Consider the following 55,024-nt stretch of genomic DNA (forward strand, 5'->3'; position numbering starts at 1 on the left):
TGGTGGCGCGACGGGGACACCCGGCGGCGCGGGATGTCGCTGGTGCGCTTCAAGGAGCTCTACCGCGCCCACGGACTGGAGTTCAGCGGCGAGGAGCTGCCGGACTTCCTGCCGGCGGTGCTGGAGTTCGCGGCCCGCACCGGCGACACCCGGCTGCTGACCGAGCACCGCGACGCCCTCGAACAACTCCGTTCCCGGCTCACCGACTTCGGCACGCCGTACGCCTGCGTCCTGGACGCCGTGTGCGCGACGCTGCCGCCCGCCCGCACAGGAGCCCGCTCATGACCGTCTTCCTCTGGGGCGTGCTGCCGTACCTCGCCTTCGGCCTGCTGGTCGCCGGCCTGGTGTGGCGCTACCGCTACGACAGGTTCGGCTGGACCACGCGCTCGTCGCAGGTGTACGAGTCCAAGCTGCTGAACATCGCCTCCCCCGTCTTCCACTACGGCATCCTGTTCGTGCTGGCGGGCCATCTGATCGGCCTGTTCGTGCCCGTGTCGTGGACCGACGCCGCAGGAGTCGGCGAGCGCGGCTACCACCTGTTCTCGCTGTACGGCGGCACGGCGGCGGGCGTGCTCACGGTGGCCGGGATCGCGCTGCTCGTCTACCGGCGCCGCACCCGGGCGCCGGTGTTCCGGGCGACCACCGCCAACGACAAGCTGATGTACCTGGTGCTGCTCGCGGCGATCGTGCTGGGCATGGTCGCCAAGCTCGCGCACTCCTCCGGCGACGGCTACGACTACCGCGCCTCCATCGCCCCGTGGGCGCGCAGTCTGTTCACGCTCCAGCCGGACATCACGGCGATGGCGGGCGTGCCGGTGCTGTACGAGGTCCACGCGGTGGTCGGCATGGTGCTGATCGCGCTGGTGCCGTACACCCGCCTGGTGCACATGTTCAGTGCGCCCGTGCAGTACCTGACCCGCCCGTACATCGTCTACCGCACCCGTGACCCGCGGCAGCTCGGCCCCCGCCCGGAGCGCCGGGGGTGGGAGCGGGTGGGGCCGCCGAGCTAGCGCCTCACCAGGTGCGCGGGGAGCGGGTCTGTCACCAGTAGCCGCTGCACGAGACATCGGACGGGTCGCCGATGTTGCTGATGCAGACGCGGTAGTAGTAGCCGCTGCCGCCCAGCATGTTGGACCAGTCGCTGCCCGGATTGGGGATCACGACGTCCAGGCTGCGCACGAGCGGGCCGGCGTAGCCGTTGTGCTTCTCGATGTGGCCGTAGCGGTCCCACCAGTAGCCGCCGTCGGGGTTCTTCACCCGGACCCAGGCCGCCTGGCACTTGGCGGACCAGCGCAGTTCGGCCGTGCTGGTGCCGTCGCTGACGGACTTCTTGGTGACCGCGTCGAGGTCGCAGCCGTAGGACACCGGGCCGAGGTTGTCGCAACCCGCGCCGTAGCAGCTGCCGGCCGCGTGGGAGGTGCCCGCGAGCGGGAGCAGTGCGGCGGTGACCGCGGCGGCGGAGACCACGGCGGTCTTCGTCAGGAACCGTTTCATGGCAGGGCTGCGCCTTCCGTGCTGGGGAACGATGAAGTCCGCGCGCGCTGAAGGCAGTTGGTCTACCGGCCGCGCGATCAGCACGTCAAGGCACCGGACAAAGCGGGCTCAGGCGGACCCGCCCCGCGGGTCGCGCTCGTCGTCGACGATCTCCGCGTCCACGACGCCCTCCTCGTCGTGCGCGGCCGAGGTCTGCTGCCCGGCCGCCGGCTGCTGCTGTTGCTGCGCCTGGGCGTACATGGCCTGTCCCATCTGCTGGCTGACCGAGGCGAGCCGCTCGACGCCGGCGCGCAGTTCACCGGTGCCGGCGTTCCGCTCCAGCAGGCCCTTGAGCTCGGTGACGGCCGACTCGACCTCCGTGCGGGTGCCGGACGGGACCCGGTCCTCGTTGTCGCGCAGGAACCGCTCGGTCTGGTACACGAGCTGTTCGGCCTGGTTGCGGGTCTCGGCGGCCTCCCGGCGCTCGCGGTCCTCCGCGGCGTACTGCTCGGCCTCCCGCATCATGCGGTCGATGTCGTCCTTGGGCAGCGCCGAGCCGCCGGTCACCGTCATCTTCTGCTCGCGGCCCGTGGCGAGGTCCTTGGCGGAGACGTGCATGATCCCGTTGGCGTCGATGTCGAACGCCACCTCGATCTGCGGGACGCCGCGCGGGGCGGGCGGCAGACCGGTCAGGTCGAAGGTGCCGAGCTTCTTGTTGTACACGGCGATCTCACGTTCGCCCTGGTAGACCTGGATGCCGACGGAGGCCTGGTTGTCCTCGGCGGTGGTGAAGATCTCCGAGCGCCGGGTCGGGATCGTGGTGTTGCGTTCGATCAGCTTGGTCATGATGCCGCCCTTGGTCTCGATGCCGAGGGACAGCGGGGTGACGTCGAGCAGCAGCACGTCCTTGACGTCGCCGCGCAGCACACCGGCCTGGAGGGCGGCGCCGACGGCCACCACCTCGTCGGGGTTGACGCCCTTGTGCGGGTCCTTGCCGGTCAGCTCGCGCACCAGCTCGGTGACGGCGGGCATCCGGGTGGAGCCGCCGACGAGGATCACGTGGTCGATCGCGGACAGCTTGATCCCGGCGTCCTTGACCGCCTGGTGGAAGGGGGTCCGGCAGCGCTCCAGGAGGTCGGCGGTCAGCTCCTGGAACTGGGCTCGGGTGAGCTTCTCGTCCAGGTGCAGCGGGCCCTCGGCGGAGGCGGTGATGTACGGCAGGTTGATCGAGGTCTCCGAGGCGCTGGACAGTTCGATCTTGGCCTTCTCGGCGCCCTCGCGCAGCCGTTGCAGCGCCATCTTGTCGTTGCCGAGGTCGATGCCGTACTGCCCTTTGAACTTCTTGACCAGGTGCTCGACGACCCGCTGGTCCCAGTCGTCGCCGCCGAGGTGGGTGTCGCCGTTGGTGGCCTTGACCTCGATGACGCCGTCGCCGATCTCCAGCAGGGAGACGTCGAAGGTGCCGCCGCCGAGGTCGAAGACGAGCACCGTCTGCTCCTCGCCGCGGTCCAGGCCGTAGGCGAGGGCTGCGGCGGTCGGCTCGTTGATGATCCGCAGCACCTTCAGGCCGGCGATGTCCCCGGCCTCCTTGGTCGCCTGCCGCTGGCTGTCGTCGAAGTAGGCGGGCACGGTGATCACCGCGTCGGTGACGTCCTCGCCGAGGTAGGCCTCCGCGTCCCGCTTGAGTTTCTGCAGCACCCGCGCGGACAGCTCCTGCGCCCGGTAGCGGGTGCCGTCCACCGAGCCGTGCTCGGGGAAGCGCCAGCCGCCGTCGCCCATGTGCCGTTTCACCGACCGCGCGGTGCGCTCCACATTGGTCACGGCCTGCCGTTTGGCGACCTCGCCGACCAGCACCTCGCCGCTCTTGGCGAAGGCCACCACGGACGGGGTGGTCCTCGCGCCCTCCGCGTTGGCGACGACCGTGGGCTCGCCGCCCTCCAGGACGGCCACCACCGAGTTCGTGGTCCCCAGATCGATCCCGACCGCGCGTCCCATCGCTGTCCCCTTCCGCCAGGGCCCCCTCGGTTCCAGCACAGAACCTGAGCGGGCCGCTGTCAATGGGGCACCCGGCGCGCGGGCGGCGCGCGGCCGGTCAGCGGGTCACGGGCGGGACGGCTCGGCCGCCGGGGTGCCGCGCCCGTCGCTCCTGGGCGGGCCGCCGCGCAGGTCGACGGCACGGCGCGGACGGTCGGTGATCAGCACGTCCACGCGCGGGTCGGCGAGGAAGCCGCTGAGCGCGGTGTCCTCGTTGACGGTCCACACCATGGTGAACAGACCGTTGCGGGCGGCCTCGCGCAGCACGTTGGCGCGGGCGAGCCGCTGGTGCACGGCGACCCCGTGCGCGCCGCAGGCCCGCACCCGGCGCATCGGGAACAGCTCGCTGAGCCGGGTCGCGGTGAACCGGGCGGCGCCGATCTCCTTGCCGTCCCGGCCGAGGGAGAGCACGGTGCGCACACCGGGGAAGGCCTGGGTGATGGCGGCGACGGAACGGTCCTCCAGGGTGGTGGCGACGAAGCCGTCCTCGCCGAGCAGGGCGATCGCGGGGTCGATCACGTCCCGCTCGTAGCCGGTCTCCTTCAGGTCCAGATGTCCGACGAGCTTGCCGGCGATCAGCTCCATCACCTCGTCGACGACGGGCACCGGGTAGCCGGCGCGTTCGCTCAGCTCGGCGTGGGTGAGCTCGGACAGCAGCGGGCCGGTGTGCAGCACGCGGGGGTCGTGGTAGACGACGAGGACGCCGTCGGCGGTGCGCCGGATGTCGAACTCGACGTACTCGGCGCCGCTGAGCAGCGCGTCCTCGTACGCCTCCCAGGTGGCGGGGCCGTGGATCTCGGATCCGCCGCGGTGGGCGGAGACGGCGGGGCGTGGGGTCATGGCGGTCAGCTCCCGGGGGTGGTGCGTGGTGCGGGCACGGGCGGGGTTCCGTCGTCGGGCGGGGCTGCCAGCAGCGCGCCGGAGCCGCCGCCGGCCCGGCGCAGCAGCAGATAGCCGATCACCACGAGGACGATGAAGGGCAGCCAGGCCAGCAGATAGGCGACGCCGTACTTGCCGAGGTCGAGGATGGAGCGGTGCTCGTCCACGTTGGAGCCGTTCACGCCGAAGAAGGCCAGCAGCAGTGTCGGCGGCAGCGCGATCAGGGTGGCCGCCGCGACCAGGCCGGATATCGTGCGGTCGCGGCGTTCGTCGCGTTCGGCGAGCGCTGCGTCCAGGGCGGCGGAGCGGGCGTTGATGACGGAGGTGAGACGTTCCACCATGCGCGCGGAGTTGTCCAGGCTGTCGCGGATGCCGAGGGTGTCGCGCAGCGAGCTCTGGAACCCCTCCATCAGCATCTCGGGGATCAGCAGGCTGTCGACGTAGGCCTCCACGCCGAAGGCCAGGTCGAGCTGGAGTTCGTTGACGCCGGCCGACAGCCGGGAGATCAGCTCGCGGACGTCCTGCGGGGAGTCGGTGAGGGCGCGTTCGTTGGCGCGCATCATGGCGAAGGCGGCGAGCCGGGTGCGTTGCAGCACGGCGAGCGCGGAGACCATGCCGACGGCGACCAGGGCCAGGCCGTTCTCCACGTGCGGGGCCCAGCCGGCCTGGACGGAGACGCCGCGGCCGTGCGCGGAGAGCATCGCGCCCTGGTTCTTCAGGTTGGGCGGCACGCTGGGGCCGTTCGCCATCTTCCCGCGGTAGACGATCTCGTTGAGCGGGCCGAACAGGCGGGGACCGCCCTCGGCCCCGGCGGTGAGCAGCTCGGCGAGCAACCGGCCGCCGGGGAAGACGAGTTGGTGGACGTTCTGGCCGAAGTCGGGCCGGGTGTCGAGGTTCAGCCACTCGGCGACCACGTCGAGCAGCGGACGCCCCTCCGCGGTGATCCGACCGCGGTCGAAGCAGGTGTCGGCGAGCCAGGCGGCGACCGCGCCGGCCGGGGTCTCGCCGCCGAACTCGCAGTCCAGCAGCAGGGTGGCGTCGCCGCGCGGGGTGGTGACGACGAGTATCCCGGCCCGTTCCAGGGGCAGTCCGTGGTCGCCGTCCGGCAGCCCCAGCTCCGCCGGCTCCAAGGCCCGCGTCAGGACCGGTACGGGCAACAGGGCGGCGCCGGCCGTGAGATGGGGGGTGAAGCGGCCGAAGTCGTACCGGTCGACCAGCCGTCCCTGCCCGTCGTCGATCGGGCGGATCCGGCCCGCGAGGCTGAATAACAGCAGGATGCGGGTGTGTTCCCGGGTGGCGGAGTCGAGCACCGCCGTGCTGCTGGTCGTTGCCGCCGCCATCGAAAGTCCTTCCCACCTCGGCGCAGGGCGTTGATACCCCCCGCACCACGTCCGTGAACCGCGCCGAGCGCCGTGCAGGCCGGCCCCGGGACGGGGACGGCCTGCACCAAGGATGCGGGACACGCCCGCGGAACGTCAGGCGAGCTTCGCCGACAGCGTGATCGGTACGGCCTTCAGGGCTTGGCTGACCGGGCAGTTGACCTTGGCGTCCTCCGCGGCGGCGACGAACGCGTCGTTGTCCAGGCCCGGCACCGTGCCCTCGACGGTGAGGTGGATGCCGGTGATGCCCTCACCCGGCTGGAAGGTGACGTCCGCCGAGGTGACGAGCTTGGTGGGCGGGGTGCCGGCGCCGGCCAGGGCGTGCGAGAACGCCATGGAGAAGCAGCTGGAGTGGGCGGCGGCGATCAGCTCCTCGGGGCTGGTCTTGCCGTTGGCTTCCTGGGTGCGGGCAGCCCACGTCACCGGCTGCTGCTCGATGGCGCCGGAGGTGTCGAAGGTGACGACGCCGTTGCCCTCCAGGAGGTTGCCTTCCCAGACAGTGTGGGCGGAGCGCGTGGTGGCCACGGTCATTCCTTTCGTATGTCCCGGTTCGGGTCCGGTTCCGGGTTGACGGACCCATCCGATCACATTCCGGCTCAGGTCACGTGGAAGATCGGGCCACGCGCGGTGAACGGCAGCCGGGCGCCCCGGGGAATCAGGTAGGCGTGCTCGCGCCGTACGCGCAGCACGTCGCACCAGCCGTCCGTGATGATCAGCACCGGCGCGGTGGGCGGGAAGTCGTCGGCGCGGTGCAGCAGGTCGACGCCGGGCTGCAGGACCGTGCCGCCGCGCCCGCGCACCCGGACCCGGCCCGCGATCTCGGTGACCGGGAGGTAGCCGGCGTCGTGCGGGGCGGCGTCGCAGAAGACGACCCGCGCGGCGGGCACGTCGCGGGCCTCGGCGTAGGAGGCGATCGCGCCCAGCGCCTTGCCGAGCAGGGTGCGGTTCATGGAGCCGGAGGTGTCCAGGACGACGCCGAAGGTGCAGCGGGCGACCTCCTCGGGCGGGAAGTGGCGGCCGGCGCGCGGGATGTCGGGGGTGGACGCCTGGCGGCGGGCCGGGCGGGCGTAGGACCGGACGGGCTCGGGGCGGGGCGCGAACTCGTCGAACCAGCGGGCCGGCCGGGCGTGGTGCCGAACAGTGTGGGCCGCCCTGATCGTCGTCCGCAGCCGATTTTCCGGCCGCCCGCCGGTCCTCAGGCGGTGGCGCGCTGCCGCCGGGCCGCCATCCAGGCGTACACCGGCACGCCCGCGAAGAGGAACAGCACGCCCTGGTAGACGGCCGCGTAGCCGGCGCCCGCGACGAGCCACAGGGAGAAGCCGAAGGCGAGCGCGGCGAGCACCGCGTCCCGCGCCAGCCGCCCGCGGTCGACCTTCTCGTGCTCCCCGCGGGCCAGGTGGAAGAGCTGCGCGGCGGTGGCCAGCAGGTAGGGCACGGTCGCGGTGAAGGTGGTGACCAGCACCAGGATCTCGAAGACGCGTGCCGAGCCGGCCGTGTAGTTGTAGACGGTCAGCAGGGAGGCGAGGACGACGGTGACGCCGACGCCGACCGTCGGCACGCCGCGCCGCTTGCGGGTGAACGCCGCCGGGAACAGGCCGTCGCGGGCGGCGGCGTACGGCGTCTGGGCGCTCAGCAGGGTCCAGCCGTTGAGGCAGCCGACCATCGACACCAGCGCGGCCAGCGCGACCGCCCAGCCGCCCCAGGAGCCGCCGAACATGGCGTTCACGGCGTCCGAGAACGGGGCCGTGGACTGCACCAGCCGGTCGTGGGCGACGGTGCCGAACACCGAGAAGGTGCCGAGCAGATAGACCAGGGCGGCGCCGAGGGTGCCGATGACGGTGGCGCGGCCCACGTTGCGGCGCGGGTCGCGGACCTCGCCGGCGCTGACCGCGGCCGACTCCACGCCCAGGTAGGAGAAGAGCAGGATCGCGGCGGCCGCCGAGACCGCGCCGAGCGCGCCGCCGTCGCCGGCCTGGAACGGGCCGAGGTTGTCCGGGTCGAAGAAGAACAGGCCGCCGACCGCGACCAGCAGCAGCGGGGCGAACTTCAGCACGGTGGAGACGAGCTGCACGGCCCCGACGTAGCGGGTGCCGGCGAAGTTCGACAGCGCGGGCAGCCACTGGATGGCCAGCGCTGCCAGGCAGGCGGTCCAGCGGTGGTCGTTCACCGGGATCAGCACGTCGAGGTAGCCGACGGCGGCCACGGCGAGGGCCGCGTTGGAGACCCAGGTGGTGATCCAGTAGGCCCAGGCGGCGAGGAAGCCGGCGAAGTCGCCGAAGGCCTCGCGCGCGTAGACGTACGGGCCGCCGGTGCGCGGGTCACGGGCGGCGAGCCGTCCGAAGACCAGGGCCAGGGCGATCGCCCCGGCGGTGAGGACGCCGAAGGCGACCAGGCTGATGGTGCCGAACGGAGCCACGGAGGCCGGGAGCAGGAAGATGCCGCCGCCGATGATGTTGCCCATGACCAGGGCGGTGGCGACGGGGAGACCGAAGCGCCGGGTGGGCTGCTCGGGGGTGGTGGCCGCCTGCCGCCGGGTCTCCTGCCGGGCCGGAGCCGAGGGCGTGACGGTTCCGGGGTCGTGCATGGGGTGGTGCGCCTCTCGTCGTGCTGATGCCCGGGATCGCCGGACGACCGCCCATGGTCGGTCACCGGTTCGAGTCGCACCAAATCACGCGGTTTTGTCCTGTACGGCGGGGTCCGGAACCGTAAAAGGTGCGTCGACCGGAGCGCCGGACCGGGAATCGTCCACCGGCACCTGCGGCCCGTTGGACTCCCGCAGCCAGCGGCGCAGCACCCGGTGCACCTGCTCGGCGCCCACCAGCGGCCCCGGCCCGTCGACCGGCGGCGAGAGGGTGAGCGGGGACAGCAGGAACGGTTTGCCCTGGGCGCCGCCGAGGCCGCCGTGCGAGCCGATCTGCTCCTCGAAGGCGAGGACCTCGCCGTCCGCCGGGTCGTGGAAGGAGTTGACCATGATGTCGGCGGTGTGCGGGAAGGCGTGGGTGCGGCGCACCGCCTCGGCGGCGCCGGGGCCGAACCCGGCGAGCGGGCCGGGGCGCTCGTCGTCGAGTTCGGCCACCGGGATCTGCGCCCCGTACGCCCCGAGGACCACGCCGCCGTGCTCCTCGCTGCGTACCAGCAGGAAGCCGATGCCGGGATGGTTGGCGAGGGTCGTCAGCAGCGCGGGGTGGCGGGCGTCGATCTCCTCCTTGCTCATCCGGTGCGGCACGTCCGGGAAGGAGACCAGGCCGAGGTTGCCCGAGGCCAGCACCATGGGCTCCTCGCTGCGGGCCGGGCGGTGCTCCGCGCCGTCCTCCTCGACGGGGATGCGCAGCGCGGCCCGGACCGCGGCGCGGGCCTCGGCGCCGCTGCGGGTGCGCCGCGCCCGGCGCGGCACGGGCAGTCCGCAGCCGGCCCGCACCAGGTCGCCGAGGGTGAGGCCGTAGCGGGCGCGGAACGTCTCGCCGGGGCTCTGCCCGTGGTCGGACAGCACCACCACGCGGTAGGGGCGCGGGGCGTGCTCGGCGACCTTCTCGATCAGCGCCACCGCCCGGTCCAGGCGCTGGAGGACCTGCTCGGCGTCCCGGCTGAACGGGCCGGAGTGGTGGGCGACCTCGTCGTAGGCGACGAGGTCGGCGTAGACGGCGGTGCGGCCGGCGAGCATGTCGCCCATGACCGCGGCGACCACGACGTCGCGTTCGACGACGGTCGCGAAGGCGCGGACGAACGGGTAGAGCCCGCCGCGGGAGACCCGGGGGCGCTGCTTGCGCAGCCGGGCCCGGGTGGACTGGCCGATCTCCCGGCCCACCTCGGCGACGAAGGACAGGGCGGTGCGCACGGCGTTGGCGGGGTCGGAGAAGTAGGCGAAGTACCCCGCGCGGGAGCGGTTCTCCCGGCTGCGCCGCCGGGTGGCGATGGACAGCACCAGCGCCTGCTCGTCGGCGCCGCCGCCGAACAGGTTGCCGCGGCTCGCGCCGTCCGCGGTGAGCAGTCCGCCGTCGCCGGTGCGCACGACGGCACGGCGCTGGAGCTCGGCGGCGCTGGTCGGCCGGTTGCTGACCATCACCTCCTGGGTGTCCTTCTCGTACCAGCGGAAGGCGGGGACGTCGAAGGTGCTGCCGTGCAGGATGCCGAGCTGGCTGGCACCGGTCTGGCTGGACCAGTCGGTGCGCCACGGGGTGAGGCGGTGGGTGGCGGCGGTGCCGGGCCGGCCGTCGTCGCGCCCGTCGCCGCCGAGCCAGCGGGCGACCGTCGGCATCAGGCCCTTGCCGACGGCGTCCACGAGGACGTCGTGGCCGACGCCGTCGAGCTGGAGGAAGACGGTGCCGGGCGTGGCCGGGCCCGGCGGCAGTCTGCGGCGGCGGCGGTCGGCGAGGCGGTACAGGCGGCGCCGGTAGGCGTCGTCGTCGCGGACCGCCAGCGCGGCGCCGGTGGCGGAGGCGACCGCGGACATCACGGCGGCCACCACCACCGCGGTCTCCGGGGCGGCGGCGCCCCGCTCCGCCGGGTTCAGACGCAGCGCGAGCAGCAGCAGCGCCCCGTTGAGCGCGAACACCAGCAGTCCGAGGACGAGCGCGGGAACCAGCAGCAGCAGCCGTACGAGCAGCGGCCACACCAGGGCCGACAGCAGACCGAAGGCGCCGGCGCCGAACGCGGCGGTCACGGCGATGTCGGTGGCGCTGTCGCCGTCCGCCGAGCGGAGCCGGAAGTCCGGCAGCAGCCCGGCGAGGAGCAGCATGGTGACCGTGCTGACCCCCCAGACGGCGATGCTCCGCCCGGCCTGACTGGCCACCCGCCGCCAACGCCCCGCACGCACGCCCCGCACACCTCACGTCCCGGCCCGTGGTCCGGTGCGGGCCTGACCCCAGCGTGTCACACCGGCCGACGCGGGCCGGGGGCGGACCGGGGCAGGCCGGGGGCGGTACGGGGGTGGACCGGGGGCAGGCGGGGGCGCGGGCCGGGGCGGGTCCTAAGGCCGTGTCCGCGAAGTCCCTTCGTCCGCCCGAGGGCGGGCTTGCGGCGTCTGGTGCGTGCTCTCGGCGTGCCGGACGGGGTCCCTCGTACCGGGCGTACTCGGGACGGTGTCCGGTGCGGCGAGAGTGCGTGCCAGGCGTCGCGGGGCAGGAGGGACTTCGCGGACACGGCCTAGCGGCCGTCGTACCCGGCCGTCGGCATCGACAGCCTGCGGTGGACGCGGGCCTTCATCTGGGCGTCGTAGCAGGGCTCCGCGCGGCCCACGGTCTCCACCCGCACTCCGCGCCGGGCGCACTCGGCGGTGAACTCCTCGACGTTCGCAAGGGCGCTCTCCAGCACCCGGCGGCTGGGGGCGACGAACAGGTCGAAGCCGGGCCGCACCCCGTCCCACAGCAGACAGTGGTCCGGGCGCAGCGCGCGCACCAGCAGCTCGCGGGTGACGACGTAGCCGCGTTCGGCGGCCCAGTGGGCGCACATGGCGTGCTGGCTGCGGGAGTCCACCAGGAAGGGGTCGACGTCCAGTTCCTCCAGTGGCGTCAGACTGGCGATCGCCGTGACGCGGACCGGCCCGGGGCCTTCTCCCATGGCGTCCCCCTCACCTTAGGGTTTCGCCGCCGACCCTACTCCTGCCCGTAGGCTTCGGGGAGTCGCGCGAAGGAGGCAAAGAGGTGCCGGTGGAGATCACCTGGTGGGGTCACGCCACTTGCACGGTCGAGGATTCGGACGTACGTGTGCTCACCGATCCGTTGTTCGCACGCCGGCTCGCGCATCTGCGGCGCCGGCGCGGGGCGTTGCCCCCGCCGGAGGCATGGCGCGCGGACGTCGCGGTCGTCTCGCATCTGCACGCCGACCATCTGCACGTGCCGTCGCTCGCGCGGCTCGCGCCGGGCACGCGCCTGCTCGTGCCCCGGGGCGCACCACGGGCGGTGCCGGGACTGCGCCGGCTCACTCATCTGCGGATGACGGAGGTGGCGCCCGGTGACCGGGTGACGGTCGGCGATCTGGTCGTGCGAGCCGTGCCCGCGCTGCACGACGGGCGGCGGCTGCCGCTCGGCCCGCACCGCTCCCCCGCGCTCGGCTACGTCGTCGAGGGCGAGGCACGGACGTACTTCGCCGGGGACACCGGGCTGTTCGACGCGATGGCCGAGGAGGCGGGGCCGGTCGACGTGGCGCTGCTGCCGGTGGGCGGCTGGGGGCCGTACCTCGGCGACGGGCATCTGGACGCCGGGCGGGCCGCGCAGGCGCTGGCCCGGCTGGCGCCGCTCAGCGCGGTGCCGGTGCACTACGGCACGTACTGGCCGATCGGGATGGACGCGGTGCGCCCCCACGAGTTCCACGCGCCCGGCGACGAGTTCGTCCGGCTGGCGGCCGAGCGGGCGCCCGGGGTGGCCGTGCACCGGCTCGCGCACGGCGAGAGCGTGCGGCCGAAGGTCGCAGGGTGAGCTGGTTCGAGGCGGTGTCGCCCGCCTCCACCCAGCAGGCCTTCGGCTATCCGACGCTGTTCGTGCTCGTGCTGCTCGGGGCGCTGGTTCCGGTGGTGCCCACCGGGGCGCTGGTCAGTTCGGCGGCGGTGGTGGCGTTCCATCGGGCGGCGCCGTTCTCGCTGGCGCTGCTGTTCGTGACGGCGTCGCTGGCCGCGTTCCTCGGGGACATCACGCTGTACTGGCTGGGGCGGCGTGGGATGCGGTCGAGGAACGGCTCGCGCTGGCTCGCCGCGATCCGCAACCGGGCGCCCGAGGAGCGGCTGGCCCAGGCCCAGGAGAAGCTGGCCGCGCACGGTGTGGCGGTGCTCGTGCTGTCCCGGCTGATACCCGCCGGCCGGCTGCCGGTGATGCTGGCCTGCCTGGTCGCCGAATGGCCGCTGCGCCGCTTCGCCCGCGGCAATCTGCCCGCGTGCCTCGCCTGGGCGGTGACCTACCAGCTGATCGGCATCCTCGGCGGCTCCCTCTTCCCGGAGCCCTGGGAGGGCGTGCTCGCCGCGATCGTCCTGACCCTGCTGATCAGCGTGGCCCCGGGGGTGTGGCGGCGGCTGCGGGGGGCGGGGACCGGGGGGTGAAGGTGGGGGCGGTGGCGGCCGGGGTTCCCGGCGTCCGGTGGGGACCCGGCGGCGCGCGTGCTTCACTCCAGCAGGCGGGAACCGCCCACCGGCATGTCCCACAGGTCCTCGCGGGCCAGACCCGCCTCCTGCCAGGCCGCGCGGACGCGGGTGAGGGGTTCCAGGACCGGTTCGGCGGACAGGACGAAGGTGGCCCAGTGCATGGGGGCCATCCGGCGGGCGCCGAGGTCCTGGGCGGCGGCGACCGCCTCCTCCGGGTCGCAGTGGACGTCGCTGAGCCACCAGCGGGGGTCGTAGGCGCCGATGGGGAGCAGGGCGAGGTCGATGCCGGGGTAGCGGCGCCCGATACGGCCGAACCAGTGGCCGTAGCCGGTGTCGCCGGCGAAGTAGACGCGCCGGCCGTCGGGCGCGGTGAGCACCCAGCCGCCCCACAGGGAGCGGCAGGTGTCGGTCAGACTGCGCTTGGACCAGTGGTGGGCGGGCACGAAGTCGAAGCGGACGCCGCCCACTTCGGACGCCTCCCACCAGTCCAGTTCGGTGACGGTGGTGAAGCGCCGGCGGCGGAACCAGCGGCCCAGTCCGGCGGGGACGAACACCGGTGTCTCGCGCGGCAGCCGGCGCAGCGTGGGCGCGTCGAGGTGGTCGTAGTGGTTGTGGCTGATGACGACCGCGTCCACGCGGGGCAGCTCGCTCCAGGGCACGCCGACGGGGGTGATCCGCGCGGGGGTGCCGATGATGCGCCGGGACCAGACCGGGTCGGTGAGCACGGTGAGCCCGCCGACGCGCACCACCCAGCTGGCGTGTCCGGCCCAGGTGACGGCGAGGGTGCGGGCGTCCACGCGGGGCAGCGGTGCGGGGGCGTACGGCAGCCGTGGGATGTCGGCCAGGCCCTCCTTGCCGGGCCGCACGGCGCCCTCGCGGGCGAAACGGGCGAGGGCCTTGATGCCGGGCAGCGGGGCGGTCAGCCGGTCGTGGAAGGAGCGCGGCCAGACCCTGCGCTCCCCCGGCGGGCGCGGTGCGGCGAGCGGTGGTGACAGGGGCGCGAGGGGGGCGGCGGCCGCCGGGTCGCCGGCCTCCCGGGCCGTTGTGCTCCCGGCCGACTCGGACTGCTGCGTCATCGCGGAGGCTCCCATCGCTGAGCGTCGTCGCGGAGGTCACCGAGGACGGACCTCAAGGTGATCAACGAGCGGTGCGGGTGTGGCAGTTCGAGCGGCGCGGGTGAGCGGAGGGATTCCGCGCGGTCGGCGTCCGAGCCGCCCAGCAGGGCGCCGGTGGACAGCCGGACCCGCAGCGCGCCGAGGTCGTCGCCGAAGCGGTGGCCGCCGGGCGCGGGCATGCCGAGCCGGGTGGTGAGGTAGTCCTCCAGTTCCTGTGCGTCGGTCACGCCGCGCGCGGTGAGCGCGGACCTGAGCGGCCCCAGGTCGGCGTAGAGATGGCGGCCGGCCCGCGGCGGCAGGGCGAGCCCGCCGGCGGCGACGACCGTCCGGTGCATCGCGTCGGCCACGCGCGCGTGCAGGCGGACGGCGGCGGTGACCCGCTCGGTGACCGGTTCCGGCTCGCCGAGGGCGTAGGCGGCCGCGGCGGCCACCGGGGAGGCGATCCGGGCGTCGAGCGCGGTGAACACGTCGAGCACCCGGGCGCGCAGGCCGTCCCCGGTGGGACCGGCGGGGAAGCGGGCGACGGCGGCGGGCCAGCCCGGCGGCAGCAGCGCACCGGCGAGGTCGGTGACGACGGTGACCCGGTCCGGCAGCATCTCGGCGGGGCTGAACAGCACCGTCTCGTGCGGGTCGTGCACGGTGTCGCGCCAGGTCTCGTCGCTGACCAGGTGCAGCCCTTCGCCCGCGGCGGCCTCCAGGGCCTCGTGCAGCACCTCCGGCGGGGCGACGGTGCCGGTCGGGTCGTCGGCGACGGAGAGCACCAGCAGCCGCGGGTCGCCGCCCTCGGCACGCACCCGGCGCACGGTCTCCAGCAGGGCGTACGGGTCGGGTACGCCGCCGCACTCGGCCGGGGTGGCGACGTGGAAGACGGGCCGGCCGAGCAGCCGCGCGTACGGCGCCCACCAGGCGGCGCAGGGCCGCGGCACCAGGACGTCACCGCCGAGCGCGGCGGTCAGCGCCAGCAGGACGGCGGGAGCGCCGGGGGCGGCCACGGTGTGCTCGGGGGCGGTGGCGAGGCCGCGCCGGGCCCAGTAGCCGCAGCCGGCCTCCAGCAGGGCGGGGCCGCCGCCGACGGGTTCGGGGCCGCCGCGGTGCGCCGCCGCGGCGAGGACGCCGGCCAGTTCCGGCAGCACGGGCAGCCCGTCGCCGGGCGGTGGCGGCCCGTAGCGGACGGGGCCGTGGCCTTCGGGTTCCGTCCGCATGGGGTCCTCCGCGCTGCCGTCGGCGTCGTGCCGTCTCACCGTCCCGTCGTGCTCGCTCGTGGCCTGCTCCCTGGTCCGTGGGTGATGTCCCGGGTCGTGCGGTGCGGATCGGGCCCTCGCGCTTGTGCGTACCCAGCGGGTCACCGGGTCAGGCGTCGGGCCGGGAGCCCTTGGGTCGCAGCCGGTAGACGGCACCGCCGACGGCGCCGGCGATCAGCAGCCCGCCCAGCACCAAGGCGGGCACGGAGCCGGCGAAGGCGCCGCCCTTGCCGGCCCGCACGCCGCGCTGGACGACCGCCGTGCCGCAGCGGGTGTCCTTCGGTTCGGGGCAGGCGGGCGAGGGGTGCGAGGAGTGGTGGGACGAGGGGGGCGGGGTGTGGCCGCCCTTCGAGGGGTGCGGGGTGGGGTGGCCGCTCTGCGAGGAGACGGTGAAGGTGGCGCTCCACGGCTTGCCCTGCCCGCCGGGCGCGGCCGGGCAGGTGCCGTCCACGGTCCAGGCCGAGCCCTCGCTGCCGGTGTCCACGCCCTCGATGTCCTCGGGAAGGACGATCAGCGCGGTGCCCTCGTAGGCCGGTCCGGAGAGCGCGTCGTCGTTCCCCTCGACCAGCAGGAGTTCGGTCATCCCGTCCTCGAAGGCCTGCGAGGTGGCCTCCATGACCTCCGGCGCCGTGCCGCCGAGCGGGTCGCAGCTCACCGCCACGGTGACGGTCCCGCCCGGAGCGACCCGGCTGGGGCTCACCTCGGCGGCGGGTTCGGCGGTCACCGTCGAGGCACCGCCACCCACCACGGCCGCGGTCAGCACGACGACGGACAGGACACGAGCGGCGCGACGCATGGCGGACTCCCAGCCCGGAAGGCAACGGCGGACACCCAGCCATCACATCCGCTGCCCACCCGCACCGCGCGCGGCCGACACCCATTCGCGGGAAGAACCGGAGCAACAGGGTGACGATGCGCCCGACGCCCGCGACCAGCCACACCACCGCCGCCACCCGCCCCACACCGGCCTGACGGCCGGACCCACCTCCCGCACGGTCGGGTCCGGGTGCGGGGCGGCCGGGTCCACCCGACGGACCCCCGCGCCCGTCCTCCGGCTCACGCTCCGCCAAGGACCTGCTCCCGGACGCGTCGGCAGCTGCGGCTGATCAGTCGGGAGACGTGCATCTGGGAGATGCCCATCTCCTCGGCGATCCGGCTCTGCGTCATGTCGCCGAAGAAGCGCAGGTACAGGATCTCGCGCTCCCGCTCGGGAAGCGCCGCCAGCCGGTGGCGGACGGCCTCGCGGTCGACGACGGTGTCCAGCGCGGGGTCCGGCCCGCCGAGCGCGTCGCCCAGGGAGAAGCCGTCCTCGCCGCCGGACAGCTCGGCGTCGAGCGAGAGCGCGCTGAAGCTCTCCAGCGCCTCGAGACCGGCCCGTACGTCGTCCTCGGGCAGCCCGAGGTGGGCGGCGATCTCGGGGACGCCGGGCCGCTGTCCGGTGGGCGTCTGGGACAGCTCCTGGCAGGCGGACCGCACGCGGTTGCGCAGCTCCTGCACCCGGCGCGGCACGTGCACGGTCCACATGTGGTCCCGGAAGTGGCGCTTGATCTCACCGGTGACGGTGGGGACGGCGTAGCTCTCGAAGGCGTTGCCGAGTTCGGGGTCGTACCGGTCGACGGCCTTCACCAGTCCGAGCGCGGCGACCTGCCGCAGGTCCTCCAGGTTCTCCCCGCGACTGCGGAAGCGTGCGGCGATCCGGTCGGCCATGGGCAGCCAGGCCTCGACGATCCGGTCGCGGAGCGCGTCGCGCTCGGGTCCGGGGGGCAGGGCGGCGAGCCGGCGGAACGCGTCCGCGGTGTCGGGAGCGTCGTCGTGCGGATGGTGCCGGGTGCTCGCTGGGGTTCGCATGGTGCGCCACAACTCCCTTGTGGGGTGTTCTGGGTGGGACGGTCACCGTGGGAGCGGGCGCGCGGTCCGGAGGAGACGCACCGGGGGCGACATGCGGCCGTCCGCCACGGGGGTGCCTCCGGTCCGAAGCACTGAGGTGCGCCTGCCCTGCGCCCCGGCGGGCAAACGCGGGGTCGTCCCGCCGGGTGACCCGGAGGTTTTCCACGGCCTCGCGGGGTGACTCGGGCAGCTGCCGACCACGTCCGTCATCTCCGGGAGGTCCGTCCATGAGCACGAAGGTCGCCGACCATGTCCTCGAACGGCTGCGCGAATGGGGTGTGGAGCACGTCTTCGGGTATCCCGGCGACGGCATCAACGGTCTGCTCGCCGCCTGGGGCCGGGCCGGGAACCGGCCGCAATTCGTGCAGTCGCGGCACGAGGAGATGTCCGCGTTCCAGGCCGTCGGCTACGCCAAGTTCAGCGGCCGGGTCGGAGTGTGCGCGGCCACGTCGGGACCGGGAGCGATCCACCTCCTGAACGGCCTGTACGACGCCAAGCTGGACCATGTGCCGGTGCTGGCGATCGTCGGGCAGACGCACCGCACCGCGATGGGCGGCTCCTATCAGCAGGAGGTCGACCTGCACACGCTGTTCAAGGACGTCGCCTCGGAGTTCGTGGAGACGGTGACGGTCCCCGAGCAGCTGCCGAACGTGCTGGACCGGGCGCTGCGCACCGCGTACGCGCGCCGCTGCCCGACCGCGGTCATCATCCCGGGCGACGTCCAGGAGCTGGACTACTCGCCGCCCACCCACGAGTTCAAGATGGTGCCGTCCAGCCTGGACCGCAGCGAGTGGACCTCGGTGCCGTCGGAGGAGTCGCTGCGGCGGGCGGCGGAGATCCTGGACTCCGGCGACAAGGTGGCGATCCTGGTCGGCCAGGGCGCGGCCGGGGCGCGTGCCGAGGTGGAGCGGATCGCCGAACTGCTCGGCGCGGGCGTGGCCAAGGCGCTCCTCGGCAAGGACGTCCTGAGCGACGAACTCCCGTACGTCACCGGCTCGATCGGCCTGCTGGGCACCCGGCCGTCGTACGAGCTGATGCGGGACTGCGACACCCTGCTGACGATCGGCTCCTCGTTCCCGTACTCGCAGTTCCTGCCGGAGTTCGGCAAGGCGCGCGGTGTCCAGATCGACCTCGATCCGCACATGATCGGGATGCGCTACCCGTACGAGGTGAACCTGGTCGGTGACGCGAAGGAGACGCTGCGGCGGCTGATCCCGATGCTGATGTCGGAGGAGGCGCGCGGCCGCGAGTGGTTCGACACGGTGTGCGACAACGTACGGCGCTGGCGGGATGTGATGGAGCGCCGGGCCGCGGTCTCCGCCGACCCGGTCAACCCGGAGCAGGTGGCGCGGGCGCTGGACCCGTTGCTGCCGGACGACGCGATCGTCACCTCGGACTCGGGCTCGGTCGCCAACTGGTACGCCCGGCATCTGACCATGCGCCCGGGGATGCGGGGCTCGCTGTCGGGAACGCTGGCGACCATGGGCTGCGGGGTGCCGTACGCGATCGGCGCGAAGTTCGCCCACCCGGACCGGCCCGCGATCGCGCTGGTCGGTGACGGGGCGATGCAGATGAACGGGCTGGCGGAGCTGATCACGGCGGCCAAGTACCGGGACCAGTGGGAGGATCCGCGGCTGGTGATCGGGGTGTGGAACAACCGCGATCTGAACCAGGTCACCTGGGAGATGCGGGCCATGGGTGGCGCGCCGTCCTTCCTGCCGTCGCAGGAGCTGCCGGACGTGCAGTACGCCGCGTTCGCCCGTTCGCTGGGGCTGACCGGTATCCGGGTGGAGAAGCCGGAGGACGTCGAGGCGGCCTGGCGGGCCGGGCTGGCGGCGGACGGTCCGGCGGTGATCGAGTTCCTGACCGACCCGGCCGTGCCGCCGGTCCCGCCGCACGCCACCTGGGAGCAGATGGAGGCCACGGCCGCGGCGATCCTGAAGGGCGACGCGGACCGCGGGTCGATGGTCAAGCAGGGGTTCAAGGCGAAGGTGCAGGAGTTCCTGCCGGGGCGGGAGCGGAAGTAGGCCCGCTCACCGGGGAACGAACGCACGCGCGACCGCCCGGACCTCGGCCTGAACGACCGCTCGGGCCGAGGCGGACGGCTGGTGACAGATCCCCACCTGACCACATGTCAAGTGGGGCGACCTGCCGGCGGGCTGCCGGTGCTGCACGGTCGGACCGCTCAGCGCCGGGTCGCTGTCGCCGAGGTGTCGTCCCGTGACGCCGGGACCCACGCCTGCGGGGTGCCCTGGACGCGACGACGCGGGTCGCCCCGCGCCTGACGACGGTGGCCAGGAGGATCAGCGTCCGGCACCCCGGCGGAACACCGAGCCGACCGACCGCCCCGCTGGATACGATGCACGCCTTCGCGCAGGCCGCTGCCGAGGGGAAGAGGGGCGCTGATCGATGGGGAAGTCGGCACGGGTGCTGGGCCAGGAGTTCGGCCGAACGGCACGCGAGATGAACGAGCTCCTCAAGGACCATGGCTACCTGTACGGAAGCCCGGGCGCGTACGGGCTCACCGAGAAGGGGCAGCGGTACGGGGAGGAGACGTACCACTCGCGTGGCACGGGCGGGTACGCGCAGTACAACCCGAGTTGGGAGACCCGCACTTGGAGCGACGAGACCGCAGCGGCGCTCAGGGCCGACATGGAGGCCGGCCACGGAGGCGTCGACGCGGGAATCTCTCCCGCCGAGGAAGAGGGCACTGCGGAGGGCACTTCGCCGTACGAGCCCTTCGCGGACCCCGGAGGCAGCGGCGATGACGACGACTCTCAGCCCGGTTGGAAGGTGCTGGCGATCGGCGGAGTCGTCGTGGGTGCCCTTCTCGTCGCTCCCCATGTCAAGCCCTTCTGGAACGACAAGGTGAGACCCGCCGCGAAGAGGCTGCGGTCCGGGCTGACGAAACAGGAGCCGGCGGAGAGCACCGACTCCTGACGGCACCGGGAGACGCCACCGCGCGGCGGCACCGGGAGACGCCTCGGGGGCCGGCGTCCTCCAGGAGCCGGGGGCCGCCCTGGACGGCGGCCCGTCACGCCCGGCTCAGCTCATCGGCAGTCCCGCGTAGTTGGCCGCGAGTTCGGCCGCGGCGTGCGGGGAGGTGGTGACGCGGTCCAGCTGGGAGAGCTGGAGGCGGGTGTCGAAGGGGGACTGTGCCGGGTCGGTGTGCAGCGTGGAGGTCATGAAGTACGAGAAGTGCTCCGCGCGCCACACCCGGCGCAGGCAGGTGTCGGAGTAGGCGTCCAGCAGCGCGGTGGAGCCGGTGGTGTGCAGGTGGGCGAAGGCGCGGGCCAGGACCACCACGTCGGCCGCGGCCAGGTTGAGGCCCTTGGCGCCGGTGGGCGGCACGATGTGCGCGGCGTCGCCGGCCAGCAGGACCCGGCCGAAGCGCATCGGCTCGGTCACCGAGCTGCGCATGGGCAGCACCGACCGCGCGGTGATGGGTCCGCGGTTCAGCCGCCAGGTGCCGTCGGCGCCCAGCCGCCGGTCCAGCTCGTCCCAGATCCGCTCGTCGGACCAGTCGTCGGGGTCGGTGCCGTTGGGGACTTGCAGGTAGAGCCGGCTGACCTGCGGGGAGCGCATGCTGGCGAGGGCGAAGCCGTGCTCGGAGTGGGCGTAGATCAGCTCGTCGTAGGCGGGCGGGGCGTCGGCGAGGATGCCGAACCAGGAGTAGGGGTAGGTGCGTTCGTACGTGGTGAGGGTGCCCTCGGGCGCGGCGCGCCGGGTCACTCCGTGGTAGCCGTCGCAGCCGACCACCCAGTCGCAGGTGAGGGTGTGCTCGGCGCCGGCGTGGGTGTAGCGGATGACGGGGCTGTCGGTGTCCGCGCCCTCGACGGCGAGCGCCTGGGCCTCGAACAGCAGCGTAGGGCCCTCTTTGAGCTGGAGTGCGACGAGGTCCTTGACGACTTCGGTCTGGGCGTAGACCCACACCTTGCGTCCGCCGGTCAGGGAGGGGAAGTCGACGCGGTGGGCGCGGCCGTCGAAGCGCAGCTCGATGCCGTCGTGCGGCATGCCCTCGCGCTCCAGCCGGTCCGCGGCGCCGACCTCGCGCAGGGCGTCCACGGTGCCCTGTTCCAGGATCCCGGCGCGCTGGCGCTGCTCGACGTAGGCGCGGTCCCGGCTCTCCAGGACGACGCAGTCGATGCCCTGCCGGTGCAGCTGCCGGGCGAGCAGCAGTCCCGCGGGTCCGGCGCCGACGATGCCCACACGGGTGCGGCTCGGGTACGTCATGGCGCAGCCCCTTTCCTGTGTTGACGGTGGTGAGTACGCGTTGTTCGCATAGTGAAGTATTCTTCACTCTTGTCGGCCGCAGTCTCTTCGCCCGCGCCTCGGGTGTCAACACCCCCGGCCGTGCGCACGGCGGCCCGCCACGCGTTAGCGTTCACCCGATCCCGACCCGAGCACGGAGCACGGAGCACGCCATGCCCCCGACCCACGCCCCGACCGCGGAGCCCACCGAGGCGGTGCCGGCGGAGGCCGTCGCGCCGCTGATGCGCGGCCTCACCGTGCTGCGCCGGCTCACCGACGCCGACGGTGTGCTCACCCTCGCCGACCTGGAGCGGGCGACGGGCCTGGCCCGCTCCACCCTGGACCGGGTCGTCGGCACCCTGGCCCGCATGGGGTACGTCCGCCTCGACGGGCGGACCGTGCTGCTCGCGCCCCGGCTGATGGAGCTGGGCAACGCCTACCTGGGCGCGCTGCGGCTGCCCGCCCTGCTCGGGCCGGCCGCGCACGCGCTCGCCGACGAGCTGGACGAGTCGGTGTCCCTCGCGGTGCCCGACGGTGACGGCATCCGGTTCATCCACCAGACCACCCGGCGCCGCACCATGTCCGTGAGCTTCCGGATCGGCGATCCGCTGCCCGCCGAACGCACCGCGCCCGGCGCGCTGTTCGCGGTCCGCTGGAGCGAGGCGGAGTGGGCGCGCTGGCGCGACCGGCGCGCCGCCGACCCCGCCGAGGAGGGCTTTCCGGCGCTTCCGCCGCGCCGGACGGCGGAGCGCCCCTCGGAGGCGGAGTTCGCCGCCGCGGTGGCGCTCGCCGGCGAGCGGGGCTGGGCGCTGGACGACCAGTTGATCGAACCCGGCCTGATCGCGCTGGCCGCGCCCGTGCACGGCCCGGACGGCGAGGTGGTCTGCGCGGCGAGCGTGGTCAGTCACACCAGCCGGCACAGCGTGGGGTCGCTGCGCGAGCGGCTGCTGCCGCGGCTGCGGGCGGCCGTCACCGCGATGGAGCGGGAGCTGGGCCGGGCCCCGGCCGGCGTCCCGCACGCGCCCGGCCCGTCGGGGCTCGCCTCCTGGACCGGCGCCTCGAAGCAGGAGCTGGGCCGCACGTTCAACGAGTCGCTGGCGCGCGGGCTGACCGTGCTGACCGCCTTCGGCGAGGGCCGCGGCGCGCTCACCCTGACCGCCGTCGCCGAGGCCACCGGGCTCGCCCGGGCCACCGCCCGCCGGGCCCTGATCACCTTCGAACACCTCGGCTACGTACGGCAGGACGGGCGCACCTTCCGCCTCACGCCGCACGTGCTGGCGCTGGGCTTCGCACCGTTGTCGCGGACCACGCTGTCGCGGATCGCCGCCCCGCACCTGGCCGCCCTCGCCGAGCGGCTGCACGACTCCGCCTCGCTGGCCGTGCTCGACGGTGACGACGTGCGCTACACGGCCCGCGCGGCGGCCCGGCGGATCATGACCGCCGACATCACGGTCGGCACCCGTTTCCCGGCGTACGCGACCTCGATGGGCCGGGTGCTGCTCGCCGGGCTGCCGTCCACCGCACGCGCGGTGCGCCTCGCCCGCACCGATCTCGTCCCGCTCACCGCGCACACCGTCACCGACCCGGACGACCTCGCCGCCCTGCTGCACCGGGTGCGGCAGGACGGCTACGCCCTGGTCGACGAGGAGCTGGAGGTCGGCCTGCGCTCGATCGCGGTGCCGGTGCGCGATCGCTCCGGCACCGTGGTGGCCGCCGCCAACGTGGCCATGCACGCCAGCCACCGCACCGCCGACGCCTGTGTCGCCGAGGTGCTGCCCGAGCTGCGGGCCGCGGTGACCGGGATCGAGGCCGATCTGCACATCGCCGGACGGTTCACCGAGGTGCCGGCGCTCTGAGGCCGTCAGGCCCGGGCGGTCGCGGTGGTGGGTGTCCCGGCGCGCCGGTCGCCGAGGCGGCGGGCGAGCGGCACCAGCGCGATGGCCAGGGCGCCGACCGCGCCGGTGAGGGCGAAGGTGGTGAAGCCCCAGCTCTCGTTGCCGCCCTGGGCGAGGACGCCGATCAGCCAGGGGCCGACGATCGCGCCGGTGCGGCCGATGCCGGTGACCCAGCCGAGCCCGGCCGCCCGCTCGCTGTCGCGGTAGACGGTGCCGGTGGCGGCGTAGACCATGACCTGGGCACTGAACAGCCAGACACCGGTGACGGCGACGACCACGTAGGTCACGCCGAGCGGCAGATGCGCCTGGAGCAGCAGGGCGCCGGCGGCGGTGAGCAGGAACCAGATCGCCGAGACCCGGACGGCGCCGAAGCGGTCGGCGGTGCGGCCCGCGACGAGCATGCCGACGATGCCGCCCGCGTTGATCACCATCAGGAAGCTGATCGAGGAGTCCAGGCCGTAGCCGGAGGAGCGCATCATCTGCGGCAGCCAGGTGGAGACGCCGTAGACCAGCAGCAGCCCGCAGAAGGACGCCAGCCACAGCAGCGGGGTGGCGAAGCGGGCCTCGGGGCGGAACAGTTCGCGGATGGCGGCCAGGCGCCCCTTCGCGCCGGCGGCGGGCGCGACGACGGGGACGGGGCGGGGCAGGCCGTAGCGGTCGGCGACGGCGACGGCCTCCTCGCGGCGGCCGCGGGCCAGCAGCACGACCGGTGACTCGGGCAGCAGCCGCAGCAGCAGCGGGACGGCCACGACGGCCGGCAGGACGCCCGCCCAGAAGACCCAGCGCCAGCCCGCGGCGGGCGCCAGGGTCATGCCGAGGCCGGTGGCCGCCATGCCGCCCGCGTGGTACGAGGTCATCAGCAGGCCGGTGGTGAGCGCGGCCCGGCGCGGCGGGGCGAACTCCAGCACCATCGCCAGGCACAGCGGCATCAGCCCGCCGAGGCCGAGGCCCGCGACGAACCGTCCGGCGCCGAACGTGCCCGCGCTGCCGGCGGCGGCGCACAGCGCGGAGCCGAGCGAGAACAGCGTCACGCTGCCGACGAGCATGGGCCGGCGGCCGAGCCAGTCGGTGACGTTCCCGGCGAGCAGCGCGCCGATCAGCATGCCGAAGGTGGTCCAGCTGCCGATGGTGCCGGCGTCCGAGGCGGTCAGGCCGAGCCCTGGGTCGTCGAGCATGTACGGCATCACCGCGCCGTAGATGTTGACGTCCATGCCGTCGAAGAAGACGGCGAGCCAGCACAGGGCGAGCACGGGGAAGACGGAGCGGAAGGTGTGGGCGGGGCGGCCGTCGGCGGCGTCCTTGCCGGGGGCGGCGGATGAGGTCATGTCTGTCCCTGGGTGATACGGGAGAGCGGATGCGGGGCCACACCGGTCGTTCGCATAGTGAAACTTGGTTCACCGGTGAGTGCAGCGAGTGTCGTCGCCCGCACAGCGGACGTCAATGCCTCGCGTCGTCCATTGACAGGCGGTTCCCGGCAGCCGCAGACTCGCCGGAACGGCGAAGTGAACCACTGTTCACCAGGCGAACACGCGAAGGGCTCCTCCGATGACCGTCACCCGTGACCTCCTCATAGGCGGCAAGGAGACTCCCGCTGCCTCCGGCCGCACCACCGCGGACACCAGCCCCTTCACCGGGGACACGTACGCGACGGTGGCCGCCGCCGGACCGGAGGACGTGGAGCGGGCCGTGGCCGCCGCCGACGCCGCGTTCGAGGCGTGGGCCGCGCTCGGCCCCTTCGCCCGCCGTGCGATCTTCCTCAAGGCCGCCGACCTGCTCGACGCCCGCGCCGAGCGGGTCGCCGAGCTCATGGCCCACGAGGTGGGCGCCACCCGGCCCTGGGCGCACTTCAACGTCATGCTCGCCGCGCAGACGCTGCGCGAGGCGGGCGCCTGTGTCACCGCGCCGCGCGGCGAGGTGCTCAGCGCCCAGGAGGAGGGCGTGCTCGGTCTCGCGGTCCGGGAACCGCTCGGCGTGGTCGCCGCGTTCGCGCCGTGGAACGCGCCGGTCATCCTCGGTGTCCGCGCGGTGGCCGCGCCGCTCGCGGCCGGGAACACCGTCGTGCTCAAGCCCAGCGAGGACGCGCCGATCGCCTGCGGCCACCTGGTCGCCGACGTACTGCGCGAGGCCGGGCTGCCCGACGGGGTGCTGAACGTGGTCACCAACGCGCGCGAGGACGCCGCGGTCGTCGCCGAGGCGCTGATCGCCGACCCGCGCGTGCGGGCCGTCAACTTCACCGGCTCCACCCGTGTCGGCCGGGTCGTCGGCGCCCACGCGGCGACGCATCTGAAGCCGGCCGTGCTGGAGCTGGGCGGCAAGAACGCGGTCATCGTCCTGGACGACGCCGATGTCGACCACGCCGTGGACGCCGCCGTGTTCGGCGTGTTCATGAACGCCGGGCAGATCTGCATGTCCGCCGACCGTGTCCTCGTCCACGAGAGCCTGGCCGAGGAGTTCACCCGCAAGTTCACCGCCAAGGCGGCGGCCCTGCCGTCCGGCGACCCCGCCGACCCGCGCACCGTCATCGGCCCGCTGGTCAGCGAGGACGCCGCCCGCCGGGTCGCCGCGCTGGTCGCGGACGCCGTGGCCAAGGGCGCCACCGCGCTCACCGGCGGCGGCGAGCCCGAGGGCGCGGTGCACCCGGCGACGGTGCTCACCGGCGTGACCGAGGAGATGGACATCCACCTCGCGGAGGCGTTCGGACCGGTGTGCACCCTGGCGACGTTCGCCGGCGACGACGAGGCCGTCGCCCTCGCCAACGCCACCGAGAACGGCCTGACCTGCGGCATCATCACCGAGAACGGCACCCATGGACTGCGCGTGGCCCGCCGGGTGCGCACCGGGATCGTGCACATCAACGACCAGTCCGTCGGGGACGAGCCGCAGGCCCCGTTCGGCGGCGTCAAGGCCTCCGGGTACGGCAGGTTCGGCGGCCGGTGGGGCGTCGAGGCGTTCTCCCACACCCGCTGGGTCACCCTGGCCACCCAGCACGCCCACTACCCGTTCTGAGCCGCCCGCTCCCGCGGGTCGGTGCGGGTCGGTGCGGGTCAGCGCGGGACGGCCGGCACGGCCGGCTCGGCCGCCGTCTCGGGTTCCCGGTCCGTCGGCAGCAGCAGCTCCTCGTAGCGGCCCAGGGCCAGCATCACGCCGAGCAGCAGGAACGGGATGAGCACAGCGAAGATCGCCATGGCCGGGTGTCCTTCCGCGAGTCACGGGGCGCGGGGGGTGACCGTCGGGTCTCCCCCGATCGGGCGCGCAAACCCGGTGTCGGCCCCCTCTCCTCGGGTACGCGGTGCGCACCCCAGGATCTGGAGTGAGACATGCAGCGAGGCAGTGACCGGCTGAGCGTGCACCGGGACGACGAGATGAAGCACCAACTGCAGGGCATGCTGCGGTCGGGCCACTCCACCCGAACCGAGGAGTGGCACGATCCCGAGCCCTCCGCCGACGACGATCTGCGCGTGGCGGGCGGACCGGGGATGGGCTCCCTGGAGGAGACCCGGCTGGAACTGGCCCGGGTCCTCGGCCGCAAGCCGTTCCCGGCGGGACCGGGCGAGCTGATCGGCGCGCTGCGCCGCGGCCACGCGTCCGACGCGCTGATCGAGCCGCTGACGCGGCTGCCCCGCGCGGAGCGCTACGGCAACGTGCAGGAGCTGGCCGAGGCACTGGTGCGCCGGGAACGCTGGGAGGCGCCCTGATGGCCGACTACGTGAGGGAGGTGATGACCCCGGGTGTGGTGGCCGTCCGCCCGGACGCCTCGCTCGTCGAAGCGGCGCGGCTGATGCGCTCGCAGGACATCGGCGACGTGGTGGTGGCGGACGGGCAGGACGTGGTCGGTGTGCTCACCGACCGGGACATCACGGTGCGGGCGGTCGCCGAGGGCGCCGACCCGCTGACCGTGAGCGCCGGACAGGTGTGCACCCCGCATCCGGCCGTGGTGGCCCCGGACGACCCGGTGTCGACCGCGATGGCGCTGATGCGCCGGAAGGCGGTGCGCCGGCTGCCCGTGGTCGAGCGCGGGCTGCCGGTCGGGATGGTGAGCCTCGGTGACCTGGCCGTGGCGCAGGACCCGGACAGCGCGCTCGCCGACATCAGCCGGGCCGCGCCGGACGACGCGGGCCACGAGGCCGGACCCGACCTCCGGGGAGCCGTATGAGGCGCCTCGGTACCCATGGCGTCCGTACCGACGAACTCGCACACTGACGCGAAAGGACTCGAAGACATCATGCGCATCGCATTCCTGACCGCGCCCGAGGGCGTCGAGCAGGTCGAGCTGACCGACCCGTGGCAGGCGGCCGCGGACGCCGGCCACCAGCCGGTGCTCGTGTCGACGAAGCCAGGGGAGATCCAGGCCTTCAACCATCTCGACAAGGCCGACACGTTTCCCGTGGACGAGGTCGTCGGCGAGGTCTCGGCCGACTCCTTCGACGGGCTCGTGCTGCCCGGCGGAGTGGCGAACCCGGACTTCCTGCGCCTGGACGAGAAGGCCGTGGCGTTCGTACGGGACTTCGTCACCCAGGGCCGCCCGGTGGCGGCGATCTGCCACGCCCCGTGGACGCTCGTCGAGGCGGACGTCGTACGGGGCCGGGAACTCACCTCCTGGCCGAGCCTGCGGACCGACATCCGCAACGCGGGCGGCGACTGGGTCGACGAGCAGGTCGTCGTCTGCGAGCGCGGCGCGGGCAAGCTGGTCACCAGCCGCAAGCCGGACGACCTGAAGGCGTTCTGCGAGACGTTCCTCGACGTGTTCGCGAAGGAGAGCGCCTGACGGTGGCCGCCGGCCGCCGGAACCGCGCCACCAGAACCGCGCCGCCGGGAGCGCCCCTGCACGGGCCTCCCGGCGGCGCTCTGTGCGCGCCCGCGGCGGCTACTGCGTCCGTCCCGGCGCCGGCTCCCGGTTCGCCGCTCGGTCCCCGGGGCCCCACTTGCCGACCGGGGCGCGGCCGTCGGCGTTGGCCGCGCGGTCGCGGGCGCCGTCACGGGTGCGGGAGGCGGAGACGAAGCGGCGCGGGTTGCGCCGCAGATACTCGCCCTCCAGCTGGGCCATGCGGTCGTTGTGGGCGCGCAGCGCGTCGTTCGAGCCGTAGAGCAGCGTGTCGTGGCGCGTGCGGTGGATGGTCTCCAGCTCTTTCATGAGCTGCTGGTCGTCCAGCCGCCCCGGGTCGACTCCGGTCATCGTGGTGCCCCGCTCGTCGTGTTCGTTCATACGGTTCGGGTACCCGCCCGGGGAGCACTACCCCCAAGGCATCCGGGAGGGAGCCATGGACCTCGCGTTCCTGAATCCACTGTACGAACATCCGGGCCCGTGGGCCTCCGTGTACGTCGATCTGTCGGTGCGCGCGGAGGACACGGCACACCAGCGGCACCTCACGGCCGAGGCGATGGCCCGGGATCTGCGGGGCCAGGGCGCGGACGAGCGGACCTGCGACGCCGTACGGGACGCGATCGAGGAACTGCGGCACTCCCCCGAGCCCCACGGCCGGGCCCTGTTCGCCCGCTCGGGTGAGGTGGTCCTCGATCCCTCGCTGGCCCGGCCGCCGCGGCGGGGCAGCTGGGCGGAGTACGCGCCGCTGCCGCGCACCGCGCCGCTGCTGGACCTGGAGGGCGAGGACGCGGTGTGCGTGGTGGCGTACATCGACCGCAAGGGCGCCGACTTCGAGATGCGCAGCGCGGTGACCCAGGAGCGGATCGGGTCGGTCTCCGGCCGCCAGTGGCCGGTGCACCGCACCAGCTCGGCCGACTGGTCGGAGCGGCATTTCCAGCTGCGGGTGGAGAACACCTGGGAGCACAACGCGGCGGAGATCGCCGACGCGCTCGCCGTGTGCCAGGAGGAGACGCGGGCCGACCTGCTGATCCTGGTGGGCGAGGAGCGTGAGCGGCACGCGGTGCGCGACCGGCTGCCGCAGCGGCTGCACGACCGGGTGGTCGAGGCCCCGCACGGAGCGGGCAGCCGGCTTCTGGACGCCGATGTCGAGCAGGCCCGGGCCGACCATGAGCGGGCCCGCGCGGACGCCGAGCTGGAGCGGTTCCTGGCGGGCCGCGCGCCGGACGCCGACGGGCGTGTGGTGGCGGCGGAGGGCGTGCCCGCGCTGGTCGAGGCGGCGCGCGAGCATCGCATCGACGAACTGCTGGTGCGCCCGGACGGCCCCGACAACCACCGTCAGGTGTGGATCGGTGAGGATCCGGACCAGCTGGCGGTGCGCCGGACGGATCTGAAGATCCTCGGCGAGCAGCACTCCTGGGCGGCCCGCGCCGACGACGCGCTGATCCGCTCGGCGGTCACGACCGCGGCCCCGGCGATCTCGGTGGCCCCGGCGGCGGAAGGTCAGCGCGAGGACGTCCCGGTGGGCGGCCTCGGCGCGCTGCTGCGCTGGAGCTGACCGGCCGGGTGCGGCGGCGGGGTGCGGCGGCCGGGTACGGCGGCGGGGTGCGGCCCTAGCGGGCCCGCTCCACGCGCCGTTCGTCCCAGACCGGCTCGGGTGTCTCGCGGAGCCGGCCGTCGCTGCCGAAGACCAGGAAGCGGTCGAAGGAGCGGGCGAACCAGCGGTCGTGGGTGACGGCGAGGACCGTGCCCTCGTAGGCCTCCAGGCCCTCCTGGAGCGCCTCGGCGGACTCCAGGTCGAGGTTGTCGGTGGGCTCGTCGAGCAGCAGGGCGGTGGCGCCGGCCAGCTCCAGCAGCAGGATCTGGAAGCGGGCCTGCTGGCCGCCGGAGAGCCGGTCGAAGGTCTGCTCGGCCTGGGCGGTGAGCTCGTAGCGGCGCAGCCGGGACATGGCGGCGCCGCGGTCCTGGGAGTGTTCCCGCCAGAGGATGTCGAGCAGGGTGCTGCCCATCAGCTCCGGATGGGCGTGGGTCTGCGCGAAGTGTCCGGGCACGACCCGCGCGCCGAGCTTCCAGGTGCCGGTGTGCGCCACGTCCTCGCCGGCCAGCAGCCGCAGGAAGTGCGACTTGCCGGAGCCGTTGGAACCGAGGACGGCGACCCGCTCGCCGTAGAAGACCTCCAGGTCGAACGGTTTCATCAGGCCGGTCAGCTCCAGGTCCTGGCAGGTGACGGCCCGTACGCCGGTACGGCCGCCCTTGAGCCGCATCCTGATGTCCTGCTCGCGCGGCGGCTCCGGCGGCGGGCCGGCCTCCTCGAACTTGCGCAGCCGGGTCTGGGCGGCCGCGTACCGGGACGCCATCTCATGGCTGACCGAGGCGGCCTGCCGCAGGTTCACCACCAGCTTCTTCAGCTGGGCGTGCTTCTCGTCCCAGCGGCGGCGCAGTTCCTCGAAGCGGGCGAAGCGCTCGCGGCGGGCGTCGTGGTAGGTGGCGAAGCCGCCGCCGTGCACCCAGGCGTCCGCGCCGGCGGGCGACGGCTCGACGGAGACGATCTTCTCGGCGGCGCGGGCCAGCAGCTCCCGGTCGTGGGAGACGAACAGGACGGTCTTGCGGGTCTCCCGCAGCCGCTCCTCCAGCCAGCGCTTGCCGGGCACGTCGAGGTAGTTGTCCGGCTCGTCGAGCAGCAGCACCTCGTCGCCGCCGCGCAGCAGCGCCTCCAGCACCAGCCGCTTCTGCTCACCGCCGGAGAGGGTGCGCACCTCACGGAACTGCGCCTTGTCGTACGGCACGCCGAGCGCGGCCATGGTGCACATGTCCCACAGCGTCTCCGCCTCGTAGCCGCGTGCCTCCGCCCAGTCGGCGAGGGCCTGCGCGTAGGCGAGCTGGGCGGCCTCGTCGTCGACGGTCATGATCGCGTGCTCGGCCCGGTCGACGGCCTGCGCGGCCTCGCGGATGCGCGGCGGCGCGACCGAGGCGAGCAGGTCGCGGACGGTCGTCTCGTCCCGTACGGAGCCCACGAACTGCCGCATCACGCCGAGGCCGCCGCTGACGGTGACGGTGCCGCCGTGCGGGGTGAGTTCGCCGGAGATCAGCCGCAGCAAGGTGGTCTTGCCGGCGCCGTTGGGGCCGACGAGGGCGACGACGGCGCCCTCGCCCACCCGGAAGGAGACATCGCCGAGCAGTGCCCTCCCGTCGGGGAGGTGGTACTCGAGGTGTGCTGCTTCCAGATGTCCCATGGGGCCGCATTCTGCGGGCGGCACCCGGGCGGGGGCAAACCGTTATCCGGCGGCGTTCGGCCGCTGCGGCCCCGCGCCCCCGGTGTCGACGGGCCGGGCGGTGGGGCCGCCCTCGCCCGCCGGGGCGACCGTGGCGCCCGCCCAGGTGAGGGCCTTCCAGCCGTCGGCCGGTGAGCCCTCCAGGACGACCACGCCGGTGTTGTCGAGAGGGTGCGCGGCGGCGAACGGCACATCGACGTTGTGCGCGCGGGCCGCCGTCCACATCCGGATCGCCGCGCCGTGGCTGACCAGGGCGACCGTGCCGGCGCCGCCGCCGGCGGCCTCCTCGACCACGGCGTCGTAGCGGGCCAGGGCCTCCGCGCCGCTCTCCCCGCCGGGCATCCGCAGCCCGGTGTCCCCGGCGGCCCAGGCGAACACGACGCGCATGTACTCCAGGCCCCGCTCGGAGCCGCCGGGCAGCATCTCCAGATCGCCCGCGGACAGCTCCCGGATGCCGTCCCGGACGTGTACGGGAAGCCCGCGGGCGGCGGCCAGCGGCGCGGCGGTGAGCTGGGTGCGGAGCATGGTGGAGGCGTAGACGGCCTCGATGTCCTCGTCGGCCAGCGCCTCGGGCAGCGCGGCGGCCTGCCGCTCGCCCAGCTCGGTCAGGCCCGGCCCCGGAACCCTGGTGTCGAGCAGGTACTCCACATTGGACGGGGTCTGGCCGTGGCGGACGAGGAGCAGGCGCATTCGGTCCTCCGGGTGCCGGCCCGGGCCGGGCGGAGAGGAAACGGGCACTTCAGGGTACCCGCCCTGTATGAGCCCAGACGTCGATCTGACCGTCCCGAAGCCCGGCCCGCATCCGCTGCGCGACCGGCTGCTCGCCCTCGACTGCCGGCTGTTCGAGTTCGCCGCCGCACGGCACTGGCCGGCCGCCGAGCCCGTGCTGCCCCGGCTGAGCCGCGGCGCCAACCACGGGGTGCTGTGGTTCGCGACGGCCGCCGCGATGGCGGCGAGCCGCACGCCCAGGGGCCGCCGGGCCGCCGCGCGCGGGCTGGCCGCCCTGACGCTGGCCTCCGCCACCATCAACACCCTCGGCAAGCGCTCGGTGCGCCGGCCCCGGCCGGCGCTCGACCCGGTGCCGGTGGTGCGGCAGCTGAAGCGGCAGCCGATCACCACGTCGTTCCCGTCCGGGCACTCGGCGTCGGCGGCCGCCTTCGCGGCCGGTGTCGCCATGGAGTCCCCGGCGTGGGGTGCCGCCGTGGCGCCGGTGGCGTTCTCGGTGGCGATGTCCCGCGTCTACACGGGGGTGCACTTCCCGAGCGACGTCCTCGCGGGTGCCGCCCTCGGGGTGGGCGCCGCGTTCGCCGTACGGGGCATGGTGCCGACCCGCGACCAGCACGCGCCGCCCGCCCGGCCGCGCGCCGAGCTGCCGGCGCTGCCGGAGGGCGAGGGACTGATCGTCGTCGTCAACACGGCGTCGGGCACCTCGGACCGGGTGCGCGGGCTGCGCGAGGAGCTGCCGCGTGCCGAGGTGGTGGAGTGCGCGCCGGAGGACGTGCCGTCCGAGCTGGTGAAGGCCGCGGCGCGGGCCCGGGTGCTGGGGGTGTGCGGCGGTGACGGCACGGTGAACTCCGCCGCCGAGGTCGCCCTGCGGCACGGGCTGCCGCTCGCGGTGCTGCCCGGTGGCACGCTCAACCACTTCGCCCTCGACCTGGGCGTGGAGGACGTACGGTCCTTCTCCCGGGCCGTCCGTGAGGGCGAGGGCGTGCGGGTGGACGTCGGCCGGTTCTCGTGCGGGGCGCGGCGGGGCATCTTCCTCAACACGTGCAGCCTGGGCGTCTATCCGGAGCTGGTGCGCGAACGCGAGCGCTGGTCGCACCGGATCGGCGGCTGGCCGGCCGGGATGCTGGCGGCGCTGCGGGTGCTGCGCGCCGACCGGCATCCGCTGGAGGCCGAGGTGGGCGGCCGGCCGCGCCCGCTGTGGCTGCTGTTCGCCGGGAACGGCACCTACCACCGGATGGGCCTCGCGCCGGGCCGCCGCCGGGACCTGGCCGACGGGCTGCTCGACGTCCGGGTGGTGCACGGTGGCCGCCGGCCGGCGCTGCGGCTGCTCGCCGCCGCTTTCGCGGGCCCGCTGACCCGCTCGCCCGCGCACGCCGCCGTGGCGGTCGGCCGGCTGCGGCTCGCGGGCGTGGAGCCGGGGACGCTGCTGGCGTACGACGGCGAAGTCACGGAGGTGGCGGGCGAGGTGACGCTGGAGAAGGAACCGGAGGCGCTCGCCGTCTACCGCCCGATGCGGTGAGCAAGCCTTGACTGACGTTCCGTCAGCCCGGATGCCGAGACGAATGGTCTCAGCATTCGGCATCCGGCGTACGGTGACCATGTCGCCCGCGGGGTCTGCCGCCCCGCGGGGCCGTCACGCCGAGAAGGGGGCACAGCCATGCCGGAAGCACGGGAGACCGCCGTCTACACCCACGGCCACCACGAGTCGGTGCTGCGGTCGCACACCTGGCGGACCGCCGCCAACTCCGCCGGCTATCTGCTCGGCTCGCTGAAGCCCCATATGAAGATCTTGGACATCGGCTGCGGGCCCGGCACCATCACCGCCGACCTCGCGGAACTGGTCCCCGACGGCCATGTCACCGGCGTCGACCGGGCGGCCGGGGTGCTGGAGCAGGCCCGGGCGACGGCGGCCGGACGCGGCCTGGACAACGTGGACTTCGCCGTGGCGGACGTCCACGCCCTGGACTACCCGGACGACACGTTCTGCGTCGTCCACGCCCACCAGGTGCTCCAGCACGTCGGCGACCCGGTTCGGGCGCTGCGCGAGATGCAGCGGGTCACCAGGCCGGGTGGCTACATCGCGGTACGGGACTCCGACTACTCCGGGATGACCTGGTACCCGGCCTCGCCCGGCATGGACGCCTGGGCGGCGCTGTACCAGCGGGTGGCCCGCGCCAACGGCGGCGAGCCCGACGCCGGGCGCCGGCTGAAGTCCTGGGCGCTGCGGGCCGGGCTGACCGACATCACCACGACCTCCGCCACCTGGACGTTCGCCACGCCCGAGGAGCGGGCCTGGTGGAGCGGCCTGTGGGCGGACCGGACCCTGGCCTCCGCGTACGCGGACGTCGCCGTCGGGGGCGGCCACGCCACCGAGGCGGAACTGCGGGCCGTTTCGGAGGCCTGGCGGGAATGGGGCGAGCGGGAGGACGGCTGGTTCGCCGTTCTGCACGGAGAAATTCTGTGCAGAAAGAGCGTCTGAATCGCGGAATTCCGGCAACACGTATGCCAGGAGGTTCTGACTATGGTTCCCATCCTGCTCGTACTGCTTCTGGCCCTGATTCTTTTCGGCGCCGGATTCGCCCTGAAAATCCTCTGGTGGATCGCTCTGATCGTCATTGTGCTGTGGCTACTCGGATTCCTGCTGCGCGGCACGACGGCATCCGGATCCAGGGGACGCTGGTATCGGTGGTGAACGAGCCCTGAAAAGCCGCCCCGGGACTTCGGTCCCGGGGCGGCTTCGTATGGCGTACTCACATGGCGTACAAGGTGTGCGGCTCGTGTGCGGTGTCAGTCGCGGGGCAGCAGGGGGCCGAGCGGGCCGAGGTCCAGGTTCAGGTCCTCGGGGCGCAGTCCGTAGCGCTCGCGCAGCTCGGTCATGCGGTCGTCCAGGAGCATCAGGGTGAGCCCGATGCGCTCCTCCTGCTCCTCGTTCAGGTCACCGGCGTCGAACCGGCGCAGCGCCTGCCGCTCCATCAGCTGCCGCAGCAGCTCCACGACGGTCAGCACCAGCTTGACCAGGTCGCGTTCCACGGTGTCGGGCTCCAGGTCGAGCCGCTTGGGCTGCCGGGTCTGCGGCTGGGTCATCTCGTCCCCTCCCACGGTCGCTCATACCTCCCACGGTGACGGGACCTGCTCGTTGACCGAGCTGATCAGCGCGTTGAGGTCGATGCGGACCAGGTCGACGTCCGCGATCCGCAGCGTGATGTCGCCGGTGATGACGACCCCGCCGGCCAGCAGCCGGTCGAGCAGGTCGACCAGGGCGATCTCACGGCGTTCCACGACGGTCACAGCAGCTCCTCCCCGCTCCCCGCGTCCTCGTCGCCCTCGTCCTGCACGTCCGCGACCTCCGCGACGTCCCGCACGAAGGAGTAGGCGGCCCAGGGGCCGGTGAGTTCCACCCGCATTCCCGAGGCCTCGTCCTTGGTGCGGTCGACCAGTTCCACGAATTCCTCGGAATGGTCCCGCGGCACGAGATAGGCGGCATTGAGCACGTTCTGCCCGGCGGCGCCGGAAAGCGCGGGATTCTGCGGGGCGTGCAGCCGGGAATCCTCGGCGTACGCGGACAGTGTTTCGTGCAGCCGGGTGGCGAAAGTCTCGGCCTTTTGCCAGCGGTCCTCGTTCGCGCGGACCCGCGAGCGGCGCTGCCGGAGGTAGTCCCGTCCGGAGGCGGGCTGCCGCGGCGGTGCGGCGCTCTCCTCGGACTCCGGCTCCGGCTCCGTGTAGATCTTCACGCCCCACTCGACCCGTCCGGCCAGCCGGTCGAGGGTGCGCCGGAAGGCGTCCTCACGGGCCTCCATCATCACGCGGACGGCGCTGTCGTCCCGGAAGACGGTCGCCAGCCGCAGCGGCAGCGGAGTGGTGACCGTCGTCAGCGCGTCGATCACCTGCTGGTGGGCGCGAGCGGTCTCGGTGAGCCAGTCCAGGTCCTCCAGATGGGCCCGCAGCGGCTCCTCGGCGAAATGCCGCTCGGGCACCGTGCTGACCACGGCCACCAGGCCGTGGTGGTGCACCAGCCGGGGCGGGGCGCCCGCGACGCCCGACAGCTGCGACTGGAGAGGGGCACTGAACGGCCGGCAGATCGCGTAGACGTAGCGCAGTCCCGTGGTCATGTGGTCTCCTCCCGCCCCCGGCCGGCTTCCAGGGCCGCCAGCCGCTCACGCAGCTCGGCGTTCTCCCGGGCGAGCTCGTCCCGGGCGAGTTCGTCCCGCCGGGCCAGTTCGTCCCGGCGGGCGCGGGAGGACAGGGCCGGGTCGTCCTCCCACCAGTCGATGCCCATCTCCTTCGCCTTGTCGACGGAGGCGACGATGAGCCGCAGCTTGATGGTGAGCAGTTCGATGTCGAGCAGATTGATGCGGATGTCGCCCGCGATGACGACGCCCTTGTCCAGTACCCGCTCCAGGATGTCGGCGAGGTTCGCGCCTCCGCCGTCGCGGCCGTACGGCTCGGGGAGCCGGCTGGGGGTGGTCATCGGCGGCTCCTTCGGGTGGACGATCGGTTGTCTTCGGGTGCGGACCGCGGGCGGTCCCCTTCGAGTACCCCGCTGAGCGTGACGTGCCGGGCGAACTCCGAGAGGTCGCGCCGGGCGCGGCGCCGGGGTGCCTGCCAGAGCGCGCCGACCCGCTCGGCCCGGGTCTCGGGGCGGTGCTCGGCGACCAGCAGGACGCGGGTGAGGTCGTCGGCGAGCCGGTGGAAGGAGACCACGCCCCGCAGCCCGCGCGCGGTCCAGACGATCCGCTCGTCGGGGCCGGCGTCCGCGTACGGATGGCGGGACCACACGTCGTACGCGAGGTCCGCGGGTACTCCTACGTCGATCTGCTCCACGACGACGAGCGGGCGGGCCGCCGGGCCGCCGCGGCCGGGCACCAGCCGGGCCGCGGCGAGTTCCAGCACGGCACGGGCCGGGCCCTTGCCCTGGGCGAGCTTGCGGCCGGTGTCGAGGGCGAGCCGGGCGAATCCCGGGCTGCGGCCCTCGGCGATCTCGGTGAGCTTGACGGTGGTCTCGGCGAGGCCCCGGCCGACGCCGACCAGCAGCCGCTGGACCTGCGCGACCAGGTATGCCTGGGCTTCCGCCCGGAGCCGGTCGGCGGCCTCGCTGCGGGCGAGATCGCCGATCACGCCGGAGCCGACCGGCGTGAGAAACGTGCCGATCACTGGTCACCGCCTCCCTTCGTGTTGCGTGCCGCCGCCTTCGCCGAGGCCGTCCGCCTGGCACTCCGTTCCGCCGCCGACCTCTTCGCCGGCGCCTTCCTGGGAGCGGCCTTCCTCGCGGTCGCCTTCTTGGCCTGCTTCACGGCGGCTTTCTTGGCAGCGGTCTTTTTGGCGGTGGTCTTTTTGGCGGTGGTCTTTTCGGCGGTGGTCTTTTCGGCGGTGGTCTTTTCGGCGGTGGTCTTTTCGGCGGTGGTCTTCTTGGCGGCGGACTTCCCGGCGGCGGCTTTCTTCGCCGGGGCCTTCTTCGCGGGCGCCTTCTTCGCCGCCGTCTTCTTCGCCGCCGTCTTCTTCGCCGCCGTCTTCCTCGCCGCCGTCTTCTTCGCCGCCGTCTTCTTGGCGGGCGCCTTCTTGGCGGGCGCCTTCCTGGCCGCCGTCTTGTTCGCGGGCGCCTTCTTCACGGGCTTCCCGGCGGCGCTTTCCTCGGCGGCCGCAAAGTCCTCGTCGTCTTCCGTGTCCTCGCCGTCCCGGTCGTCCTCGCCGTCCTCGTCGTCGGTGAGTTCCTCGTCCAGGAGTTCCTCATCCACCAGGTCCGCGTCCAGCGGCTCCACGTCGGGCTCGTCGCCGTCCGGCTCGTCCTCCGCCGGCAGCAGCTCACCGTCCAACTCGACGCCGTCCTCGTCCTCGTCCTCGTCCTCGTCGTCCCAGGGCTCGTACTCCTCCTCCGCGGGATCGAGCGCGGGCGCGGCGGGCCGGGGGGCGAGTTCGGCGTGGATGAGCCGGGTGCGGTCGTGGAGGTGGTCGGCGAGCCGGTCGAGTGCGGCCTCGCCCCAGCGGGTCAGGGTGTCCCGCGCCGCGTCGGGAACCCCGTGCAGGTCCTCGCGCAGCTGCTCCTCGATCTCCGCGACCAGCGGATTCGCCCGGAACCGGCGGGACGCCAGCCGCAGTCGTCGGCGTGCCACGACGACTACGGCCAGCGTCACGAGTTTGCCCTTCACGGCGACTTCTCCAGCCGGTCGAGAAGTTCGTCCTCTCGGCGGTCGAACTCCTCCTCGGTGATCTCCCTGGCCTCCAGCTCCTGCTCCAGCCGCCCCAGTTCGGCGCGGATGGTGGCGGGGTCGTAGTAGATCCGCTCCGCCTCGCTGAGCACCTGTCTGATGGCCCAGGCGCTGCCGCGCACCGGGGCGAACGGCAGCATGAGCACTTCTCCGATCAGGCCCACGGGTTCACTCCCCCGTGCTCAGCCCACCGGCCGCGCTGCCCGCGGGTTCGCCCTCGGCCGACTTGGCCGGGCCGGGCTCGACGAAGCTGTACGGCGGCAGCGGCCCGTTGAGGCGCACGTCCAGGTGCGGCAGGCTCTTGCGGGCCCGCTCGACGGCCGCGAGGAACGACTCGGCCTCCTCGCGGTCCACCAGGTAGGAGACGTTGACCAGCCAGCCGGTGGACTCGGGTCCGACGCTTTCCGCCTCGGCGGCCGTCTCCAGCGCCCGGCGGACCTCGGCGGCGTCCTCCGTCTCCTTGGCGCGGACCGCGGCGGCGACCAGTTCGCCCAGCCGCAGCCGGTCGTCGTAACTGCCGCCGCCGGACTGCCGGTTGGCCTCGGCGAGCGTGCGGATCTCCGTGTTCTCGGCCATCACGTGGTGCAGCACGGCCTCTTCGACGTGGGAGGCCTTGACGTTGTACTCGACCCTGCCGTCCAGGGCGCGCAGCCGCTCCTGGTAGTGCGCGGCGCGTTCGGCGAGGACGCCGGTGACGGCCTCGTCGTCGGTGGCGACGCTGCCGAACCGCATGGGCAGCACGGCGCCCGCGGCACCCGCCTCGGCGAGCACGTTCTGGTGGGCTATCAGGTCGCGGCGCTTGGGCCGCAGTCCCTCGGGTGCGTCGCTGACGAGGGCGGCGAGTCCACCCTCGCGCAGGATCCGCACGGGGCGGGCCGGGTCGCCGACGCCGTCCATACCGTCGGGCAGCGCGGCATGGGAGCTCGCGGCGATGCCGTAGACGTAGGTGCTCACTCCTGCTCCTCCTTCCGGCGGGAGGTGGTGGTCCTGCGGGTGCGGGACTTGGGCTCCGGCTCGGATTCGTCGTCACGCGCCTGCTTGAAGGCGTCGGATATGGTCTGCGCGGCGCCGGACAGGGCCCCCTTGGACTTGCCGCGGGCGCCGGACTCGGTGATCTGGCCGACGACGTCGGGCAGGCCGGGGCTCTTGCGCGGGCCCGACTCCAGGTCGAGGCGGTTGCACGCCTCGGCGAAGCGCAGGTAGGTGTCGACGCTGGCGACGACGACTCGTACGTCGATCTTCAGAATCTCGATACCGACCAGGGAGACCCGGACGAAGGCGTCGATGACGAGCCCTCGGTCGAGCACGAGCTCCAGGACGTCGTAGAGGCCGCTGGAGCCGCCCCCCGAGCCGGTCTGCTGTGCCGGGACAACGGTCATGGCGACCGGTCCTCCTTCTCTGCTGGGGTGTTGGGTGCGCGGGCGGTGGGCGGCCTAGCGGCCGCCGGACCGTGCGTCGGCCCGCCCGCGTTCGTAGCGGCGCACGCGCCGGTAGCCGGTGAGCTGCCCCTGGGCGTCGAGCTCCACCTGATAGCTCGCCATCAGGCTCATCGTGTCCGGAACCCGTTCGAGTTCGAGGACTTCGACCTCCAAGGACCAGCCGTCGTCGGTCTGTTCGAACGACGACACCGATTCGGCGACCATGCCGGTGAGCTCCTCGAGTTGGGCGCGCGCCTCGCGCAGCACCTGCATGGGGCTCGGCCGGTCGTCCACCGGGTGCGCCTCCTCCGTGTGGGAGTCCTGTGAATCCTGCGACTGTGATGTGCGTTTTGTGTTCGACATGGCCACCTCGCACTTCGGGTGGCCGCTCCCCTTCTGGCCAAACCTTCGGATTGCGCGGTGGCGCATAAGGGTGTAGGGCATATGCGGACGAACATGGACGTACGTCCGTCAGCCGCGCAGCGCGTCCAGCGCGCGCCGGGCCGGGCCGAGGGCGCGGCCCCTGCCGAGCACGCCCGCCCAGGGGTTGGCGCGGGCCTGTTCGAGGGCGTCGGCGACGGTCCAGCGGCGCGGTCCGAAGTCCGGTGCGCCGAACTGGTCCCAGGCGACGGGGACGGCGACGGGCGCGCCGGGCAGGGCGCGCACGGAGAACGGGGCGACGGCGGTCTGCGCGTAGCCGTTGCGCTGGACGTCCAGGTAGAGGCGGTCGCCGCGGTCCTTCTTGCGGGCGGCCGTGGTGAGGCGGTCGGGATGCCCGGCGGCCAGCGTCCGCGCGACGTCGTGGGCGAACTCCCGTACCTCGTCGAAGTCGTGATGACCGTTCAGTGGCACGATCACGTGCAGGCCGCGCGAACCGGTCGTCATCAGCGCGGAGGGCAGCCGCAGTTCGTCGAGGAGCTCGCCGAGCAGTCCGGCCGCCTCGCGGACCGCGGCGAAGTCGTCGCCGGAGGGGTCGAGGTCGAAGACCAGCCGGTCGGGCCGGTCCAGCCGGCCGGTGCGTGACAGCCAGCGGTGCAGAGTGAGGCAGGCCTGGTCGGCGAGGTGCACGAGGGTCGCGGAGTCGTCGCAGACGGGGTGGCGGACCGTGCCGCCCTCCTTGGGCACCTCGACGCGGGTGATCCAGTCCGGGTAGCTGTCCGGGGTGTTCTTCTGCATGAAGCGAGGCCCGCCGAGGCCGTCCGGGTGCCGCTCCAGCATCAGCGGACGGCCCCGCAGGTGCGGCAGCATGAACGGCGCGACGGACCGGTAGTAGTCGACGAGATCGCCCTTGGTGTACTCCGCCTGTCCCTCGCCGCCGGGGAACAACACCTTGCCGGGCCGCCGTACCTCGACGGTACGGCGGCCCGCGCGCACGGTACGCACCTCGGTACCGCTCACGGCACCACAGCCTGCTCCACCAGCAGGCGGACGGCGGCCGCGACCGACTCGGCGTCGATGCCGGCGGTGTGCAGCTGCTCCTCGGGCGAGGCGGAGCCCGGCATCGTACGGACGGCGAGGCGGACCAGGCGCGGCATGGGGCGCCCGTCGAGGAAGGCGTCGAGGACGGCGTCCCCGAGGCCGCCCTCCGGGTGGTGGTCCTCCACGGTGAGCAGACAGCCGGTGTCCTCGGCGGCCCGGCGCAGCGTCAGCCGGTCGACCGGCTTGACGGAGTACAGGTCGACGACCCGCACCCGGATGCCCTCCTGGTCGAGGAGGTCGGCGGCGGCCAGCGCCTCGGGGACGGTGACCCCGGCCGCGACCAGGGTGAGCCGGTCCCGCTCCGAGGAGCGCAGCACCTTGCTGCCGCCGACCGGGAACTCCTCGTCGGGCCCGTAGATCACCGGGCTCTTGCCGCGCGAGGTGCGCAGATAGCGGATGCCGTCCAGGTCGGCCATGGCGGCCACCAGGCGGGCCGTCTGATTCGCGTCGCAGGGGTAGAGCACGGTCGAGCCGTGCACCGCGCGGAACATCGCCAGGTCCTCGAGACCCATCTGCGAGGGCCCGTCCTGTCCGATCGCCACACCGGCGTGCGAGCCGACCAGATTGAGGCCGGCGCCGCTGACCGCGGCCATGCGCACGAAGTCGTGGGCGCGGGTGAGGAAGGCCGCGAAGGACGAGGCGTACGGCACCCAGCCGCGGCTGGACAGGCCCACCGCGGCGGCCACCATCTGCTGCTCGGCGATGTAGCACTCGAAGAAGCGGTCGGGATGCTCCTTGGCGAAGAACTCGGTGCGGGTGGAGTCGCCGACCTCGCCGTCCAGGGCGACCACGTCGTCGCGGGCGGTGCCGAGGGCGGCGAGCGCCTTGCCGAAGGCGTCGCGGGTGGCGACCTCGTCGCCGCCGCGGTCCCACCGCGGCAGGTCGACGTCCACGCCGTCGCGCACGGTGTGCAGTTTGCGGGCGGCCGGCGGCTCGTGCACCTGGACGGTCAGCTCACGCCGCCCGCCCAGCTGCGCGATCGCCTCCTCGGCGTCCGGCAGCGGCTTTCCGTGCAGGCCCTCCCGGTCCTCGACGCCGTCCACGCCCTTGCCCTTGAGGGTGCGGGCGAGGATCGCGGTGGGCTGGCCGAGGGTGGAGACCGCCTCGCCGTAGGCGCGGTCGATCGCGTCGACGTCATGGCCGTCGATCTCGATGGTGTGCCAGTCGAAGGCCCGGAAGCGGCGGGCGTAGGCGTCGAGGTCGTGGCCGTGCCGGGTCGGGCCGCGCTGGCCGAGCCGGTTCACGTCGACGATCGCGACGAGGTTGTCCAGGTGTTCGTGGCCCGCCTGCTCGGCCGCCTCCCACACCGAACCCTCGGCCAGCTCACTGTCCCCGCACAGCACCCACACCCGGTAGTCGGTGCGGTCGAGCCGCTTGCCGGACAGCGCGACTCCGACACCGACCGGCAGCCCCTGGCCCAGCGATCCGGTGGCCGTCTCCACCCACGGCAGCCGCTGCGGCGTCGGATGCCCCTCCAGCCGGCTGCCCGCCTTGCGGAACGTCAGCAGCTCCTCGTCGTCGAGGGCGCCGGCCGCCTTGTACGCCGAGTACAGCAGCGGGGACGCGTGGCCCTTGGAGAGGATGAAGCGGTCGTTGGCGGGGTGCGCGGGGCGGTCGAAGTCGTAACGCAGGTGGTTGGCCAGCAGGACGGCCATCAGGTCGGCGGCGGACATCGAGGACGTGGGGTGCCCGGAGCCCGCGGCGTCCGCGGCCCGCACGCTGTCCACGCGCAACTGCTGTCCCAGCTCGACGAGTTCAGGGGTGTTCATCGCTCTCCTTCGGCGGGCGGTTCGAGGAAACGGTCGTCGGGCAGGTCGGACGCCTTGACCGGACCGGGCGGCTCGGGGCCGGTGCGGTGGGGACCGGCTTCGGCCTGCCCGGCCGGACCGGGAGGTTCGCGGTCGGCACGGGGGTCGGCGGCCGTGTCGGGCCGCCGCACGGGGCCGGGGGGCTCGCCTCCGGCACCGGAGTCCGCGGGACCCGGCGGCTCACGGTCGGCGCGCGGTTCGGCGGGACCGGGCCGCCGCGGCGGGCGGTCGGCGCGCGGCTCGGCCGGGCTCGAATCCTCCGCGCCGGTCACCGTCTCGGCGGGGCCGGACGGTTCGATCCCGGCGGAACCGACGGGGCCGGGTGTCTCGGCGTCCAGGAAGGGCCCGGCGACCCCGGACCACTCGGCGTCACTCTCCACCACGGCCCCGAGCGGCCGGCTCCGGCGCGAGGCGTTCGCAGCGCTCTCGGCGTGCTCGGCGTTCTTGGTGTGCTCGGTGTGCTGGGCGTGCTCGGCGTTGGTGTGCTGGGCGTGCTCGATGTTCTCGGTGTTCTCGGTGTTCTCGGTGTTCTCCGACACGGTCCGCCTCCCGGCTTCCGTACCCGCGCCCCCTTCGCCCCCGCTGCCTCCTCCCCCGCCTCCCGGTCCCTGCGGGCGGCGCACCAGCTCCGGCGCGTCCGTGTCCAGCGGCACCGCCCAGGACCGTACGAGCCCCAACTGCACCGCCTGCCGCGGCAGTACCGCGTCGAGGAACCAGTCCGCGGCCACCCGCACCCGGTTGCCCGGCATCGCGGCCAGGTGGTACCCGCGGGTGACCGCTCCGGCGAGCGGCCCGGAGAGCGGCACGCCGAACGGGTTGGCGGCGGCCTGGGCCCCGCCGAGGTCCACCACGAACCCCATGTCGCGGTGCCGGTAGGCCTGCCGCCGCGCCGCGCCCAGCGAGGCGGCGACGTTGCGGGCGCACACCTTGCCCTGCCGCCAGGCGTGCTGCGCGGTCATCGGCGTGTACTCCCCCGGCTTCTCCAGGTCCGGCACGGCGGCCGCGTCGCCGCAGGCGAACACCTCCGGCCGGCCCGGCACCCGGAGGTAGGGGTCGACGAGCAGCCGGCCGCGTTCCAGCGGCAGTTCCAGCGAGGCGACCAGCGGGTCGGGCCGCACCCCGACGCACCACACCAGGGTGCGGGTCTCGACGTACTCGCCGTCGGTCAGCAGGACTCCGCCGTGCGTGGCTTCCTTCACGGACGTCCCCATGCGCACGTCCACACCGCGTCGCCGCAGCACCCGGTCGGCGGTGCGGGAGAGCCGCTCGTCCAGCTCGGGCAGGACGCGTGGCGCGACGTCCAGCAGGATCCAGCGCGGCCGCAGGCCCTCCCGCAGCGGGTGCCTGCGGACCTGCGCGTCGGTGAAGGCCTGGCCGTGCGCGGCGACCTCGGTGCCGGTGTACCCGGCGCCGACCACGACGAAGGTGCAGCGCGCCGCGCGGCTCCTCGGGTCGTCGGAGCCGGCGGCGAGTTCCACCTGCCGGGTCACGTGGTCCCGCAGGTACAGCGCCTCGGGCAGGCCGCGGAAGCCGTGCGCGTGCTCGGCGACGCCGGGGACGGGCAGCAGCTTGTTGACGCTGCCGGCGGCGAGGACCAGCCGGTCGTACTCCAGGGTTCCGCCGCCGCCCTCGGGGTCGGTGTAGCGCACGGTCCGTGCGTCGAGGTCGACGCGGTCGGCCTCGCCGAGCACCAGCCGTACCCGGGGCAGGGTGCCGGAGAGGGAGACGGTGACCCGGCGCGGTTCCAGGATCCCCGCCGCGACCTGGGGCAGCAGCGGCAGGTACAGGAAGTGGTCGGTCGGGTTCAGCAGGGTGATCTCGGCCTTGTCCCGGGCGGCCCGGGACAGTTCGCGGGCCGCCCGGTAGCCGGCGAAACCGGCACCGACGATCACGATGCGGGGTCGGCTCACGGGGCGCCTCCGGCAGGGTCGCGCACGGACGAGGACGTACGGGTCCTCCCCTGGGGGTGCTCCCCGGGTCGTCCCGTACGGGCCTTCCGCGTCCCCCTGGCATGGCCGGTCAAACGTCCCGCGGTTCCGCCCCCGGCCGCCGGGTACTCGGTGCCGGACCCCCACCCCAGCCGCTCCGTCGCGGAGGTACCCCCCATGCCCGAGTACGGCTACTTCCTCTCCTGCGAGGAATTCGGCCCCGCGGACCTCGTGGAACAGGCCAGGATGGCCGAGCAGGCCGGATTCCAGTCGCTGTGGATCTCCGACCACTACCACCCCTGGAACGACGCGCAGGGCCAGAGTCCGTTCGTGTGGTCGGTGATCGGCGCGCTCTCCCAGGCCGTGTCACTGCCCATCGAGACGGCGGTGACCTGTCCGACGGTACGGATCCACCCGGCGGTGGTGGCGCAGGCCGCCGCGACCAGCGCGGTGATGACCGGCGGCCGGTTCCGGCTCGGAGTGGGCACCGGCGAGGCGCTGAACGAGCACATCCTCGGCCACACCTGGCCGCCCGCGGACATCCGCATGGAAATGCTGGAGGAGGCGATCCTGATCATGCGCCGGCTGTTCTCCGGCGAGGAGGTCAGCCACCGCGGCACGCACTACACGGTGGAGAACGCCCGCCTCTACACGGTCCCGGACGAGCCCGTCCCGATCGACATCTCCGGCTTCGGCCCCAAGGCGACCGCGCTGGCGGCGCGTGTCGGCGACGGCTACATCACGATGATGCCCGAGGCGGACATGGTGGAGCAGTACCGCAAGGGCGGCGGCGGTGCCAAGCCGGTCAGCGGCGGCACCAAGGTCTGCTACGGGCCGGACCGCGACGAGGCCGTGCGCACGGTGCGGCGGCTGTGGTCCAACGAGTTCCTGCCCGGCGAGATGGGGCAGGTGCTGCCGTCACCGCGCCACTTCGAGCAGCTTCAGCCGCTGGTCACCGAGGAGATGGTGGCGGAGAACGGGGTGTGCGGGGACGACGTGGACGAGCATGTGGCCGCGCTGACCGCCTTCGCCGACGCGGGCTTCGACCGGGTCTACGTCAACCAGATCGGCCCGGACCAGCGCGGCTTCTTCGACTTCTACCGCACCAAGGTGCTGCCGCGGCTCCCCGGCGCCTGAACACGGCGCTCAGGCCTCCTGAGCATGGCGCTCAGGAGGCCTGAGCATGCCGCTCAGCGGCGCGCCGAGCGGCCCTGGCGGCCCAGTCGGCGCGCCGCGAGCAGTCCCGCTGCGAGGGTGAGCGCCGCGCCCATCCGCCCGCGCTGCCGGGACAGCCACTGCTGCGGGCTGTCGGCGTGCGACTCCTGGTCGAAACGGCCGTGCGCCCCGAAGTCCCGGCCGCGCGGGCCGTCGGCCGGGCCCCACAGGTTCCCGCCGCTCCCGGCGCCCTCGCGCGGCCCCCGCTCCTGCTGGGCGTCGTAGCCGGTCCGGGCCAGGTAGCGGTCGAGCAGCCCGGGTGCGAGCGCGTTGGCGACCAGGGTGGCCGCGGTGGAGCCGCCGACCCAGTACTCGCGCCGCCGGGCGTGGCCGGCCGCGTGCACGATCGCCCGGGCCGCGACCTCGGGCTGGTAGACCGGCGCCACCGGCCGGGGCCGTCCCGGCATCCGGCTCAGCACCCACTCGAACTGCGGGGTGTTGACCGCCGGCAGTTGCACCATCGTGGTGCGCACCCGGGTGCCCTCGTGCAGCAGCTCGCACCGCAGGGACTCGGTGAACCCCTGGATGGCGTGCTTGGCCCCGCAGTAGGCGGACTGCAACGGCACCCCGCGGTAGGCGAGCGCGGATCCGACCTGGACGATCGTGCCTCGGTCGCGCGGCAGCATGTGCCGCAGCGCGGCACGGGTGCCGAACACATAGCCCAGGTAGGTCACTTCGGTCACCCGGCGGAACTCGTCGGCGGTGATCTCGGTGAACGGGGCGAAGATCCCGGCGAAGGCGTTGTTGACCCAGACGTCCAGGGGTCCGAACGCGTCGACGACCTGCCGGGCGGCGTCCTCGACGGCGTCGGCGTCGGCCATGTCGACGGTGACGACCAGGGGCTCGCCGCCCGCGGGCCGCACCTCGTCGGCCGCCGCGGCCAGCCCCGCACGGCCGCGGCCCAGCAGGGCGACGCGGTCGCCGCGCGCGGCGAAGGCGCGGGCCGTCGCCCGGCCCACGCCACCGCTCGCGCCGGTGACCACCACGGTCCGGCCGTGCCGTGCGGTCATGCCCGGTGCGGCGGGTTCTCCGGGTCGATGTCGTCCCGCCGCGGCGCCGGAACGCCGGTGCGGGGGGCGACGGACGGCATCGGCGGGTACGGGGCGCCGAGTCCGCTCGGCGGGGTGGCGGGCGCGGTGCCGCCGACGGTGCGGCCGTTGCCGGCGTCGTACATCGTCGTGTGCGCGTCGGCGTGCCCGTCCGGGTGCCCGTGCTGATGCCCGTCCGGGTGCTTGGGCCGGGCGGCGCTGCGCAGCGCGTAGGCCACGACGGCGAGCAGCGCCGCGGTGATCAGTGCGGCGGCCCAGTCGGGCAGCACCAGCGCCAGGGCGAGCCCCGCGGCGAGCGCCACGGCGGCGCCGGCGTAGAGGGCGACGGTGCCGGACGCGGCGTACAGCATCGCCGTGCGGCGCTGCTTGCGCGTCTGCCGGCGGAGTTCGTCGCGGATCGTCTCGCGCGCGACCTGCGCCAGCTCATCGGCCAGATGCCTGTCCAGATGCTCCAGATGATCCAAGCGTTCCATGACGGCCGGGTACCCGGCGCCCGGCACGGTTAACGCATTGTCACGACGCGGGCGGTGGCGTCCGCGGGGCGAGGGCGTCCACCACGATGTCGGTGAGCAGCGCTCCGGCTGTGCCGTCCGGGTCGAGGTCGGGGTCGTAGATGGTGACGTTGAGGCCGACGCAGTGCGGTGAGGCGAGCAACGGGCGCAGCAGGGCGACGAGTTCGGCGGGGAGCAGGCCGTCGGGGTCGGGGCTGTCGACCGCGGGCATCACCGTCGGGTCGAGGACGTCGGCGTCCAGGTGCAGCCAGAATCCGTCCAGCGCAGGCGTCTCGTAGGACTGGGCGGTGGCGCGGGCGAGCGCGTCCGCGCCCCACTCCCGCAGATCGCCGACGGTGACGACGGGCATCCTCAGGGCGGCGAGTTCGGCGCAGTCGTCGTGGAAGGCGTCGCGGATGCCGAAGAACCGCACGTCCTCGTCGCGCAGATACGGCTTCAGCCCTTCCAGGTCGGTCAGGTCGTCCTGCCCGCGCCCGGTGGCCAGCGCGACCTCCTCGCCGCCTGCGGCGCCGATCCGGTCGGAGTTGCCGGGGTGCCGGAAGTCCGGGGAGGCGTCCACGGCGACGAGGCCGTAGCGGCCGATGCGGCGCAGCGCGAGGGAGGCGCCGAGCTGGATGGAGCAGTCGCCGCCGAGGACGACGGGGAAGTCCCCGGCGCGTACGTGCCGTTCCAGGCGGTCGGCGAGCCTACGGGTGTAGGCGGCGATCGCGGCGGCGTTGAAGACGCCGTCGCCCTCCTGCCAGTCGCCGCGGTCGTAGCGCGGCGGCACCACCACCCCGCCTTCCAGGGCGCCCAGACGCTGGACGATCCGCTGCTCGCGCAGCGCGCCGGCCAGCTTGTGGCAGCCGGGCACGGTGCCGGGGGCGGGCGGCCGCAGGCCGAGGTTGGAGGGGGCGTCGAGCACGACGGTGTTCCGCATGCGGTCCATCGTCGGCGACGCGGAGTTCGGCCTTCAACCGGATCGGGGCGGATTCCGGAGACAGAAGCCTCCCGGAGACGGCAGGGCCCGCGGGCGGCAGGACGAGGCGGCGACCGGCGCCGAGCGAGCTGCGCACCTCTCGCCGTAGCCGGCACTCGCGTCGCTCGGCCTCGGCCGCAAGGTCAGCCGGAGGTCCGCTGCTCGGCGGTGAGCGCCCAGCGTTCGTGGTCGCGCCAGGCCCCGTCGATGAAGAGCATGGCGGGCGAGAAGCCCTCCAGCCGGAAGCCGAGGGCCTTGGCGAGGCCGATGGAGGCCGTGTTCCCGGGCTGCACGTTGATCTCCAGCCGGTGCAGCCGCATCGGCCCGAAGGCGTGTCCGATCACCAGGTCCAGGCCCTCGCGCATCAGCCCGCGTCCGGCGGCGTGGGCGAAGGCGCCGTAGCCCAGGGCGCCGCACTGGAAGCCGCCGCCGACGATGTTGTTGATGTTGATGAACCCGGCGATGGCCCCCGGCCCGGCCGCCGCGTCCTTCTCGCAGACGAGGAAGCCCGCCTTCGTCGGATCCTCGATCAGCCGGCCCGCGTAGGCGGCGTACGTCGCGGCGGTGTCCGGCGGGAACAGCCAGGGATGGTGCAGGTCCTTGCTCTCCCGTACGCGGGCGGTGAACTCGGCGCCGTCCTGCTGGGTGAAGTGGCGTATGCCCACCCGAGGGCCTTCGGCGAGGTAACGGGAACTGGTGTGCGGCATTCCGACAGCCTATGACGGGCTAGCCGCGGCGTCTGAGGAACAGCGCCCCGCACAGGGCGCCGATCACCCCGGTGGCGAGCAGGGCCACCCAGAGCGGCATGGTCACCACCGGGACCAGCAGCCTGATCTCGGTCTCCTGGGTGTTCTCGAAGATGAAGACGAGGGCGAGGACGGCGAGGACCAGCCCGGTGACCCGGGCCGGAGTCAGCGACCGGCGTACGCCGCCGTCCTTGCCGACAGGCGACGTGACGCGCCTGGAGGACTTCCGGCTCATACCACCAGGGTGGGCCCGATGCCCCGCCGCCGCACGGCGGGGCGGCCCTCCGGGTGACTCAGCCGGCCGTCACGGGCAGGCGCAGCACCCCGGTGTCGTCCGGCGCGCTCACCACGGTGACCGGTTTGACGCCGCGGTTGCCGAAGTAGGCGTCGTCGCTCGCCGCGACCACGAACCGCAACCGGTGTCCGGGCTCGTACCGGTGCACGAGCCCCGGCAGGGTCACCGTGAACGGCTCGGTGACGTCCGGCACCCGCACCGGTGCGACCAGCCGGTGCACCAGCGTGCTGCCGCCGTCGGGCGCGACGTCGTACAGCTTGGCGAAGAGCACCAGCTTGTCGGCGGCGTCACCGGAGTCCTGGGTGCGCTCGGCCCGCGGGGAGGCGACCTTCAGGGTGACGCTGGGGGCGCCCACGACGGTGACGGCGCGTGTCAGCGGCTCACCGGTCCAGGCGAGATGGGTGCCCGCGGTGTCGTACGGGGCCGGGTCGGGCAGTCCGAGCAGGCCGGCCAGCGAGCTCTCCGAATGACTGCTGGGGAGCGGCCAGTTGGTGTACGTGCGGCTGCCGCGTGCCACCTTCGCGCGGCGGTCGACGAGCCTGCCGTCGCCGGACAGGTACAGGGTGGTCGTCGGGGCGGGCAGCCGGTCGGCGGTGGCGTAGGTGTCGTCGGGGTCGCCGATCCAGTCGCGGTGGTAGGCGAAGGCCGGACCGGTGTCGACGGGCCGGTGGCGCAGGTAGTGGTCGAACCAGGCGAGGATGCGGCGGCCGACGTAGCTGGTCTCCAGCTCGCCCCTGCTCAGGTCGAGTTCACCGGCCGGCGGATCGGTGAGGCCGCCGCTGTGGCCCCAGGCCTGCCAGATCATCCTGACCGGGGTGCCCCGCGCCTTGAGCGTCCGGTACGTCGCGGTCGCCTCGTTGAGGTTGAACAGCGTGTCGGCCTGCCCCTGGATCAGCAGGGTCGGCGTCCGCACGCGGTGCAGATAGGAGACCGGGGAGACGCTGTGGGCGTAGTCGAGGAGTGCGGCGGTCCGGTCCGCCGGGTAGCGGCCGGAGTTGAGGGTGCGGATCGTCTCGCAGGCGCGGGTGGTGAAGTGGAGGCAGGCGAGCGAGTTGATCCGGGACGGGTCGAGGCTGGGCTGGAGCAGCGGCTGGCCCTCGCCCATCAGGTAGAAGCCGTTGGACCACTGCCATTTGAAGGCGCCGGGCACTTTGCGTGCGCCGGTGGCGTTGTTGGGGGCGAGGGAGTAGGCGAGGTCGTGCCAGGTGATCATGGGCACCAGCGCGTCGACGCGTCGGTCCACGGCGGCGGTGGCGAGCTGGACGGCGCCGCCGTAGGAGCCGCCGATCATGCCGACGCGCGGATCGCCGGCGCGGTCGAGGGTGACGAAGCCGGCCCGGGTGCCGTCGTCGGCGGCCCGGTCCCCGGCCAGGAAGTCGACCAGCCGGGCGGCGGCCCTGCCGTCGATCTCCGGGTCGTCCAGGGAGATCAGACAGCCGGACCCGCCGAAGCCGAGCCCGGAGTAGACCAGTGCGACGTAGCCGCGCCGGGCGAAGGCCTTGCCGACGGCGTCGGTGGAGCCGTCGTCCTTGCTGCCGCCGAAGCCGTTGGTGGCGAGGACGGCGGGGGCCGGGCGGTCGTGGTCCACGCCGGCGGGCCGGTAGAGGTCGGCGTCGATCGCGCAGCTGCGGTCTCCCGCCTGGACGGTGAACTTCAGCGCGGTCACCGTGTAGGGCGTGGTCGCGGCGGCGGGAGCGGTGAGGGCGAGCGGCGCGGCGAGGGCCGTGCCGAGCACGGCGGCGAGGACGGCACGCGATCTGGACGCGCGTCGGGGCACATGGACCTCCACACTGAGGACAACCCGAACCGGTCGGCGGGTACTGGCCGGTAGCCATGCTGTGACACGTGTCAGCGCAGGTCAATCACCGCGGCGGTGGTTTCATGACGGGCGTTCAGCTCCCGGCGGCGCGCGGGCCGTTCCGGGGGGCGCGCGAGCCCGCGCTCAGCTCAGCGCGGGCTGCTCCAGAGTCAACGTCCCGGCTGGCGCGTCGAGTTCGGCGGCCATGCCGAAGGGGATCGTCAGCGCGTCCGCGCAGTGGCCGAACCCGAAGTCCTCCACCACCGGCACCTTGAGTCCGCCCAGCCGCTCGACCAGCAGCGCGCGCACCCGCTCGTACGGGTCGCACTCCTCCCACGAGCCGAGCAGCACCCCGCGCACCCCGTCGAACCAGCCGGACCGCAGGAGCTGGGTGAGATAGCGGTCCAGGCGGTACGTCTCCTCCCCCACGTCCTCCAGGCACAGCAGCCCGCCCGCCGCCGAGGCACGGGCGTGCGGCGTGCCGCGTTCGGCGGCGAGCAGGCACAGGCAGCCGCCGAGGAGGACGCCCCGGGCGCGGCCGGGGACCAGGGCGCGGCCCCCGGAGGCGATCGTGCGGACCGTCTCCGGCGCGAACAGGGTGGCCCTCAGATGCTCCTGGGCGCGGGCGCTCTTGATGAAGTCGATCCCGGCGGCCATCGGGCCGTGCAGGGTGACCAGGCCGAGCCGGACGGCGAACGCCTCGTGCAGCGCGGTGACGTCGCTGAAGCCGACCAGCACCTTCGGCCCGGCGGCGCGCAGCGCGTCCCAGTCCAGCAGATCCGCGACCCGCTGCGCCCCGTAGCCGCCGCGGGCGCACAGCACCGCGGCCACCGAGGGGTCGCACCAGGCGTTCTGGAGGTCGGCGGCCCGGTCGGCGTCCGTGCCCGCGAGATAGCCGAAGTCGCCGTGCCGGTCGAGGACGTGCGGGGCGACGACCGGGTCGAGATCCCAGCCGCGCAGCACGTCGAGACCGGCCTGGAGCCGTTCCTCGGGCACCGGCCCGCTGGGCGCGACGACGGCGACCCGCGCACCGGGCGCGAGCCGGGGCGGCCGGACGAGTGGCTTCATCGGGTCAGCTCCAGTACCGGGACGCCGGGCGTGCGCAGCCCGAAGACCTGACCGTACAAGGAGAGTTCCGCCTCCAGCGCGCGCACCAGGGTCTGCGCCCGGCGGAAACCGTGCCCCTCGCCCTCGAAGGCCAGATACGCGTGCGGCACCCGCCGCCCGTCCAGCCGGGCCAGGAACCGCTCGCACTGGACGGGCGGGCAGATCGGGTCGTCCAGGCCCTGGAGCAGCAGGAACGGTACGTCGATCCGGTCGGCCCGGGTCACCGGCGAGCGCTCGGCGTACCGGGCGGGCACCTCGGCGAGCGGGCCGACCAGGCTGTCGAGGTAGCGGGACTCGAAGTCGTGGGTGCCGCCGGACGCCCAGCCGGTCAGGTCCAGGACCGGATAGACGATCGTGCCGCAGGCGTAGACGTCGGTGGCGGCGAGGGAGGCGGCGGCCGTCCAGCCGCCCGCGCTGCCGCCCCGGATCGCCAGCCGCTCCCGGTCGGCGGTGCCCTCGTCGGCGAGGGTGCGGGCGACGGCCGCGCAGTCCTCGACGTCGACCACGCCCCACTGCTCGCGCAGCAGCTCCCGGTAGGCGCGCCCGTAGCCGCTGGAGCCGCCGTAGTCGACCTCGACCACGCCGATGCCGCGTGAGGTGAAGTAGGCGATGTCCAGGTCGAGGACGAGCGGTGCGCGGTCGGTGGGGCCGCCGTGCGCCCACACGACGTACGGCGGCAGTTCGTGGGCCGGCGCGGTGCAGCCGGGGTGGTGCGGCGGGTACACCCGCGCGTGGACCTCGCGGCCGGCCGGGCCGGTGAAGGTGCGGATCTGCGGCTCGGGGTAGTAGGCGGGGTCGACGACGTCGTCGTGCGGGGCGCCGATCACCCGGGCGCGGCCGGTCCGGGTGTCCAGCTCGACCACCTCGTAGGCGCTGCGCGGACTGGCGCCGACGGCGACGATCCGCTCGCCGTGCACGGAGAGGGTGGGCGTGAACTCGGTCCACGGACCGGCAGTGTCGACGAGGTCACCGGATTCGGGATCCAGTATGCCGAGGACGGCCGACCCGCGACCGTGGACGACCGCGATCAGCCCGTTCTCCAGGGGCGCGAACCAGCGCTGCCCGACCTTCCACAGCGGGCCGCCGAACTCCTCCTCCCGGGGACACAGCGGCTCGTGGTCGCGGTACAGGTTCCACCAGCCCGTACGGTCGCTCGTGTACAGAAGACGGCCGTCCGTCGACCAGTCGACCTGGGCGATGGACTCCTGCGGCCCGCCGGCCACCGTCCGCGCCTGCCCGAGGCGTCCGTCGTCCCCGACCTCGGCGACGACCAGTTCGGTGCCCTCCCAGGGCATCCGCGGATGGTCCCAGCCGAGCCAGGCCGCGCGCCGCCCGTCGGGTGCCAGGCGCGGCCCGGTGACGAACCGGTGCCGGCCGTCGCTGAGTTCCCGGACCGCGCCCCGGTCCTCGGCCGCCGAGCCGTCCAGCGGTACGGCGGCCAGGGCCCGGCGGACGTCACCGGGCCCCTCGCCGGTGAACTCCTCCAGCACGCACCACACTTCGCCGTGCTTCACCCGCACCAGCGGATCGGCCCAGCGCAGCCCGCCGCCCACGGACGACACCGGCGTCAGCGGGCGCGGCGCGCCGCCGCCGGGCTCGTACCGGTACAGCCGCTGGTCGGCGAAGTGGACGAACACCACCAGCGGACGGCCGTCCATCAGCGCGCCCGCCCAGGGCTGACCGCCGTACTCCCACACCCGGCTGCGCACGTTCCACGGCGACGGCAGCACCGCCTCCTCGGTTCCGTCCGCGCGCCGCCGCACCAGGGCCCGCCGGCCGCCCTCGGCGGGCCGGGGCTCGGTCCACCACACCTCGTCGCCGACGAAGCCGACGTACTCGGGCCGGCCGTCGTGCGCGGCGGCGAGGGCCGCGTCGATCGGCGAGGGCCAGGAGCCGTACGCGAGGGTCCGCACCTCGTCCCCCATCCGCCTAGGCCGTCCGCAGGAAGCGGTCCAGGACCCGCACCCCGAAGTGCAGCGCCTCGACCGGCACCCGCTCGTCGACCCCGTGGAACATGGCCTGGTAGTCGTAGCCCTCGGGGAGCTTCAGCGGGGTGAAGCCGTAGCCGGTGATGCCGAGCCGGGAGAACTGCTTGGCGTCGGTGCCGCCCGACATGCAGTACGGCACCACATGGCCCTCCGGCGCGAACTCCTCGACGGCGGCGCGCAGTCCGGCGAACGTGGCGGAGTCCACCGGCGCCTGGAGGGCGACCTCGCGGTGGTGGAACTCCCAGTCCACGTCCGGACCGGTGAGCGCGTCGAGGGTGGTGCGGAACTCCTCCTCGCCGCCGGGCAGATACCGCCCGTCGACGAAGGCCACGGCCTCACCGGGGACGACGTTGACCTTGTAACCGGCTTCCATCATGGTCGGGTTGGCGCTGTTGCGCACGGTCGCCTCGACCAGCTGCGCCGCCGGGCCGAGCTTCTCCAGCAGCCGGTCGACCTCGCTGAGATCGGGGTCGAGGCCGT

At 73.8% G+C, this 55,024-nt stretch carries 55 protein-coding genes and 2 pseudogenes (2 of these 57 only partly in view); 16 read left to right on the forward strand and 41 right to left on the reverse strand.

The annotated features are described in order from the left end of the window. Together narJ and narI are read left to right on the forward strand one after the other, a co-directional pair. Positions 1-285, forward strand: the 3' portion of a protein-coding gene (gene narJ / locus ABT232_RS20290; RefSeq protein WP_351841766.1) for a nitrate reductase molybdenum cofactor assembly chaperone. 210 nt of this gene lie to the left of the window's left edge; 285 of the gene's 495 nt are visible here — the last part of the coding sequence; its start codon lies beyond the left edge, outside the window; its stop codon occupies positions 283-285. Continuing rightward, positions 282-1,010, forward strand: coding sequence for a respiratory nitrate reductase subunit gamma (narI, locus tag ABT232_RS20295; protein ID WP_351841768.1), 729 nt, complete (start codon positions 282-284; stop codon positions 1,008-1,010). Before narJ ends, narI begins: the two co-directional genes overlap by 4 nt. Before the next feature lie 31 nt (positions 1,011-1,041). On the opposite strand, the gene ABT232_RS20300 is transcribed toward narI, so the two are convergent. The 9 genes and pseudogenes from ABT232_RS20300 to ABT232_RS20340 all read right to left on the reverse strand — a co-directional run bounded on the left by ABT232_RS20300 (position 1,042) and on the right by ABT232_RS20340 (position 11,321). Beyond that, entirely contained in the window at positions 1,042-1,494 is a 453-nt protein-coding gene (locus ABT232_RS20300) for a DUF2690 domain-containing protein (RefSeq protein WP_351841769.1), read from the reverse strand. A 108-nt stretch (positions 1,495-1,602) separates the two neighbouring features. Then, positions 1,603-3,468: a molecular chaperone DnaK gene (gene dnaK, locus ABT232_RS20305; RefSeq protein ID WP_351841771.1), complete on the reverse strand. Its 1,866-nt coding sequence runs from the start codon at positions 3,466-3,468 to the stop codon at positions 1,603-1,605. Between the two features lie 105 nt (positions 3,469-3,573). After that, entirely contained in the window at positions 3,574-4,347 is a 774-nt protein-coding gene (locus ABT232_RS20310; protein ID WP_351841773.1) for a glycerophosphodiester phosphodiesterase family protein, read from the reverse strand. A 5-nt stretch (positions 4,348-4,352) separates the two neighbouring features. Continuing rightward, the gene (locus ABT232_RS20315; RefSeq protein WP_351841775.1) at positions 4,353-5,726 is read right to left on the reverse strand and encodes a magnesium transporter CorA family protein; all 1,374 of its coding nucleotides are present in this window, start codon (positions 5,724-5,726) and stop codon (positions 4,353-4,355) included. Between the two features lie 135 nt (positions 5,727-5,861). Continuing rightward, positions 5,862-6,290 carry an OsmC family protein gene (locus ABT232_RS20320; protein WP_351841777.1) on the reverse strand — a complete coding sequence of 143 codons (429 nt, stop codon included), beginning with the start codon at positions 6,288-6,290 and terminating at the stop codon, positions 5,862-5,864. A 71-nt stretch (positions 6,291-6,361) separates the two neighbouring features. Then, positions 6,362-6,892: pseudogene (locus ABT232_RS20325) on the reverse strand (DUF2201 family putative metallopeptidase); the annotation flags it as partial. Positions 6,893-6,960: 68 nt separating this feature from the next. Beyond that, positions 6,961-8,349, reverse strand: coding sequence for an amino acid permease (locus tag ABT232_RS20330; RefSeq protein ID WP_351841779.1), 1,389 nt, complete (start codon positions 8,347-8,349; stop codon positions 6,961-6,963). A gap of 84 nt (positions 8,350-8,433) precedes the next feature. Then, entirely contained in the window at positions 8,434-10,587 is a 2,154-nt protein-coding gene (locus tag ABT232_RS20335; protein WP_502975429.1) for a phage holin family protein, read from the reverse strand. A 320-nt stretch (positions 10,588-10,907) separates the two neighbouring features. After that, positions 10,908-11,321 (reverse strand): hypothetical protein, encoded by a 414-nt coding sequence (locus ABT232_RS20340; RefSeq protein ID WP_351841783.1) that lies wholly within the window; start codon positions 11,319-11,321, stop codon positions 10,908-10,910. 83 nt (positions 11,322-11,404) lie between these two features. On the opposite strand from ABT232_RS20340, the gene ABT232_RS20345 reads away from it, so the two are divergent. Further along, positions 11,405-12,178, forward strand: coding sequence for an MBL fold metallo-hydrolase (locus ABT232_RS20345; RefSeq protein ID WP_351841785.1), 774 nt, complete (start codon positions 11,405-11,407; stop codon positions 12,176-12,178). Beyond that, positions 12,175-12,792, forward strand: a complete 618-nt coding sequence (locus tag ABT232_RS20350) for a DedA family protein (RefSeq protein ID WP_351841787.1) — start codon at positions 12,175-12,177, stop codon at positions 12,790-12,792. The genes ABT232_RS20345 and ABT232_RS20350 overlap by 4 nt, the downstream gene beginning before the upstream one ends. Before the next feature lie 62 nt (positions 12,793-12,854). On the opposite strand, the gene ABT232_RS20355 is transcribed toward ABT232_RS20350, so the two are convergent. The 4 genes from ABT232_RS20355 to ABT232_RS20370 form a co-directional block, all read right to left on the reverse strand. Beyond that, positions 12,855-13,910, reverse strand: coding sequence for an MBL fold metallo-hydrolase (locus ABT232_RS20355; protein ID WP_351841788.1), 1,056 nt, complete (start codon positions 13,908-13,910; stop codon positions 12,855-12,857). Then, complete coding sequence (locus ABT232_RS20360) at positions 13,907-15,151, reverse strand: aminotransferase class I/II-fold pyridoxal phosphate-dependent enzyme (RefSeq protein ID WP_351841910.1); 1,245 nt, start codon at positions 15,149-15,151, stop codon at positions 13,907-13,909. The genes ABT232_RS20355 and ABT232_RS20360 overlap by 4 nt, the downstream gene beginning before the upstream one ends. Before the next feature lie 148 nt (positions 15,152-15,299). After that, complete coding sequence (locus tag ABT232_RS20365; RefSeq protein WP_351841790.1) at positions 15,300-15,986, reverse strand: hypothetical protein; 687 nt, start codon at positions 15,984-15,986, stop codon at positions 15,300-15,302. 260 nt (positions 15,987-16,246) lie between these two features. Then, positions 16,247-17,038, reverse strand: a complete 792-nt coding sequence (locus ABT232_RS20370; RefSeq protein WP_351841792.1) for an RNA polymerase sigma factor SigF — start codon at positions 17,036-17,038, stop codon at positions 16,247-16,249. 266 nt (positions 17,039-17,304) lie between these two features. Between ABT232_RS20370 and ABT232_RS20375 the strand changes: the two genes are divergently transcribed. Next, on the forward strand, positions 17,305-19,104 hold the full coding sequence (locus ABT232_RS20375; protein WP_351841794.1) for a thiamine pyrophosphate-requiring protein: 1,800 nt from the start codon (positions 17,305-17,307) through the stop codon (positions 19,102-19,104). 382 nt (positions 19,105-19,486) lie between these two features. Next, positions 19,487-20,017 carry a hypothetical protein gene (locus ABT232_RS20380; protein WP_351841796.1) on the forward strand — a complete coding sequence of 177 codons (531 nt, stop codon included), beginning with the start codon at positions 19,487-19,489 and terminating at the stop codon, positions 20,015-20,017. A gap of 105 nt (positions 20,018-20,122) precedes the next feature. Here the strand turns inward: ABT232_RS20380 and ABT232_RS20385 are convergent, their stop codons facing one another. Continuing rightward, the gene (locus tag ABT232_RS20385) at positions 20,123-21,310 is read right to left on the reverse strand and encodes a 4-hydroxybenzoate 3-monooxygenase (protein WP_351841798.1); all 1,188 of its coding nucleotides are present in this window, start codon (positions 21,308-21,310) and stop codon (positions 20,123-20,125) included. Between the two features lie 191 nt (positions 21,311-21,501). On the opposite strand from ABT232_RS20385, the gene ABT232_RS20390 reads away from it, so the two are divergent. Then, positions 21,502-23,184, forward strand: coding sequence for an IclR family transcriptional regulator domain-containing protein (locus tag ABT232_RS20390; protein ID WP_351841800.1), 1,683 nt, complete (start codon positions 21,502-21,504; stop codon positions 23,182-23,184). A gap of 5 nt (positions 23,185-23,189) precedes the next feature. Here the strand turns inward: ABT232_RS20390 and ABT232_RS20395 are convergent, their stop codons facing one another. Beyond that, on the reverse strand, positions 23,190-24,548 hold the full coding sequence (locus tag ABT232_RS20395; protein WP_351841802.1) for an MFS transporter: 1,359 nt from the start codon (positions 24,546-24,548) through the stop codon (positions 23,190-23,192). Positions 24,549-24,768: 220 nt separating this feature from the next. On the opposite strand from ABT232_RS20395, the gene ABT232_RS20400 reads away from it, so the two are divergent. Continuing rightward, positions 24,769-26,229 carry an aldehyde dehydrogenase family protein gene (locus tag ABT232_RS20400; protein ID WP_351841804.1) on the forward strand — a complete coding sequence of 487 codons (1,461 nt, stop codon included), beginning with the start codon at positions 24,769-24,771 and terminating at the stop codon, positions 26,227-26,229. A 38-nt stretch (positions 26,230-26,267) separates the two neighbouring features. Here the strand turns inward: ABT232_RS20400 and ABT232_RS20405 are convergent, their stop codons facing one another. After that, positions 26,268-26,408: a hypothetical protein gene (locus ABT232_RS20405; protein ID WP_351841806.1), complete on the reverse strand. Its 141-nt coding sequence runs from the start codon at positions 26,406-26,408 to the stop codon at positions 26,268-26,270. Between the two features lie 132 nt (positions 26,409-26,540). Here ABT232_RS20405 and ABT232_RS20410 point away from each other — a divergent pair, with 132 nt between their 5' ends. The 3 genes from ABT232_RS20410 to ABT232_RS20420 all read left to right on the forward strand — a co-directional run bounded on the left by ABT232_RS20410 (position 26,541) and on the right by ABT232_RS20420 (position 27,988). After that, a complete protein-coding gene (locus ABT232_RS20410) occupies positions 26,541-26,918 on the forward strand; it encodes a DUF2795 domain-containing protein (RefSeq protein WP_351841807.1) in 378 nt (125 codons plus the stop codon). Beyond that, positions 26,918-27,376 carry a CBS domain-containing protein gene (locus tag ABT232_RS20415; protein WP_351841808.1) on the forward strand — a complete coding sequence of 153 codons (459 nt, stop codon included), beginning with the start codon at positions 26,918-26,920 and terminating at the stop codon, positions 27,374-27,376. The genes ABT232_RS20410 and ABT232_RS20415 overlap by 1 nt, the downstream gene beginning before the upstream one ends. Before the next feature lie 69 nt (positions 27,377-27,445). After that, positions 27,446-27,988: a type 1 glutamine amidotransferase domain-containing protein gene (locus ABT232_RS20420; RefSeq protein WP_351841810.1), complete on the forward strand. Its 543-nt coding sequence runs from the start codon at positions 27,446-27,448 to the stop codon at positions 27,986-27,988. A 99-nt stretch (positions 27,989-28,087) separates the two neighbouring features. Here the strand turns inward: ABT232_RS20420 and ABT232_RS20425 are convergent, their stop codons facing one another. Further along, positions 28,088-28,426, reverse strand: a complete 339-nt coding sequence (locus ABT232_RS20425; RefSeq protein ID WP_351841812.1) for a DUF6158 family protein — start codon at positions 28,424-28,426, stop codon at positions 28,088-28,090. Positions 28,427-28,481: 55 nt separating this feature from the next. On the opposite strand from ABT232_RS20425, the gene ABT232_RS20430 reads away from it, so the two are divergent. Continuing rightward, positions 28,482-29,600, forward strand: a complete 1,119-nt coding sequence (locus ABT232_RS20430; protein ID WP_351841814.1) for a baeRF2 domain-containing protein — start codon at positions 28,482-28,484, stop codon at positions 29,598-29,600. Between the two features lie 55 nt (positions 29,601-29,655). On the opposite strand, the gene ABT232_RS20435 is transcribed toward ABT232_RS20430, so the two are convergent. Both ABT232_RS20435 and ABT232_RS20440 read right to left on the reverse strand, forming a co-directional pair. Then, the gene (locus tag ABT232_RS20435; RefSeq protein ID WP_351841816.1) at positions 29,656-31,275 is read right to left on the reverse strand and encodes an ABC-F family ATP-binding cassette domain-containing protein; all 1,620 of its coding nucleotides are present in this window, start codon (positions 31,273-31,275) and stop codon (positions 29,656-29,658) included. Positions 31,276-31,317: 42 nt separating this feature from the next. Then, positions 31,318-32,004, reverse strand: a complete 687-nt coding sequence (locus ABT232_RS20440; protein WP_351841818.1) for a histidine phosphatase family protein — start codon at positions 32,002-32,004, stop codon at positions 31,318-31,320. Positions 32,005-32,071: 67 nt separating this feature from the next. Here ABT232_RS20440 and ABT232_RS20445 point away from each other — a divergent pair, with 67 nt between their 5' ends. From ABT232_RS20445 to ABT232_RS20455, 3 genes are all read left to right on the forward strand, one after another. Continuing rightward, a complete protein-coding gene (locus ABT232_RS20445; RefSeq protein WP_351841820.1) occupies positions 32,072-33,559 on the forward strand; it encodes a bifunctional phosphatase PAP2/diacylglycerol kinase family protein in 1,488 nt (495 codons plus the stop codon). Positions 33,560-33,697: 138 nt separating this feature from the next. Continuing rightward, a complete protein-coding gene (locus tag ABT232_RS20450; RefSeq protein ID WP_351841822.1) occupies positions 33,698-34,519 on the forward strand; it encodes a methyltransferase domain-containing protein in 822 nt (273 codons plus the stop codon). A gap of 42 nt (positions 34,520-34,561) precedes the next feature. Continuing rightward, entirely contained in the window at positions 34,562-34,732 is a 171-nt protein-coding gene (locus ABT232_RS20455) for a hydrophobic protein (protein ID WP_351841824.1), read from the forward strand. A 95-nt stretch (positions 34,733-34,827) separates the two neighbouring features. On the opposite strand, the gene ABT232_RS20460 is transcribed toward ABT232_RS20455, so the two are convergent. The 13 genes and pseudogenes from ABT232_RS20460 to ABT232_RS20520 all read right to left on the reverse strand — a co-directional run bounded on the left by ABT232_RS20460 (position 34,828) and on the right by ABT232_RS20520 (position 44,840). Next, the gene (locus ABT232_RS20460) at positions 34,828-35,124 is read right to left on the reverse strand and encodes a gas vesicle protein K (protein ID WP_351841826.1); all 297 of its coding nucleotides are present in this window, start codon (positions 35,122-35,124) and stop codon (positions 34,828-34,830) included. A 21-nt stretch (positions 35,125-35,145) separates the two neighbouring features. Beyond that, entirely contained in the window at positions 35,146-35,328 is a 183-nt protein-coding gene (locus ABT232_RS20465; RefSeq protein ID WP_351841828.1) for a gas vesicle protein, read from the reverse strand. Continuing rightward, on the reverse strand, positions 35,325-36,149 hold the full coding sequence (locus ABT232_RS20470) for a GvpL/GvpF family gas vesicle protein (RefSeq protein WP_351841830.1): 825 nt from the start codon (positions 36,147-36,149) through the stop codon (positions 35,325-35,327). Before ABT232_RS20470 ends, ABT232_RS20465 begins: the two co-directional genes overlap by 4 nt. Further along, positions 36,146-36,508, reverse strand: a complete 363-nt coding sequence (locus ABT232_RS20475) for a gas vesicle protein (RefSeq protein WP_351841832.1) — start codon at positions 36,506-36,508, stop codon at positions 36,146-36,148. Before ABT232_RS20475 ends, ABT232_RS20470 begins: the two co-directional genes overlap by 4 nt. Further along, positions 36,505-37,191 carry an SRPBCC family protein gene (locus ABT232_RS20480; protein WP_351841834.1) on the reverse strand — a complete coding sequence of 229 codons (687 nt, stop codon included), beginning with the start codon at positions 37,189-37,191 and terminating at the stop codon, positions 36,505-36,507. Before ABT232_RS20480 ends, ABT232_RS20475 begins: the two co-directional genes overlap by 4 nt. Further along, complete coding sequence (locus ABT232_RS20485) at positions 37,188-38,183, reverse strand: histone H1-like repetitive region-containing protein (RefSeq protein ID WP_351841836.1); 996 nt, start codon at positions 38,181-38,183, stop codon at positions 37,188-37,190. The genes ABT232_RS20480 and ABT232_RS20485 overlap by 4 nt, the downstream gene beginning before the upstream one ends. Continuing rightward, positions 38,180-38,407 (reverse strand): gas vesicle protein GvpG, encoded by a 228-nt coding sequence (locus tag ABT232_RS20490; protein WP_351841838.1) that lies wholly within the window; start codon positions 38,405-38,407, stop codon positions 38,180-38,182. Before ABT232_RS20490 ends, ABT232_RS20485 begins: the two co-directional genes overlap by 4 nt. A 4-nt stretch (positions 38,408-38,411) precedes the next feature. After that, positions 38,412-39,197: a GvpL/GvpF family gas vesicle protein gene (locus ABT232_RS20495; RefSeq protein ID WP_351841840.1), complete on the reverse strand. Its 786-nt coding sequence runs from the start codon at positions 39,195-39,197 to the stop codon at positions 38,412-38,414. Beyond that, positions 39,194-39,622, reverse strand: a complete 429-nt coding sequence (locus tag ABT232_RS20500; protein ID WP_351841842.1) for a gas vesicle structural protein GvpA — start codon at positions 39,620-39,622, stop codon at positions 39,194-39,196. The genes ABT232_RS20495 and ABT232_RS20500 overlap by 4 nt, the downstream gene beginning before the upstream one ends. A gap of 54 nt (positions 39,623-39,676) precedes the next feature. Further along, a complete protein-coding gene (locus ABT232_RS20505) occupies positions 39,677-40,024 on the reverse strand; it encodes a gas vesicle protein GvpO (RefSeq protein ID WP_351841912.1) in 348 nt (115 codons plus the stop codon). A 108-nt stretch (positions 40,025-40,132) separates the two neighbouring features. Further along, on the reverse strand, positions 40,133-41,059 hold the full coding sequence (gene ligD / locus ABT232_RS20510; RefSeq protein WP_351841843.1) for a non-homologous end-joining DNA ligase: 927 nt from the start codon (positions 41,057-41,059) through the stop codon (positions 40,133-40,135). Continuing rightward, positions 41,056-42,909: a transketolase gene (locus tag ABT232_RS20515; protein WP_351841845.1), complete on the reverse strand. Its 1,854-nt coding sequence runs from the start codon at positions 42,907-42,909 to the stop codon at positions 41,056-41,058. Before ABT232_RS20515 ends, ligD begins: the two co-directional genes overlap by 4 nt. After that, a pseudogene (locus tag ABT232_RS20520) lies at positions 42,906-44,840 on the reverse strand (NAD(P)/FAD-dependent oxidoreductase). The gene ABT232_RS20515 and the pseudogene ABT232_RS20520 overlap by 4 nt, the downstream one beginning before the upstream one ends. 213 nt (positions 44,841-45,053) lie before the next feature. On the opposite strand from ABT232_RS20520, the gene ABT232_RS20525 reads away from it, so the two are divergent. Then, entirely contained in the window at positions 45,054-46,013 is a 960-nt protein-coding gene (locus ABT232_RS20525) for an LLM class F420-dependent oxidoreductase (protein WP_351841849.1), read from the forward strand. A 53-nt stretch (positions 46,014-46,066) separates the two neighbouring features. Here ABT232_RS20525 and ABT232_RS20530 read toward each other — a convergent pair whose 3' ends face one another. The 9 genes from ABT232_RS20530 to ABT232_RS20570 form a co-directional block, all read right to left on the reverse strand. Continuing rightward, complete coding sequence (locus ABT232_RS20530) at positions 46,067-47,101, reverse strand: SDR family oxidoreductase (protein WP_351841851.1); 1,035 nt, start codon at positions 47,099-47,101, stop codon at positions 46,067-46,069. After that, positions 47,098-47,613 carry a phage holin family protein gene (locus ABT232_RS20535; protein ID WP_351841853.1) on the reverse strand — a complete coding sequence of 172 codons (516 nt, stop codon included), beginning with the start codon at positions 47,611-47,613 and terminating at the stop codon, positions 47,098-47,100. The genes ABT232_RS20530 and ABT232_RS20535 overlap by 4 nt, the downstream gene beginning before the upstream one ends. A 40-nt stretch (positions 47,614-47,653) precedes the next feature. Further along, positions 47,654-48,571, reverse strand: a complete 918-nt coding sequence (locus ABT232_RS20540) for an arginase family protein (RefSeq protein ID WP_351841855.1) — start codon at positions 48,569-48,571, stop codon at positions 47,654-47,656. A gap of 182 nt (positions 48,572-48,753) precedes the next feature. Continuing rightward, positions 48,754-49,317, reverse strand: coding sequence for a GNAT family N-acetyltransferase (locus ABT232_RS20545; protein WP_351841857.1), 564 nt, complete (start codon positions 49,315-49,317; stop codon positions 48,754-48,756). A gap of 19 nt (positions 49,318-49,336) precedes the next feature. Next, entirely contained in the window at positions 49,337-49,591 is a 255-nt protein-coding gene (locus ABT232_RS20550) for a LapA family protein (RefSeq protein WP_351841859.1), read from the reverse strand. A gap of 58 nt (positions 49,592-49,649) precedes the next feature. Beyond that, positions 49,650-51,428 (reverse strand): CocE/NonD family hydrolase, encoded by a 1,779-nt coding sequence (locus ABT232_RS20555; protein WP_351841861.1) that lies wholly within the window; start codon positions 51,426-51,428, stop codon positions 49,650-49,652. Positions 51,429-51,593: 165 nt separating this feature from the next. After that, positions 51,594-52,517, reverse strand: a complete 924-nt coding sequence (locus tag ABT232_RS20560; RefSeq protein WP_351841863.1) for a S66 peptidase family protein — start codon at positions 52,515-52,517, stop codon at positions 51,594-51,596. After that, positions 52,514-54,481, reverse strand: coding sequence for a dipeptidyl-peptidase 5 (locus ABT232_RS20565; RefSeq protein WP_351841865.1), 1,968 nt, complete (start codon positions 54,479-54,481; stop codon positions 52,514-52,516). The genes ABT232_RS20560 and ABT232_RS20565 overlap by 4 nt, the downstream gene beginning before the upstream one ends. 4 nt (positions 54,482-54,485) lie before the next feature. Next, on the reverse strand, positions 54,486-55,024 hold the end of the coding sequence (locus ABT232_RS20570; protein WP_351841867.1) for a M20/M25/M40 family metallo-hydrolase. 766 nt of this gene lie beyond the right edge of the window; only the last 539 of its 1,305 coding nucleotides appear in the window; its start codon lies beyond the right edge, outside the window; it ends in the stop codon at positions 54,486-54,488.

This window comes from Streptomyces sp. NPDC001532 (assembly GCF_040298625.1).
GTDB lineage: Bacteria > Actinomycetota > Actinomycetes > Streptomycetales > Streptomycetaceae > Streptomyces.

Coding starts and splice junctions, on each gene's coding strand:
- narI (WP_351841768.1), top strand. CDS start 282: ATGACCGTCTTCCTCTGGGGCGTGCTGCCGTACCTCGCCTTCGGCCTG.
- ABT232_RS20300 (WP_351841769.1), bottom strand. CDS start 1,494: ATGAAACGGTTCCTGACGAAGACCGCCGTGGTCTCCGCCGCCGCGGTC.
- dnaK (WP_351841771.1), bottom strand. CDS start 3,468: ATGGGACGCGCGGTCGGGATCGATCTGGGGACCACGAACTCGGTGGTG.
- ABT232_RS20310 (WP_351841773.1), bottom strand. CDS start 4,347: ATGACCCCACGCCCCGCCGTCTCCGCCCACCGCGGCGGATCCGAGATC.
- ABT232_RS20315 (WP_351841775.1), bottom strand. CDS start 5,726: ATGGCGGCGGCAACGACCAGCAGCACGGCGGTGCTCGACTCCGCCACC.
- ABT232_RS20330 (WP_351841779.1), bottom strand. CDS start 8,349: ATGCACGACCCCGGAACCGTCACGCCCTCGGCTCCGGCCCGGCAGGAG.
- ABT232_RS20340 (WP_351841783.1), bottom strand. CDS start 11,321: ATGGGAGAAGGCCCCGGGCCGGTCCGCGTCACGGCGATCGCCAGTCTG.
- ABT232_RS20355 (WP_351841788.1), bottom strand. CDS start 13,910: ATGACGCAGCAGTCCGAGTCGGCCGGGAGCACAACGGCCCGGGAGGCC.
- ABT232_RS20360 (WP_351841910.1), bottom strand. CDS start 15,151: ATGCGGACGGAACCCGAAGGCCACGGCCCCGTCCGCTACGGGCCGCCA.
- ABT232_RS20365 (WP_351841790.1), bottom strand. CDS start 15,986: ATGCGTCGCGCCGCTCGTGTCCTGTCCGTCGTCGTGCTGACCGCGGCC.
- ABT232_RS20370 (WP_351841792.1), bottom strand. CDS start 17,038: ATGCGAACCCCAGCGAGCACCCGGCACCATCCGCACGACGACGCTCCC.
- ABT232_RS20375 (WP_351841794.1), top strand. CDS start 17,305: ATGAGCACGAAGGTCGCCGACCATGTCCTCGAACGGCTGCGCGAATGG.
- ABT232_RS20380 (WP_351841796.1), top strand. CDS start 19,487: ATGGGGAAGTCGGCACGGGTGCTGGGCCAGGAGTTCGGCCGAACGGCA.
- ABT232_RS20385 (WP_351841798.1), bottom strand. CDS start 21,310: ATGACGTACCCGAGCCGCACCCGTGTGGGCATCGTCGGCGCCGGACCC.
- ABT232_RS20390 (WP_351841800.1), top strand. CDS start 21,502: ATGCCCCCGACCCACGCCCCGACCGCGGAGCCCACCGAGGCGGTGCCG.
- ABT232_RS20395 (WP_351841802.1), bottom strand. CDS start 24,548: ATGACCTCATCCGCCGCCCCCGGCAAGGACGCCGCCGACGGCCGCCCC.
- ABT232_RS20400 (WP_351841804.1), top strand. CDS start 24,769: ATGACCGTCACCCGTGACCTCCTCATAGGCGGCAAGGAGACTCCCGCT.
- ABT232_RS20405 (WP_351841806.1), bottom strand. CDS start 26,408: ATGGCGATCTTCGCTGTGCTCATCCCGTTCCTGCTGCTCGGCGTGATG.
- ABT232_RS20410 (WP_351841807.1), top strand. CDS start 26,541: ATGCAGCGAGGCAGTGACCGGCTGAGCGTGCACCGGGACGACGAGATG.
- ABT232_RS20415 (WP_351841808.1), top strand. CDS start 26,918: ATGGCCGACTACGTGAGGGAGGTGATGACCCCGGGTGTGGTGGCCGTC.
- ABT232_RS20420 (WP_351841810.1), top strand. CDS start 27,446: ATGCGCATCGCATTCCTGACCGCGCCCGAGGGCGTCGAGCAGGTCGAG.
- ABT232_RS20425 (WP_351841812.1), bottom strand. CDS start 28,426: ATGAACGAACACGACGAGCGGGGCACCACGATGACCGGAGTCGACCCG.
- ABT232_RS20430 (WP_351841814.1), top strand. CDS start 28,482: ATGGACCTCGCGTTCCTGAATCCACTGTACGAACATCCGGGCCCGTGG.
- ABT232_RS20435 (WP_351841816.1), bottom strand. CDS start 31,275: ATGGGACATCTGGAAGCAGCACACCTCGAGTACCACCTCCCCGACGGG.
- ABT232_RS20440 (WP_351841818.1), bottom strand. CDS start 32,004: ATGCGCCTGCTCCTCGTCCGCCACGGCCAGACCCCGTCCAATGTGGAG.
- ABT232_RS20445 (WP_351841820.1), top strand. CDS start 32,072: ATGAGCCCAGACGTCGATCTGACCGTCCCGAAGCCCGGCCCGCATCCG.
- ABT232_RS20450 (WP_351841822.1), top strand. CDS start 33,698: ATGCCGGAAGCACGGGAGACCGCCGTCTACACCCACGGCCACCACGAG.
- ABT232_RS20455 (WP_351841824.1), top strand. CDS start 34,562: ATGGTTCCCATCCTGCTCGTACTGCTTCTGGCCCTGATTCTTTTCGGC.
- ABT232_RS20460 (WP_351841826.1), bottom strand. CDS start 35,124: ATGACCCAGCCGCAGACCCGGCAGCCCAAGCGGCTCGACCTGGAGCCC.
- ABT232_RS20470 (WP_351841830.1), bottom strand. CDS start 36,149: ATGACCACGGGACTGCGCTACGTCTACGCGATCTGCCGGCCGTTCAGT.
- ABT232_RS20475 (WP_351841832.1), bottom strand. CDS start 36,508: ATGACCACCCCCAGCCGGCTCCCCGAGCCGTACGGCCGCGACGGCGGA.
- ABT232_RS20500 (WP_351841842.1), bottom strand. CDS start 39,622: ATGACCGTTGTCCCGGCACAGCAGACCGGCTCGGGGGGCGGCTCCAGC.
- ABT232_RS20505 (WP_351841912.1), bottom strand. CDS start 40,024: ATGTCGAACACAAAACGCACATCACAGTCGCAGGATTCACAGGACTCC.
- ABT232_RS20515 (WP_351841845.1), bottom strand. CDS start 42,909: ATGAACACCCCTGAACTCGTCGAGCTGGGACAGCAGTTGCGCGTGGAC.
- ABT232_RS20525 (WP_351841849.1), top strand. CDS start 45,054: ATGCCCGAGTACGGCTACTTCCTCTCCTGCGAGGAATTCGGCCCCGCG.
- ABT232_RS20530 (WP_351841851.1), bottom strand. CDS start 47,101: ATGACCGCACGGCACGGCCGGACCGTGGTGGTCACCGGCGCGAGCGGT.
- ABT232_RS20535 (WP_351841853.1), bottom strand. CDS start 47,613: ATGGAACGCTTGGATCATCTGGAGCATCTGGACAGGCATCTGGCCGAT.
- ABT232_RS20540 (WP_351841855.1), bottom strand. CDS start 48,571: ATGCGGAACACCGTCGTGCTCGACGCCCCCTCCAACCTCGGCCTGCGG.
- ABT232_RS20545 (WP_351841857.1), bottom strand. CDS start 49,317: ATGCCGCACACCAGTTCCCGTTACCTCGCCGAAGGCCCTCGGGTGGGC.
- ABT232_RS20550 (WP_351841859.1), bottom strand. CDS start 49,591: ATGAGCCGGAAGTCCTCCAGGCGCGTCACGTCGCCTGTCGGCAAGGAC.
- ABT232_RS20560 (WP_351841863.1), bottom strand. CDS start 52,517: ATGAAGCCACTCGTCCGGCCGCCCCGGCTCGCGCCCGGTGCGCGGGTC.
- ABT232_RS20565 (WP_351841865.1), bottom strand. CDS start 54,481: ATGGGGGACGAGGTGCGGACCCTCGCGTACGGCTCCTGGCCCTCGCCG.